Source organism: Nocardia sp. NPDC057272, assembly GCF_042668615.1.
GTDB lineage: Bacteria > Actinomycetota > Actinomycetes > Mycobacteriales > Mycobacteriaceae > Nocardia.
Map to the genome: position 1 here is coordinate 96,018 of NZ_JBHUYK010000015.1, position 57,671 is coordinate 153,688.

Annotated in this window: 47 protein-coding genes and 1 pseudogene (2 of these 48 cut by a window edge); 30 read left to right on the plus strand and 18 right to left on the minus strand. The window is 65.5% G+C overall.

Annotated features, from left to right (window positions below):
- The 14 genes in view from ACFULV_RS20730 to fabD are tightly spaced (at most 35 nt apart) and all read left to right on the plus strand, a layout consistent with a single transcriptional unit that may run on beyond the window.
- Positions 1–543: the 3' end of an acetyl/propionyl/methylcrotonyl-CoA carboxylase subunit alpha gene (locus tag ACFULV_RS20730; RefSeq protein WP_378658909.1), read on the plus strand. The gene continues 1,212 nt to the left of window position 1, outside the view; the window shows 543 of its 1,755 coding nt (coding positions 1,213–1,755); its start codon lies off the left edge, out of view; it ends in the stop codon at positions 541–543.
- Positions 544–563: 20 nt separating this feature from the next.
- Entirely contained in the window at positions 564–2,018 is a 1,455-nt protein-coding gene (locus ACFULV_RS20735) for an FAD-dependent monooxygenase (RefSeq protein WP_378658911.1), read from the plus strand.
- A 23-nt stretch (positions 2,019–2,041) separates the two neighbouring features.
- Entirely contained in the window at positions 2,042–2,368 is a 327-nt protein-coding gene (locus ACFULV_RS20740) for a TcmI family type II polyketide cyclase (RefSeq protein WP_067445797.1), read from the plus strand.
- Positions 2,365–3,642 carry a beta-ketoacyl-[acyl-carrier-protein] synthase family protein gene (locus ACFULV_RS20745; RefSeq protein WP_378658914.1) on the plus strand — a complete coding sequence of 426 codons (1,278 nt, stop codon included), beginning with the start codon at positions 2,365–2,367 and terminating at the stop codon, positions 3,640–3,642. The genes ACFULV_RS20740 and ACFULV_RS20745 overlap by 4 nt, the downstream gene beginning before the upstream one ends.
- Positions 3,639–4,862 carry a ketosynthase chain-length factor gene (locus ACFULV_RS20750; protein WP_378658917.1) on the plus strand — a complete coding sequence of 408 codons (1,224 nt, stop codon included), beginning with the start codon at positions 3,639–3,641 and terminating at the stop codon, positions 4,860–4,862. Before ACFULV_RS20745 ends, ACFULV_RS20750 begins: the two co-directional genes overlap by 4 nt.
- Before the next feature lie 14 nt (positions 4,863–4,876).
- On the plus strand, positions 4,877–5,140 hold the full coding sequence (locus ACFULV_RS20755) for an acyl carrier protein (protein ID WP_056819520.1): 264 nt from the start codon (positions 4,877–4,879) through the stop codon (positions 5,138–5,140).
- A 33-nt stretch (positions 5,141–5,173) separates the two neighbouring features.
- Positions 5,174–5,956, plus strand: a complete 783-nt coding sequence (gene fabG, locus ACFULV_RS20760; RefSeq protein WP_378629504.1) for a 3-oxoacyl-ACP reductase FabG — start codon at positions 5,174–5,176, stop codon at positions 5,954–5,956.
- Between the two features lie 29 nt (positions 5,957–5,985).
- Positions 5,986–6,930, plus strand: coding sequence for an aromatase/cyclase (locus ACFULV_RS20765; protein ID WP_378658920.1), 945 nt, complete (start codon positions 5,986–5,988; stop codon positions 6,928–6,930).
- The gene (locus tag ACFULV_RS20770; RefSeq protein WP_378658923.1) at positions 6,911–8,866 is read left to right on the plus strand and encodes an SDR family oxidoreductase; all 1,956 of its coding nucleotides are present in this window, start codon (positions 6,911–6,913) and stop codon (positions 8,864–8,866) included. Before ACFULV_RS20765 ends, ACFULV_RS20770 begins: the two co-directional genes overlap by 20 nt.
- Before the next feature lie 35 nt (positions 8,867–8,901).
- The gene (locus ACFULV_RS20775) at positions 8,902–10,473 is read left to right on the plus strand and encodes an acyl-CoA carboxylase subunit beta (protein ID WP_378658925.1); all 1,572 of its coding nucleotides are present in this window, start codon (positions 8,902–8,904) and stop codon (positions 10,471–10,473) included.
- Positions 10,470–10,679, plus strand: coding sequence for an acyl-CoA carboxylase epsilon subunit (locus ACFULV_RS20780; RefSeq protein ID WP_378658927.1), 210 nt, complete (start codon positions 10,470–10,472; stop codon positions 10,677–10,679). The genes ACFULV_RS20775 and ACFULV_RS20780 overlap by 4 nt, the downstream gene beginning before the upstream one ends.
- A gap of 14 nt (positions 10,680–10,693) precedes the next feature.
- Positions 10,694–11,713 (plus strand): LLM class flavin-dependent oxidoreductase, encoded by a 1,020-nt coding sequence (locus tag ACFULV_RS20785; RefSeq protein ID WP_378658930.1) that lies wholly within the window; start codon positions 10,694–10,696, stop codon positions 11,711–11,713.
- Positions 11,706–12,923, plus strand: coding sequence for an MFS transporter (locus tag ACFULV_RS20790; RefSeq protein ID WP_378658933.1), 1,218 nt, complete (start codon positions 11,706–11,708; stop codon positions 12,921–12,923). The genes ACFULV_RS20785 and ACFULV_RS20790 overlap by 8 nt, the downstream gene beginning before the upstream one ends.
- A 30-nt stretch (positions 12,924–12,953) precedes the next feature.
- Positions 12,954–13,907 (plus strand): ACP S-malonyltransferase, encoded by a 954-nt coding sequence (gene fabD, locus ACFULV_RS20795; RefSeq protein ID WP_378658935.1) that lies wholly within the window; start codon positions 12,954–12,956, stop codon positions 13,905–13,907.
- Between the two features lie 162 nt (positions 13,908–14,069).
- On the opposite strand, the gene ACFULV_RS20800 is transcribed toward fabD, so the two are convergent.
- The 4 genes from ACFULV_RS20800 to ACFULV_RS20815 form a co-directional block, all read right to left on the minus strand.
- On the minus strand, positions 14,070–14,735 hold the full coding sequence (locus ACFULV_RS20800) for a histidine phosphatase family protein (RefSeq protein WP_378658938.1): 666 nt from the start codon (positions 14,733–14,735) through the stop codon (positions 14,070–14,072).
- A gap of 1,235 nt (positions 14,736–15,970) precedes the next feature.
- Positions 15,971–16,747, minus strand: coding sequence for a transposase family protein (locus ACFULV_RS20805; protein ID WP_378658940.1), 777 nt, complete (start codon positions 16,745–16,747; stop codon positions 15,971–15,973).
- A 245-nt stretch (positions 16,748–16,992) separates the two neighbouring features.
- Positions 16,993–17,634 carry a hypothetical protein gene (locus ACFULV_RS20810; protein WP_378658942.1) on the minus strand — a complete coding sequence of 214 codons (642 nt, stop codon included), beginning with the start codon at positions 17,632–17,634 and terminating at the stop codon, positions 16,993–16,995.
- A 38-nt stretch (positions 17,635–17,672) separates the two neighbouring features.
- Positions 17,673–18,152 carry a hypothetical protein gene (locus ACFULV_RS20815; protein ID WP_378658945.1) on the minus strand — a complete coding sequence of 160 codons (480 nt, stop codon included), beginning with the start codon at positions 18,150–18,152 and terminating at the stop codon, positions 17,673–17,675.
- 246 nt (positions 18,153–18,398) lie between these two features.
- On the opposite strand from ACFULV_RS20815, the gene ACFULV_RS20820 reads away from it, so the two are divergent.
- Positions 18,399–18,812 (plus strand): transposase, encoded by a 414-nt coding sequence (locus tag ACFULV_RS20820; RefSeq protein WP_378658948.1) that lies wholly within the window; start codon positions 18,399–18,401, stop codon positions 18,810–18,812.
- A 165-nt stretch (positions 18,813–18,977) separates the two neighbouring features.
- On the opposite strand, the gene ACFULV_RS20825 is transcribed toward ACFULV_RS20820, so the two are convergent.
- The 4 genes and pseudogenes from ACFULV_RS20825 to ACFULV_RS20840 form a co-directional block, all read right to left on the minus strand.
- Positions 18,978–20,342 (minus strand): esterase/lipase family protein, encoded by a 1,365-nt coding sequence (locus ACFULV_RS20825; RefSeq protein ID WP_378658950.1) that lies wholly within the window; start codon positions 20,340–20,342, stop codon positions 18,978–18,980.
- Entirely contained in the window at positions 20,329–24,987 is a 4,659-nt protein-coding gene (locus tag ACFULV_RS20830; RefSeq protein ID WP_378658953.1) for a tetratricopeptide repeat protein, read from the minus strand. Before ACFULV_RS20830 ends, ACFULV_RS20825 begins: the two co-directional genes overlap by 14 nt.
- A gap of 617 nt (positions 24,988–25,604) precedes the next feature.
- On the minus strand, positions 25,605–27,365 hold the full coding sequence (locus ACFULV_RS20835) for a hypothetical protein (RefSeq protein ID WP_378658955.1): 1,761 nt from the start codon (positions 27,363–27,365) through the stop codon (positions 25,605–25,607).
- Between the two features lie 144 nt (positions 27,366–27,509).
- Positions 27,510–27,730 (minus strand): annotated as a pseudogene (locus ACFULV_RS20840) (heat-shock protein HtpX); the annotation flags it as partial.
- 93 nt (positions 27,731–27,823) lie between these two features.
- Here ACFULV_RS20840 and ACFULV_RS20845 point away from each other — a divergent pair.
- The 3 genes from ACFULV_RS20845 to ACFULV_RS20855 all read left to right on the plus strand — a co-directional run bounded on the left by ACFULV_RS20845 (position 27,824) and on the right by ACFULV_RS20855 (position 30,709).
- Positions 27,824–28,453, plus strand: coding sequence for a hypothetical protein (locus tag ACFULV_RS20845; RefSeq protein ID WP_378658957.1), 630 nt, complete (start codon positions 27,824–27,826; stop codon positions 28,451–28,453).
- A 316-nt stretch (positions 28,454–28,769) separates the two neighbouring features.
- Entirely contained in the window at positions 28,770–30,059 is a 1,290-nt protein-coding gene (locus ACFULV_RS20850) for a hypothetical protein (protein ID WP_378658958.1), read from the plus strand.
- Positions 30,056–30,709, plus strand: coding sequence for a GDSL-type esterase/lipase family protein (locus tag ACFULV_RS20855; RefSeq protein WP_378658961.1), 654 nt, complete (start codon positions 30,056–30,058; stop codon positions 30,707–30,709). Before ACFULV_RS20850 ends, ACFULV_RS20855 begins: the two co-directional genes overlap by 4 nt.
- 116 nt (positions 30,710–30,825) lie before the next feature.
- Here the strand turns inward: ACFULV_RS20855 and ACFULV_RS20860 are convergent, their stop codons facing one another.
- From ACFULV_RS20860 to ACFULV_RS20895, 8 genes are all read right to left on the minus strand, one after another.
- A complete protein-coding gene (locus tag ACFULV_RS20860; protein ID WP_378658963.1) occupies positions 30,826–31,515 on the minus strand; it encodes a phosphotransferase in 690 nt (229 codons plus the stop codon).
- Positions 31,516–31,517: 2 nt separating this feature from the next.
- Positions 31,518–32,333, minus strand: a complete 816-nt coding sequence (locus tag ACFULV_RS20865) for a class I SAM-dependent methyltransferase (RefSeq protein WP_378658966.1) — start codon at positions 32,331–32,333, stop codon at positions 31,518–31,520.
- Positions 32,334–32,362: 29 nt separating this feature from the next.
- Positions 32,363–32,884 carry a hypothetical protein gene (locus tag ACFULV_RS20870; protein ID WP_378658969.1) on the minus strand — a complete coding sequence of 174 codons (522 nt, stop codon included), beginning with the start codon at positions 32,882–32,884 and terminating at the stop codon, positions 32,363–32,365.
- 50 nt (positions 32,885–32,934) lie between these two features.
- Positions 32,935–33,969 (minus strand): hypothetical protein, encoded by a 1,035-nt coding sequence (locus ACFULV_RS20875; RefSeq protein ID WP_378658971.1) that lies wholly within the window; start codon positions 33,967–33,969, stop codon positions 32,935–32,937.
- Complete coding sequence (locus ACFULV_RS20880; protein WP_378658974.1) at positions 33,966–35,684, minus strand: carbamoyltransferase; 1,719 nt, start codon at positions 35,682–35,684, stop codon at positions 33,966–33,968. Before ACFULV_RS20880 ends, ACFULV_RS20875 begins: the two co-directional genes overlap by 4 nt.
- Entirely contained in the window at positions 35,681–36,634 is a 954-nt protein-coding gene (locus tag ACFULV_RS20885; RefSeq protein WP_378658976.1) for a thymidylate synthase, read from the minus strand. Before ACFULV_RS20885 ends, ACFULV_RS20880 begins: the two co-directional genes overlap by 4 nt.
- Positions 36,631–37,656 (minus strand): NAD-dependent epimerase/dehydratase family protein, encoded by a 1,026-nt coding sequence (locus ACFULV_RS20890; RefSeq protein ID WP_378658979.1) that lies wholly within the window; start codon positions 37,654–37,656, stop codon positions 36,631–36,633. The genes ACFULV_RS20885 and ACFULV_RS20890 overlap by 4 nt, the downstream gene beginning before the upstream one ends.
- 491 nt (positions 37,657–38,147) lie before the next feature.
- Positions 38,148–38,627, minus strand: a complete 480-nt coding sequence (locus ACFULV_RS20895) for a DNA-directed RNA polymerase subunit beta (RefSeq protein WP_378658982.1) — start codon at positions 38,625–38,627, stop codon at positions 38,148–38,150.
- A gap of 851 nt (positions 38,628–39,478) precedes the next feature.
- On the opposite strand from ACFULV_RS20895, the gene ACFULV_RS20900 reads away from it, so the two are divergent.
- Positions 39,479–39,709 carry a hypothetical protein gene (locus tag ACFULV_RS20900; protein ID WP_378658984.1) on the plus strand — a complete coding sequence of 77 codons (231 nt, stop codon included), beginning with the start codon at positions 39,479–39,481 and terminating at the stop codon, positions 39,707–39,709.
- A 306-nt stretch (positions 39,710–40,015) separates the two neighbouring features.
- On the plus strand, positions 40,016–40,903 hold the full coding sequence (locus ACFULV_RS20905; RefSeq protein ID WP_378658985.1) for an exodeoxyribonuclease III: 888 nt from the start codon (positions 40,016–40,018) through the stop codon (positions 40,901–40,903).
- Positions 40,904–41,746: 843 nt separating this feature from the next.
- On the opposite strand, the gene ACFULV_RS20910 is transcribed toward ACFULV_RS20905, so the two are convergent.
- Positions 41,747–42,385, minus strand: a complete 639-nt coding sequence (locus ACFULV_RS20910) for a TetR/AcrR family transcriptional regulator (protein WP_378658988.1) — start codon at positions 42,383–42,385, stop codon at positions 41,747–41,749.
- A gap of 234 nt (positions 42,386–42,619) precedes the next feature.
- Here ACFULV_RS20910 and ACFULV_RS20915 point away from each other — a divergent pair, with 234 nt between their 5' ends.
- The 4 genes from ACFULV_RS20915 to ACFULV_RS20930 all read left to right on the plus strand — a co-directional run bounded on the left by ACFULV_RS20915 (position 42,620) and on the right by ACFULV_RS20930 (position 48,478).
- On the plus strand, positions 42,620–43,567 hold the full coding sequence (locus ACFULV_RS20915; protein ID WP_378658990.1) for an alpha/beta hydrolase: 948 nt from the start codon (positions 42,620–42,622) through the stop codon (positions 43,565–43,567).
- A 77-nt stretch (positions 43,568–43,644) separates the two neighbouring features.
- Positions 43,645–45,273, plus strand: coding sequence for a flavin-containing monooxygenase (locus ACFULV_RS20920; protein WP_378658993.1), 1,629 nt, complete (start codon positions 43,645–43,647; stop codon positions 45,271–45,273).
- Complete coding sequence (locus ACFULV_RS20925) at positions 45,270–46,922, plus strand: AMP-binding protein (protein ID WP_378658995.1); 1,653 nt, start codon at positions 45,270–45,272, stop codon at positions 46,920–46,922. Before ACFULV_RS20920 ends, ACFULV_RS20925 begins: the two co-directional genes overlap by 4 nt.
- A gap of 116 nt (positions 46,923–47,038) precedes the next feature.
- Positions 47,039–48,478 carry an MDR family MFS transporter gene (locus tag ACFULV_RS20930; protein ID WP_378658997.1) on the plus strand — a complete coding sequence of 480 codons (1,440 nt, stop codon included), beginning with the start codon at positions 47,039–47,041 and terminating at the stop codon, positions 48,476–48,478.
- Between the two features lie 67 nt (positions 48,479–48,545).
- Here the strand turns inward: ACFULV_RS20930 and ACFULV_RS20935 are convergent, their stop codons facing one another.
- Entirely contained in the window at positions 48,546–49,172 is a 627-nt protein-coding gene (locus ACFULV_RS20935; protein WP_378659000.1) for a TetR/AcrR family transcriptional regulator, read from the minus strand.
- Between the two features lie 346 nt (positions 49,173–49,518).
- Here ACFULV_RS20935 and ACFULV_RS20940 point away from each other — a divergent pair, with 346 nt between their 5' ends.
- The 6 genes from ACFULV_RS20940 to ACFULV_RS20965 form a co-directional block, all read left to right on the plus strand.
- On the plus strand, positions 49,519–50,853 hold the full coding sequence (locus ACFULV_RS20940; protein WP_378659003.1) for a flavin-containing monooxygenase: 1,335 nt from the start codon (positions 49,519–49,521) through the stop codon (positions 50,851–50,853).
- A 126-nt stretch (positions 50,854–50,979) separates the two neighbouring features.
- The gene (locus tag ACFULV_RS20945) at positions 50,980–52,392 is read left to right on the plus strand and encodes an amidase (RefSeq protein ID WP_378659006.1); all 1,413 of its coding nucleotides are present in this window, start codon (positions 50,980–50,982) and stop codon (positions 52,390–52,392) included.
- A gap of 292 nt (positions 52,393–52,684) precedes the next feature.
- Entirely contained in the window at positions 52,685–53,350 is a 666-nt protein-coding gene (locus ACFULV_RS20950; protein ID WP_378659008.1) for a TetR/AcrR family transcriptional regulator, read from the plus strand.
- Positions 53,351–54,328: 978 nt separating this feature from the next.
- Positions 54,329–55,375: a ferritin-like protein gene (locus ACFULV_RS20955; protein ID WP_378659010.1), complete on the plus strand. Its 1,047-nt coding sequence runs from the start codon at positions 54,329–54,331 to the stop codon at positions 55,373–55,375.
- Positions 55,376–55,481: 106 nt separating this feature from the next.
- A complete protein-coding gene (locus ACFULV_RS20960; protein WP_378659013.1) occupies positions 55,482–56,222 on the plus strand; it encodes an SDR family oxidoreductase in 741 nt (246 codons plus the stop codon).
- Positions 56,223–56,287: 65 nt separating this feature from the next.
- Positions 56,288–57,671, plus strand: the 5' portion of a protein-coding gene (locus tag ACFULV_RS20965) for an L-aspartate oxidase (RefSeq protein WP_378659016.1). It continues 350 nt past the right edge of the window; only the first 1,384 of its 1,734 coding nucleotides appear in the window; the start codon lies at positions 56,288–56,290; its stop codon lies beyond the right edge, outside the window.

Sequence of the window (57,671 nt, forward strand, 5' to 3'; positions counted from 1 at the left end):
GCCGAGCTCACCGTGGACGGCGTCGCGACGACGCTGCCGTTCCACCGCGCGGTGCTCGACGACCCCGCCTTCACCGGCGCGCCGTTCACCGTGCACACCCGCTGGATCGAGACCGGCTTCGACAACCGCATCGCCGCGCAGGACGTCGCGGGAGAGGCGGCGCCCGAACCTCAGCGGGAGACGGTGGTCGTGGAGATCAGCGGCCGGCGACTCGAAGTGTCGCTGCCCGCGCCCGACCGCGTCGGTACCGCACTCGTGGCGCCGCGCCGAAGTAGCCGCGCCGGGCACGGTGGGCGCGGCGGGGCAACCTCTGACGCGCTGGTAGCGCCGATGCAGGGAACTGTCGTGAAAATCGCTGTGGCAGAAGGGCAATGGGTCGACACCGGTGACCTCGTCGCCGTCATCGAGGCCATGAAGATGGAACAGCCGCTCACCGCCCACCGCGCGGGCGTCGTGCGCGAACTGACCGCCACCGTCGGCACGACGGTGAGCTCCGGCACCACGCTGTGCCGACTCGACGACTCCGGAAGTCATGCGGCATGAACGGAATTCAGGAGGTAACCATGGACGCTGCTGTCATCGTGGCAGGCGCGGGACCGACCGGTCTGGCACTGGCCGGGGAACTGCGGCTGGCGGGCGTCGACGTGATCGTCGTCGACCGGCTGCCCGCCCGCACCGGGGAATCGCGCGGCATCGGGTTGACCCTGCGCACCACCGAAGTGCTCGACCAGCGCGGACTGCTCGGCCGCTTCGGCGCGGTGGAGACCGGTTCGGCGGGGCATTTCGGCGGGATTCCACTCGACCTCACGGTCCTCGGCGCACCGCTGCAAGCGCCACGCGTCGTGCCCCAGTCGACGACCGAAGCGGTGTTGGAGGGCTGGGCGCGTGAGCTGGGCGCCGACATCCGGCGCGGACACGAAGTCGTCGGGCTCGACAGCGACGCCGACGGCGTCACCGTGCACTTCGCGGAGCACGCGCCGTTGCGTGCCGGCTATCTCGTCGGCGCCGACGGCGGCCGCAGCGTGGTGCGCAAGGCGGCCGGGTTCGACTTCCCCGGCACCCCGGCTACCACCGAACTGCTGCTCGCCGATGTCCGCGGGGTGGAGATCGCGCCGCGGATGATCGGCCAGCAGGTATCCGGCGGCATGGTGATGAGCGCCCCGCTGCCCGGCGGCGCATACCGGATCATCGTCGGCGAACGCGGCGCCGCACCCCGGCGGCGCACCGGCCCACCGGATTTCGCCGAGGTCGCCGACGTGTGGAAGCGGCTGACCGATGTCGACATCTCCCACGCGGAACCGGTCTGGGTGAGCGCCTTCGGTGACGCCGCGCGTCTGGTCACCGAATATCGGCGGGGGCGGGTGCTGCTCGCGGGCGACGCGGCGCACGTGCACCTGCCCGCGGGCGGGCAGGGCATGAACACCGGCATCCAGGACGCGGTGAACCTCGGCTGGAAACTCGCCGCGGTGAGCCGCGGCAGGGCACCAGCTACCCTGCTCGACACCTACCACGGGGAACGTCACCCGGTCGGACAGCGGTTGCTGGCCAACACCAAGGCGCAGAGCCTGTTCATCCTCGGCGGCGAGGAGGTCGGGCCACTGCGTGAGGTGCTGCGCGAACTCGTCGCCTACCCGGAGGTGGAACGGCACCTCGCGGCCAGGGTCACCGGACTCGACATCCGCTACGACGTGGGCAACGGGTCTCATCCGCTGCTGGGTGCGCGGCTGCCACGGCGCAGGCTCACGCGCGGCGCGCACGCCACCGACACCGCCGCCCTGCTGCGGCCGGGCCGTGGCGTTCTGCTCGACCTCACCGACAACCCGGCGCTGCGCCACCGGGCCCAGCCGTGGACCGACCGCATCGACGTGGTCACCGCGACGGCGACCGAACCCATCGACGCCGACGCGCGCACCACCGCGCTGCTGGTGCGGCCCGACGGCCATGTGGCCTGGGTCGCCCCCGGCACGCACAACGACCTGCCGACCGCCCTGGACCGCTGGTTCGGGCCGGCCCGATGAACATCCGAGAGAAGGGGAAGTCAATGTTCAGCACACTGATCGTGGCCCGCATGGACCTCGCGTCCGCGGGCGATGTCGCCGGACTGTTCCGGGAATTCGACACCACCGAGCTGCCGCACCGGATGGGCACGCGCCGCCGCCAGCTCTTCCACTACCGCGGCCTGTACTTCCACCTGCAGGACTTCGACGAGGACAACGGCGGCGAACGGATCGAGGACGCCAAGACCGACGACCGCTTCGTGCGGATCAGTCAGGATCTCAAGCCGTTCATCGAGGCCTACGACCCGAAGACCTGGCGCTCACCGGCGGACGCGATGGCGCACCGCTTCTACGACTGGAACGCGCGATGAGCGGGCCCGAACGTCGCGTGGTGATCACCGGCGTCGGTGTGTCCGCCCCCGGCGGGGTGGGAACGAAGAGCTTCTGGGACCTGATCTCCAACGGCCGCACCGCGACCGGACGGATCTCGCTGTTCGATCCGGCGCCGTTCCGGTCCCAGGTGGCCGCCGAGATCGACTTCGACCCCGAATTACACGGCCTGACCCCGCAGGAGATCCGGCGGATGGACCGCGCGGCGCAGCTGGCAGTCGTCAGTGCCCGCGAGGCGGTCGCCGACAGCGGGCTCGAGTTCGACGATATCGACCCGTTCCGGACCGGTGTCACCATCGGCAGCGCGGTGGGCGCCACGATGGGCCTCGATGAGGAGTACCGCACCGTCAGTGATGGTGGGCGGCTGGAACTGGTCGATCACAACTACGCGGTGCCGCACCTCTACAACTACTTCGTCCCGAGTTCGTTCGCGACCGAAGTGGCCTGGGCGGTCGGCGCGCAGGGACCGTCGACCGTGGTGTCCACCGGGTGCACTTCCGGTCTGGACGCGGTCGGCTACGCCGCGGAAGTGCTGCGCGAAGGTGGCGCGGACGTGATGATCGCCGGCGCCACCGATGCCCCGATCAGCCCGATCACGGTGGCCTGCTTCGACGCGATCAAGGCGACCACCCCGCGCAACGACGATCCCGCACACGCGTCGCGGCCCTTCGACGCCAGCCGCAACGGCTTCGTCCTCGGCGAGGGCGCGGCGGTGTTCGTGCTCGAGGAACTGGAGAGCGCGCGCAAACGCGGCGCGACCATCTACGCCGAGCTGGCCGGACACGCCACCCGTTCCAATGCCTTCCACATGACCGGTCTGCGCCCGGACGGCAAGGAGATGGCCGAGGCGATTCGCACCGCACTCGGTCAGGCACGGATCGACGGCACCGAGATCGACTACATCAACGCGCACGGTTCGGGTACCAAACAGAACGACCGGCACGAGACCGCCGCGGTCAAACGCGTTCTCGGCGATCACGCGTATCGCACGCCGATGAGCTCGATCAAGTCGATGGTCGGGCATTCGCTCGGCGCGATCGGGTCGATCGAGATCGCGGCGTCGGTGCTGGCGTTGGTCAACAACGTGGTCCCGCCCACGGCGAACCTGCACAATCCCGACCCCGAATGCGATCTGGACTACGTGCCGTTGACCGCGCGCGACCACAAGGTCGACGTGGTGCTGTCGGTGGGCAGCGGGTTCGGTGGGTTCCAGAGCGCGGTCGTGCTCGCCGATCCCTTCCGGAGCCGACGATGAGCGCCGCGGTGGTGACCGGGCTCGGCGTCGCCGCGCCGACCGGTCTGGGCCTGGAAGAGTATTGGCGTACCACGTTGGCCGGGCAATCCGGGATCCGCCGGGTCACCCGGTTCGACCCCGAGTCCTATCCCGCGCAATTGGCCGGGGAGATCACCGGATTCGAGGCCGAGGAGTACCTGCCGGGCAGGCTGTTGCCGCAGACCGACCGGATGACGCGGCTGGCTCTGGTGAGCGCGGACTGGGCCTTCGCCGACGCCGGCGTGCGACCCGACGAACTGCCCGACTACGCCGCGGGTGTGATCACCGCCAGCAGTTCCGGTGGGTTCGAGTTCGGGCAGAACGAACTGCGCGCCCTGTGGAGCAAGGGCGGCGAGTACGTGAGCGCCTACCAGTCCTTCGCCTGGTTCTACGCGGTCAACAGCGGACAGATCTCCATCCGCAACGGACTGCGCGGGCCGAGCAGTGTGGTGGTCAGCGACCAGGCCGGTGGGCTGGACGCGGTGGCCCAGGCGCGCAGGCAGATCCGGCGCGGTACCTCGCTGGTGGTGACCGGCGCGGTCGACGCCTCGATCTGCCCGTGGGGGTGGGTGGCACAGCTGGCGGGCGGCGGATTGAGCACCGTCACCGACCCGGACCGCGCCTACCTGCCGTTCGACGCGCAAGCAGGCGGCTACGTCCCCGGTGAGGGTGGCGCGCTGCTGGTCCTCGAAGACGCCGAGCACGCCAGACAACGCGATGCGCCGCAGATCTACGGCGAGATCGCCGGGCACGCGGCGACCGTCGACCCACGTCCCGACGGTCCGGGTGAGCCCGGATTGCGCAGGGCGATCGAACGCGCCCTCGGCGACGCGGGGATCACGCCCGCCGAGATCGACGTCGTCTTCGCCGACGCCGCGGGGATCGCCGAACTCGACCGGATCGAGGTCGACGCCCTGGTCGCGGTGTTCGGTGCGCGCGCTGTGCCGGTGACCGCACCGAAAACCATGACGGGACGGCTCTATTCGGGTGCGGCGCCGCTGGATCTGGCCGCCGCCTTCCTGTCGATCCGCGACGGCGTGATCCCGCCGACCATCGGCACCGACCTCGCCGCGCACTACCAGCTCGACCTGGTCACCGAGGCCAGGCCCGCACCCGTGCGGACCGCGCTCGTGCTCGCCCGCGGTGCGGGCGGGTTCAACTCCGCCATGGTCGTGCGCGGCCCCGAACACCTTCGCCCCTGAGGAAAGGAAAGCCCGTGTCGACATCGTTCACACTCGACGATCTACGCCGCATCCTGCGAGAAGGCAGCGGCGACAGCCCCGGCCTCGACGGCGAATTCGCCGACATCGAGTTCGAAGACCTCGGCTACGAGTCGCTGGCGCTGCTCGAGACCACCGGCCGGATCAAGCGCGAATTCGGCGTCACCCTCGATGACGACGCCGTCGTCGCCGTGACCACGCCGCGCGCGCTGGTCGACCTGGTCAACGAACAGCTGCTCGAAGCGCCACAGCCAAGCTGAGCGCGAAACCGACTGCCCGACAGGAGAACAGACATGACCAACGACGACAAGGTAGCCCTGGTCACCGGCGCCACCAGCGGCATCGGACTGGCCTCGGCCCGTCAGCTGGCCGGGCAGGGACACCGGGTGTTCCTGTGCGCACGCAACAAGGAAGCCGTCGCCGACACCGTCGCACAATTGCGGGGCGAGGGCTTCGACGTGGACGGCACCACCGCCGATGTCCGTGCGGCCGAGGACATCTCGGCGTTCGTACGGGCCGCGGTCGACCGGTACGGCCCGGTGGACGTGCTGGTCAACAACGCGGGCCGCTCCGGCGGCGGCGTGACGGCCGACCTCACCGAGGAACTGTGGTCCGACGTGATCGCGACCAACCTCAACAGCGTGTTCCTGGCCAGCCGTGAGGTACTCACCACCGGCGGCATGCGAGACAAACAGCGCGGCCGCATCATCAACATCGCCTCGACGGCGGGCAAGCAGGGCGTGGTGCTCGGGGCACCGTACTCGGCGTCCAAGCACGGCGTCGTCGGGTTCACCAAGGCGCTCGGCAACGAGCTGGCCCCGACCGGGATCACGGTCAACGCCGTGTGCCCCGGTTACGTGGAAACGCCGATGGCGCAACGGGTTCGGTCCGGCTACGCCGCGGCCTACGACACCACCGAGGACGCCATCCTCACCAAGTTCCAGGCCAAGATCCCGCTCGGCCGCTACTCCACCCCCGAAGAGGTGGCCGGCCTGGTCGGCTACCTGGCGTCCGATCTGGCCGCCTCCATCACCGCGCAGGCGCTCAACGTCTGCGGCGGACTCGGCAACTTCTGATTCCGGCCGACGAGCACCAGGAGACTTCCATGACGACGCAGACCACCCGCGAGGTCGAGCACACGATCACCGTGGCGGCCCCGCCGACCGAGGTGTACCGGCTCTTGGCCGAGGTCGAGAACTGGCCGCGGCTGTTCCCGCCTTCGGTGTACGTGACCCGGCTCGAACACCAGGGCAACGAGGAGCGCATCCAGATCTGGGCCACCGCCAACGGCGAACCCAAGACCTGGATCTCGCGCCGCGTGCTCGATCCCGAGCAACTGCGGATCACCTTCTGGCAGGAGGTATCCGCGCCCCCGGTGGCCCAGATGAGCGGCACCTGGATCATCGAACCGCGCGAGGACGGTACCGAGCTGCGGTTGCTGCACTCCTACCGGGCCATCGACGACGATCCCGACGGGCTGGCGTGGATCGAGAAGGCGGTCGACGACAACAGCCGCGCCGAACTGCCCGGCCTCAAGGCCGCGGTGGAGTCGGTAGTGCGCACCGCCGACCTGACCCTGTCGTTCGTCGACTCGGTCGAGATCGCCGGTGCGGCAGGCGATGTCTACGACTTCGTCAATGAGGCGAACCTGTGGACCGAGCGGCTGCCGCACGTGGCCTCGGTGCAGCTCACCGAGAACACCCCCGGCGTGCAGGTGCTGCGGATGGACACCCTGACCAAGGACGGATCGAGCCACACCACCGAATCGGTCCGGGTCTGCTTCCCGCAGCACCGGATCGCCTACAAGCAGACCACCCTGCCCGCCCTGATGGCCCTGCACACCGGCTTCTGGGAGTTCCGGACCAACTCCGACGGCACGACCACCGCGTCCTCGCAGCACACGGTGATCATCGAGGCGACACGGATCACCGAGATCCTCGGCCCCGACGCCGGGGTGCCCGAGGCGCGGACCTTCCTGCGCGAGGCACTCGGGGGCAACAGCCGGGCCACGCTGAACCACGCCAAGAACTATGCCGAAGCCCGTCGATGACACCGACGTCCTGATCGTCGGCGCGGGGCCGGTCGGGTTGCTGCTCGCGGGCGATCTGGCCGGCGCGGGCGTCCGCGTGGCGGTGGTGGAACAGCGGATCATCCCCACCACCGAATCGCGGGCCTCCACCCTGCACTCCCGCACCATGGACGTGCTCGCCGAGCGAGGCGTGCTCGATCGGCTCGGGCCGCTGCCCGACGGCGGACCGGGACACTTCGGCGGACTGCGCCTGGATCTGACCGAAGCCGATCCGGCCCACCGGTTCTCGGGCCAGTGGAAGTGCCCGCAGGTCCGGCTGGAAGCGGTGCTACAGGAACGAGCGCTCGAGGCGGGCGCGGTGCTCCGGCGTGGGCACCGAGTCACCACCCTGACCGCGCAGGCGGGCGGTGTGCTGATCGACACCGTCACCCTGGACGGCGAACGGCACACCCACCGGGGCGTCTACCTCGTCGGTTGCGATGGGGAACGCAGCACCGTGCGCGAGCTGGCCGGCCTCGAGCTGGCGGGTCTCGAGGCCGGGCGGGAGATGCTGCGAGCCGACGTGGCCGGAATCGACATCCCGGCCCGTCGTTTCGAACGACTCCCGCACGGGCTGGCGGTGTCCTCGCGCTGGCCCGACGGCAGCACCAGGGTGATGGTGCACGTCTACGGCACCGCACCCCGCGCCGCGGGTGGGGAACCGGAGTTCGCCGAGATCGCCGACGCCTGGGAACAGGTGACCGGCGAGTCGATCGGACACGGAACACCGTTGTGGCGCAACGCGTTCGACGACACCAGCCAGCAGGTCACCCGGTACCGGCGCGGCCGGGTCCTGCTCGCCGGTGACGCGGCCCATCGGCAGATGCCAGTGGGCGGCCAAGCCCTCAACCTCGGCTTGCAGGACGCGGCCGACCTGTCCGGCCGCGTGATCGCCGCTGTCACCGGCACCGGTGGTGGGGCCGAACTCGACGACTATCACCGCATCCGGCACGCCGTCGGTGCCCGCACCCTGACCAACATCCGCGCCCAAACCCTGCTGCTGCTGGGCGGACCGGAGGTCGAACCCGCCCGGCAGCTGTTCGCCGAGCTCTTGCGCCTCGGCGAGGTCCGATCCCATCTCGCCCGCATGATCAGCGGCCTGCCCGGTCCCGGCGACCCGGCGCCCGCACCACCCGATTCCAAGGAGACACCGATGAGCCTGACGAACAAGACCGCCCTGGTCACCGGATCCAGCCGCGGCATCGGCCGCGCGACCGCCCGCCAACTCGCCGCCAAGGGCGCGCTCGTGGCCGTGCACTACGCGGACAACGAGGCCGCCGCCCGCGAGACCGTCGAGGTCATCGAGAACGACGGCGGCCGTGCGTTTCCCGTGCGGGCCGAGCTCGGCACGACAGGCGGCGTGCACGAACTGTTCCTCGGCCTCGAACAGGGACTCAAGGAACGGACGGGGCAGACCACGCTCGACATCCTCGTCAACAACGCCGGTGTCACCACCCCGGCCGGCGTCGCCCCCGAGGACGTGACACCCGAGGACTTCGACCGGCTGTTCGCGGTCAATGTCCGCGCGCCGTTCTTCATCGTGCAGCGCGCTCTCGGCCTGCTGCCCGAAGGCGGGCGCATCATCAATATCTCCTCCGGGCTCACCCGATTCGCCAGCCCCGACCAGGTGGCCTACTCGATGACCAAGGGCGCGGTGGAACAGATCACGCTGCATTTCGCCCGGCACCTGGCACCGCGCGGGATCACCGTCAACAGCGTCGCGCCCGGCATCACCAACAACGGCAGCGCCGTGTTCGACATCCCGGAGGCGGTCGAGCAGATGGCGCAGTTCTCGGCGTTCAAACGCGTCGGCGAGGCGGTCGACGTCGCCGATGTCGTCACCTTCCTCGCCACCGACGAAGCCCGCTGGATCACCGGCGCGTTCATCGACGCCACCGGCGGAACGCTACTCGGCTGACAGCACGGCCGCCGCCGACCACATCAGGAGATCCGATGACGACAGTGCAAGAACCCACCGGGTACACCCAACGGCTCGACGAACTCGACGCGCTCAAACGTGCCGCACGCCTGGGCCCCGACCCGGCCGCCACCGAACGCCAGCACGCCAAGGGCAAACTCACCGCCCGCGAACGCATCGACCTGCTCCTCGACCCCGGTTCGTTCGTCGAGGTGGAGCCGCTGCGCCGACACCGGGCCACCGGCTTCGGGCTGGAGGCGCGCAGACCCCACACCGACGGCGTGATCACCGGGTGGGGAACCGTCGACGCACGTACGGTCTTCGTCTACGCCAGCGACTTCCGGATCTTCGGCGGCGCACTCGGCGAGGCACACGCCCAGAAGATCCACAAGATCATGGACATGGCCGTCACGGCGGGCGCTCCGCTGGTCTCGCTCAACGACGGTGCGGGCGCCCGCATCCAGGAGGGCGTGACGGCGCTGGCGGGCTACGGCGGGATCTTCCGCCGCAACACCAGGGCCTCGGGAGTCATCCCGCAGATCAGCGTCATGCTCGGGCCATGCGCGGGCGGGGCCGCGTACTCGCCCGCGCTCACCGACTTCGTCTTCGTGGTGCGCGATATCGCGCAGATGTTCATCACCGGCCCCGATGTGGTGCGCACCGTGACCGGCGAGCAGGTGACCCACGACGAACTCGGCGGCGCCGACATCCACGCCTCGGTCTCGGGGGTGGCGCATTTCGTCTACGACGACGAGCAGTCCTGCCTGTCCGATGTCCGCGCGCTGCTGTCGATGCTGCCCGCCAACAATCGGGAGCTGCCGCCGGTGGCTTTCACCGCCGACCCCGCCGACCGGCAGACCACCGCCTTGACCGATCTGGTGCCGCTGGACGGCAACCGCCCCTACGACATTCGTGAGGTGCTGGCCGAAATCGTCGACGATGGAGACTATTTCGAAGTACAGGCCACCTGGGCGACGAACCTGGTGTGCGCGCTGGCCCGGCTCGACGGCCACGTGGTCGGAGTGGTGGCCAGCCAACCGATGAGCCTGGCCGGAGTACTCGACATCGACGCCAGCGAGAAGGGCGCGCGGTTCGTCCAGTTCTGCGACGCGTTCAACATTCCGCTGCTGACCCTGGTCGACGTGCCGGGGTTCCTGCCCGGCGTCGGCCAGGAACACGCGGGCATCATCCGTCGCGGGGCCAAACTGCTCTACGCCTACTGCAACGCGACAGTGCCGCGAATCTCGTTGGTACTGCGCAAGTCCTACGGCGGCGCCTACATCGTGATGGACTCGCTCTCGATCGGCACCGACCTCGCGCTGGCCTGGCCGACCAACGAAATCGCCGTCATGGGCGCCGAGGCCGCCGCCGACGTGGTCTTCCGGCGCGAGATCGCCGCGTCGGAGGATCCCGCGGCCACCAGGGACCGCAAGATCGCCGAGTACCGCGAGGAACTCGTGCACCCCTACTACGCGGCCGAGCGCGGACTCATCGACGACGTGATCGACCCGCGCGACACCCGTGGCGTGCTGATCCGCGCCTTCGCCATGCTCGCGGGCAAGGACACCGATCTGCCCCGCCGCAAGCACGGGAATCCGCCGCAATGAGCGCCGTGGACCCGGTGCCCTTCCTGCGCGTCGAGAAGGGCAGCGCCGACCCGGACGAGCTCGGCGCGCTGCTCGTGCTGCTGCTCGCCCGGCGCCGGGCCGCCGCCGTGCCGCCTACTCTCACCAGGCCCGTCGCCCGCTGGCGCCGTCTGGAACGCCGACCCGCCTTCACCGACCCCCGCGCGTGGACCGGATCCACCCGCTGACGAACGGAGCCACCATGGACGTCGGACTGCTCTTCGACCTGCGCAACCCCGCACAGTGGCAGCGGCCGTGGGCCGACCACTACGCCCGCACTCTCGAGTTCTGTGAGGAGGCCGACCAGCGCGGTGCCGGCGGAGTCTGGTTCACCGAGCACCATCTGTTCGAGGACGGGTATCTGCCCCAGCCGCTCACCTTCGCCGCCGCGGCGGCGGCGCGGACCAAGCGGGTGCGTATCGGCACCGCCGTCGTCCTGCCCGCGTTGCGCAAACCGGCCCAGCTCGCCGAGGAAGCCGCACTGGTCGACCTGATCAGCGGCGGCCGCCTCGAACTCGGTCTCGGCGCCGGCTACCGCCTGCCCGAATACCAGCTCTTCGACACCGATTTCAGCCGCCGGTTCGCTCGCACCGGCGACAACATCGCCGAGATCCAGCGGCTGTGGGCCACCGGCGGGATCACCCCGGCGCCGATCCAGGATCCCGTGCCGCTGTGGGGTGGGTTCTACGGTCCGCGCGGCGCCCGTCTGGCCGGGCGTCTGGGCATCGGGTTCCTGCATATCTCGCACCAGCTGTTCCCGCTGTACCGCGAGGGACTCATCGAAGGCGGACACGATCCCGAGTCCGCGCGGGTCTCCGATCTGCTGCCGATCCTGCTGGCCGACGATCCCGAGGCCGCATGGGCGCGGGTGGCCCCACACCTCGCGCACCAGATGAACTCCTATCGTCAACTGTCGGTACAGGGCACCGACGCGCCGCCGCCGCCCGTCCTCGAACTCGATCAGCTGCGCCAACGTCCCGACGACGGCTCCTTCGGGCTGCTCGAGATCCTCACCCCCGAACAGGCGTCGGCGCGGATCCACGAACGGGTGGCCGGTCTGCCGGTGCGGCACCTGATCTTCTGGGCCAGCATCGCCGGCATGCCCGATGACCTGGTCACCCGCCATATCGAGCTGGTGAGTGAACAGCTGCCGCCCTTGCTGGACAAGCAGTTCCAGCTCGCCACCGGCGGCGCGAGCTCGGCACGCAACGGCCATGGCTGAGGTGCGACCAGCGGCGCCGACCTGGGATCGGCGCCGCTGGGTTCTGCTGCTGGTGCTGTCGGGAAATATGATTCTCGACGCCATCGAGGGATCCATCCTGGTGCCGGCGCTGGGCGTGCTCACCACCGAACTGAACCGGTCGATCGGGCAAACCCAATGGCTGCTCAGCGGTTTCGCGGCGGGGTTCGCCGCGCTGCTCCTCGCCGGGCCCGCGCTGGCCGCCCGGTTCGGGCGCAGGCAGGTCTATCTCGTCGCCATGGCGACGTTCGCTGTCGCCTCGGTGATCGGCGGGCTCACCGACGACCTGGCCCTGCTCGTCGCGACCCGCGTGGTGAAGGGCGCCGCCGCCGCGCTGACCGCACCCGCCGGGCTGGCGGTGATCGCCGCGGAGTTCCCGGCCGGTGCCCAGCAGCGCCGCGCGATCTCGGTGTACGCGGTCTTCGGGGCGGCCGGATTCACCACCGGCCTACTGCTGTCGGGTTGGCTCACCGCGCTGAACTGGCACCTGCTGTTCGTGTTCCCCGCACCGATCGCGCTCGCCCTGCTCGTCGCCGCGTGGCGGGTGATCCCCGACCCGCCGGTAGCCGCCCCGCCGCGGCTGTCGAAACCGTTGTTGCGCAATGGTTCACTGGCGCGGTCCGCCCTCGGTGCGGGGGCGCTCAACGGCGGCTATCTAGCTCTGCTGGTGGTGATCGCGGCGCAACTGCACGAGTCCCTCGGTTGGGCGCCGTGGCAGATCGCCGTCGGTCTGCTGCCCGCGAGTCTGCCGCTGGCGCTGTCGGTTCCGTTCGCGGGACGCTTCGTGCAGCGATACGGCACCGCGCAGCTGATCCTCGCCGGTGCGGTGGCGACACTGGCCGGGCATCTGCTGCTGTTCGCCCGACCCGAGATCCACAACTACGCGACCGACGCGCTACCGGTGCTGCTGCTGGTCGAAGCCGGGTTCGTCCTGTCGTTCGCCGCGCTGAACATGCAGTCGACCGCCACCGTGCCCGCCGAACTCCGCCCGATCGCGGTGCCGCTGTATCAAACCGGTGTCCAGTTCGGGGCGGCCTTCGTGCTGCCGATCGCGGTCGGTGCGGCGGCGGCCTTCGATGCCTACCGTCCCGCGGCGGCGTTGATCGCGGTCGCCGGGCTGCTCGCGGTGCTCGCCGCGAGCAGCGAATTGCGCGCATCCGCAACATCCGCACCCGCGAAAGCCGCTCCATGACAGCAACACTCACCTCGAGGAGTACCACTCATGACCGCCGACGTCTTCATCCGAGAACAGCCCGACCAGCTGGCGACGGGCCCCAGGACCCTGGCGCTGTTCCCCGGACAGGGCTCCCAGCGGCCCGGCATGGCCGCGTGGATCACCGACTACCCGGTGGCCGAGGAGGTCTTCCGCCGCGCCGACGACATTCTCGGCATCCCGCTGACCCAGCTGTGCGTCGACGGCACCGCCGAGCAGTTGCGGGCCACCGACGTTGCCCAGCCCGCGATCGTCGCCACCAGCCTGGCCCTCAGCGCGGTCCGCACACAGCGCGGACAGCCGCCCGCAGCGGTAGCCGGTCACAGCCTGGGGGAGTTCACCGCCCTGGCCGTCGCCGGAGTGCTCGACGAGGACACCGTCCTGCAACTGGTTCGCCGCCGCGGCGAGCTCATGGCCGAGGTCTCACGCCGCTACGACGGCGCGATGAGCGCCGTCATCGGCCTGCCCGCCGAGCAGGTCGACGCGCTGTGCACCCGTGTCACCTCGGGTGTCGTCGGCGTGGCCAACTACAACCAACCGACCCAGACCGTGGTCTCCGGCGCCGCCACCGCCGTAGCCGACCTCGAGGACCTCGCCCGGTCCGCCGGCGCGGCGAAAGTGGTGCGGCTCAAAGTCGCCGGAGCCTTCCATTCGCCCCTGATGGCCGACATCGCCGCCGAATTCGGCGCCGAACTCAACCGCTACACCCTCCGGCCGCCGGTCGTTCCGGTGCTCAGCGCGGTCACGGCCGACTACGTCGCCGACCCCACCGAAATCCGCGCCCTTCTTCGCGGCCAACTGCTGGCCCCGGTGCGCTGGGTGGAGACCGTCCAGCGGGCCGCCACCGACGGATACGACGAACTGGTCGAACTGGGCCCGGGCCAGGTGCTGACCGGTTTCTCCCGCCGCATCGTTCCCGACGTCAGCTCGACCGCGATATCCACACCCGAAGTGCATGGTTAGCTGTTCTGATCCGGCGGCTTACGCCAGGGCGATTCGACCACTGTGCACGCCAACCGACCTTGCAGACGTCGTTGGTGGATGACGCGTGTGGGTGGAGAGGCTTTCGAGGTTCTCCGTGGGTAGCGGACGCAGCCCCGCACTGGCAGCGTGGTAAGACGCTGGTCATCGCGACGGGTTCGGTTGTGAGCGGGCATCGGCACGATCCTTGGTCGGGTGAGCGGTGTCGGCGAGGCTCACGAGGGTCCGGTTGCGCCAGTGGTCGTCGATGCGTAGGTGGGTGATCGCTCCTGGTGTCGTTGCGAAGGACGCGAATCCGGCCGCGTCGACCGGGATCTGCATCCAGGTCGTGATGACGAACGTGAGCGCGTATCCGTGAGTGACCACAACATGATCGTGATCGATGTCGGTCATCAGCTCCTGGATGCAGGCCCCGACTCGGATGGCGACCTCGCGGCGGGTTTCAGCGCCGGGAATGGGGCCGCGGTGGTCGAGTCGGTCGTGGGCGGGCGCGGGGTCTTGCCGCCGCGCGAGCCATTCGTTCGGTCGTCCTTCGGCTTTGCCGAAGTTGATTTCTCGCAGGCGCTGATCGGCGGAGACCGCAACGGTGAGAGCCTCGCCGAGGATCTGCGCGGTTTCGGTGCATCGGGCAAGGTCAGAGGTTGTGATGCGCAGTGCCCGGGATGGGTCGTGGCGGTGTCGGAGTTCTTGGGCGAGCAGGTGCGCGTCGTGGCGGCCAGTTCGTGTCAGGTGCGAGTCATGCCAGCCGCCGACGAGACCGAGATGGGTGTGTTCGGCGTGTGGGTGGCTCACGGCGTAAAGATTTTGCATGCTTGCTCACAGGGATTCGGTGTGGGTGGCGGGTCGAGGTCGATGGTGTCGAGGCTGGCTTCGAAGATGGTTTCGATGCCGCGGAGCCGCAGAAAACAGTCAGGGACATGGTGTTGTATAAAAGTAGAAGTGGACTCCGAAAATGGCCAGGTCATCGGTGGGATAGGCTTTGTTGGTCATGAAGTCGGCACAGCGTTTCCGCAGGTTCCCGAAGCTGCCCGAGACTTCCCATGACTTCCCTGTTTCCGCAGGTAGATGACTATCTGGTTGCCCCGAAGCAACTCATCGCTTCCCGGTAGTTCCTGTGCGAACTCGTCTGCAGATCGTAGAAAAATCGTAGAAACACCGGCGATGGAAGCTGGTAGCCAGTGACCGGGATCGGGGATTGCTGTACACCAGTGTCCGACCTGAGACATGGGTGAGCGCCAGAAATCCTGGATCCATCGCCTATCGCGAGAGGCGGTCGCAGGTCCGCGCCTCGGCGGGGCACATCGAACACAAGAACGCAGACGACCTGCGGTTTTCGAGTGGTCGACTGGTGATCAAAGCCCAGAGTCGGCGACGATTCCACCGGAGCAGATGGCCTCGTGGTGTCACGGTGGCAGTCGCTGCCGTTGGTTGAAGAAGTCCGCATCGATGCGAGCTGGACTCTCGATGCCGACAGACCTGATCTGTCGAGTCGTGACGCAGCGTGAAGGGCGGAGTTGCAGGCTGTTGGGCAGTTCGGGCAACAGGCGGGGAAATCGACGCGATCCAGCGACCACGTCACCTCAATGAAGTGCAGCTCGCGAACGAACTGCGGCTGTTCGGAACCTGCACGCCGTACTCGGTCAAGTCGGTCCCTGCCACCTTCGACCGGGACCGACTCTTCCTTGATTGCGCTGCCACCCTCAATACCCAATTGGGGGCACCGGTCACGCTACATGGCGGTGTTACCAGCGCAAACAACCTCAACGCCGTGACAACTGGTCGACACACCCGAACATCATGCCCCACAACCGGTTACGGCGTGAGACATGGTCTTGGTCCGTGGCCCACCTATGCCGTCTTCACACTGCCAGGTGTGCGCGAATCTCTTGACCAGGGCGAACACTCGGCGTCATTCGACGTAGGCGCGGTGCCATCGCTGCCCCGGTGTCGTCATCGTTACGTCAGAAGTGTCGCCAACCTAACTGCACGCTGGCCAGATTAACCCCAGGACTTCCAACCGGCTATTCATGCACAGTGAGCCCTTTTCATCCTGCCGAAGCAGCTTGACGCTCGTGGTCCTGGAGAACGGTGATCGCCTTCACCAGGCGGGTGGTCTTGTCCGGGCAGCAACGGAGCTTGCGCAGGATCTTCCAAACTTTGAGCTGGGCGAACGCCCGCTCCCCGCGGCCGCGTAGCTGGGCATGAGCGCGGTTGGCCTGCTTCTGCGAGGCCGGCTTGTTTCTCCCCCTATACGGGGTGAGAACTCCCGCAACGCCTTGGTATCCTTTGTCCGCCAACGTGATCCAGCCGCCGATGGCCAACTCGGTCACGATCTGCCAGATCCAGGCGGCTTTGCTGTCGTGGACACTGCCGAGTAAAGCTGGTGAGAGCCACACGATCTCGCCCTCAGGCGAGGCCAGGACCTGCACGTTCATCCCGTGTAACCGGTGTTTGCCGGAGTAGAACGGACGATCTGCGGCGACTCGGTCGATCGCGATCACGGTGCCATCCAGAATCAAATAGCTGTGACCTGCGGCTTTGGCCTTCCGCAACGCGGACCTCAACCCCAGGGCCTGTGCTGATAGCAGCGTGGTCGTTTCCTCGACGTAGCGCCAGCCGGTGCTCGTGGAGATCTCGAACCCGGCCGCCAGATCGGTGAACGGTTCGCCTTTGCGCAGGTAGACCAGCACAAGCATCGCTTGCTGTCCTGGATCGAGTGCGCGCCAGCGTGATCCGATCTCGCGGCGGTGACGCCGGATCACGGCGGCGACGAAGTGCAGGGTCGAAGATGACAACGGCAGCGCGGCACGGTAAAACAACAAGGGAAGCCTCTGGTGGACGAGCGGACTTGGTAATCAGCTCTCTTACCAGGGGATTCGCCAGTTCGCACGCCACGGGAGTACCAATCAGCCTGCAGGGCAACGTGGTTCAGCGGCAGGATGAAAACGGCTCAGTGTGCCGGTCGGCAGAACCTGCAATAGCAGACGGATGTTCAGAACTGCGCGTGACGTATGTCCCCATCTTGAATCAACGTCGATAGCCGACGCCTGCCCACAGGTGAAGAGAGTCAGGGATTCCCAGCTGAGTCCGCAAGTTTCACCTCGGAATCATCGGTGCGCACCGACTCCTTAAAAGCCGTCACAGTAGCCTCCAAAGCGGCCGGGCCGAATACATCCATCAGCAGGAGCCCTAATGTAAAAGACTTCTGGCTATCGGCCATCTTACTCGCAGATAAAGCGTCAACCAGACTTCGTAGTTCTTTCTGCTCAGTCGTTGGCACATTCTGCAGAAGGGCAAGACCGAAGGTTGGCAGAAATGCTTGAACCTCCTCGAAAGAAATTCCTTTCATTATTCGCGTCACGCTCTCAGATCTACTTTTTGCACGGAACCTGTCAACGCCACGATCCGCCGCAGCAAGCAGGGAAGTCAGGACTGCACTTGGCCCGACCGGTACTGTGCGCCCCTCCATTTTGACATTAAAGAATGAGCTTCGGAGAAATGCTGAGGCTCCAAGCCCGGCTACCAGCACCTGCATAATGCTCTTGGCGCCCTCGCTATCTGTTCCGAAAGTCCAATCAAAAGTTCTCGCTAGATAGATTGCCGCGACACTGCCACATGCATTCAAGATCACATACACCCATGCGCTCGCAACTCCAAACAGAGTTTGCGGCTCATCCCTGTACCGGCTTACCAGCTCGGCTGTACCCACCAACGCGCCTAGACCTGCGCAGAGTATATAGGCGACCACTACAGCCCCCCATCGCGGCGGTGCCGATCGCGAGATGATGTGTCGGGATCCGAATATCGGTATGTAACCGAATCCCCCCTGTCTGAAATATCTATATTCAGAAAACCGCCAACGGGATCTGACAAGTTCTTTTCCGAGGGTCGAGCGAGCGCCACTTCGGCCTCATCGGAAGCCTCCAGCGACCGCATAGAAAACCTACCGACCTGTGCGAGCAGAGCCGGTGCTGCAATTCCTGCACCAAAAGCTGCAAGTGGACCCGTTATTTGTTCAGCCGATATCAGCATCGCGGAAATAGCTGAGCCGACAGCTACTCGAATCCCGAATACTACAGCTATTGTTGGAAAATCGATAGCTTGATTCCATTTAAAATTCCATTTGTAGCGACGCCGAATATGAAGAAGCATAAACTCGTATAGATTAACTAGGGCGTACATGGCCCCGCCTACGCCTCCCCAGGCAGCAGCCTCCAATACCGTCATTTCGCAATCATACTTCGCTTCGATGAGGTGCATCTGGAAATCCGGCCAGACCTTGCGATCGGCGATGTAGCCGACTTCGAATCCAAGATGGTAGCGGCGCCCTTGGGGTCGTATTCACCTGAGGCACAACAAGATTGGTGCGTAGCCCACTCGTAGCTGTCGACAGCCCAGGGGATCGGACACAAGAGCTCCTAGCAGGTTCTGTCGGGTAACGACGAGTCCTGTTGTAGTGCAAGGTTGTTCGTCGTGGCAGCGCCGTGGATCGTGAACGGCCAGCTGTGGGCAGTGATCGAATCGCTACTACCGGTCAAGGCGTTGGGAACACGAGGACCAGCGAGGATGAACGACCGGCTTGTCCTGCAAGGGATTCTGTTCGTGCTGATCACAGGCATCGGATGGGAGGACCTGCCCCAAGAGTGGGGGTTCGGGTCCGGGATGACCTGCCGGCGGCGATTGCGCGAGTGGCAGGCCGCCGGGGTGTTCGAGGCCATTCACACCTCGATGCTCGCGAATTTCGGAGACTCCTCACCAGATGCGGCGGCGCTGCCTGCGCGCTGCCGGACACGATCCACTCTCAACGAGGGAGGGTGTCGCAGGCTCGCGCCCCTGGCGGGGCACGCAAAACATGGGCAACAGGAAACACCTGGTCATATGGGGTAATTACTCTATCTAACCATTACGGCGTGGTTGCGTCGGCCGTCCGTCGTTCCCTTGTTCGGTAGCCCTGGGCGGGGGTGCCGAACAAGGGAACGGGGTTGATCTGCGGTTTCTGTTGGGTTCGTCGGTTGCCGGTTGTGGGCTCGCGAGGTTGGTGGTCTGGCGGGGTTATTGCCAGGTGAGGAGGGTGTGGGTGATGGGGGTGATGGGTGCGGTTGCGGTGATGCCGGTGATGTGGAGGGTGTGGGCTCCTGGTGGTGGGGGTGGGTAGGTGAGGTGTGCTTGGTTGTTGCGGATGCGGGGTCGTTGTGGTGGGTAGGTGTCGGTGCCGTTTTCCGAGATCAGGCGTGTTTGGATCGCGGGGGTGCGGTGGTCGCCGGGTTCGATGTCGATGGTGGCGGTGAGGGGTTCGCCAGGCAGGAGGAGTTCGGGTGCGGTGATCCTGACCGAGACTGTGTGGGTGGCGCGGCGGCGTACGGGGGCGGTAAGGATGGATTCGATCTCATCGAGGACGCCGGGGTGGTTTTGAAGTGCGCCGTGGGTTTCGACGATGCGGCGGACGCGGTTGGTGTCGGGGTGCAGGTCGTGGCGGAGGGCGCCGGTGAGGGGGACGGTGGCGTCGCCGTAGTCGTTGTCGCCGTCGATGGTGTCGAGGACTTCGAGCCGGTGTTGGTCGAGGCGCAGGGTGGTGGGGGTGGTTTGACGGATGCCGATGATGGTGTGGGTGGTGTCGCGGCCGGCGGGGCGTGCGGTTTCGGCCGCGGTGAGTTGGTGGTGGAAGGCGAGGCCGTCGGTGAGTTTGCGGGTGTCGAGGTCGGGGAGGGTGATCTCGTCGAGGCGGTGCAGGCCACCTGAGTGTTGGATGCAGGCGTAGTCGGGCAGGAGTTGGTGGGTGGAGGGCAGGCTGCGGGCGAAGTCGGTGACGTCGACGGCGAAGGGGCCGATGCCTTTTCGGACTCCGTTGACGAGTTGGTCGACGGCTTTTGCTGCGCCTCGGTAGGGGGTGCCGATGGTGATCAACGCTTTGGTGTGTTCGTGACCGCCGTGGTGTTCGATGTACCAGCGGGCGATCAGCCCGCCCATGGAGTGGCACACGAACGAGACTCGGGCGGCGGCACGTTCGGGGTGGCTGTCTCGCCAGGCGCCGAGTTCGTCGCCGACGAGGTGCGCGAGTCGGGTGGCGTTGTAGCGGTTGGACAGCCGCCAGTCGTAGGGGAAGGTGACGACTTTCCCGATGCCGTCTTTGGCCGCGAGTTTGTTCATGTGGGCGAGCAGGCGGGTGTAGCCCTGGAGGGGTGTCCACAGTCCGGGGATGACGTGCAGGTCGGGCATCAACGCGACTGGGGTGACGTCGTCGTCGGGGTGTTCGTCGCCGAGGTCGTCGGGCAGTCGTAGGTGTTTGATGCTGCGTCCGAGGGTGGATATCGCGCGCAGGACCGCGCCCGCGGAGGGTTCCCATACGAGGTTGCCTCGATGGGCGAGGGTGGTGCCCATGATCCCGGGCACGACAACGACGAGGTCAGTCTTGGCCATCGGTGGGCTCCTGGGTCAGGATCGGGATCAACGACAGTACTGCGGGATGGACGGCACCGAGTTCGGCGAGTAGCCCGATCCAGTGCGTGGCGCGGTGTGGTGCGAGGGATCTGGCCTGTCGCAGGAATTCGGTGGCGGTGTCGATGTCGGCCTCGAATGGGATCGCGGCGGCGCAGGCCAGGTAGAGGAGTGCGTCGGCGGCGTCCTTGGCTGTGGTGGCCGCGAGCAGGGCCAGTTCCGCTACCGGTGGGAGCAAGGTGATGGTTTCGGTGGAGCGGGCGGTGTCGTAAAGCAGTGCCGAGAAGAGGGTGGGGTTGTCGAGGGCGTTGACGCTGGCGCGTAGGACGGTGTCGGTGTGGTGGGTGGCGATGGTGAGCAGTGCCGCCGCGCGGCGGGGTCGAGGATCGTCGGGGTTCGTGTGCTTGATTTCCCGCAGTTGCTCGATGCTGTCGTTGTGGGTGAGGCGGTCCAGGTGTTCAGTGAGTAGTTGATGCTGCTGCTGTGAGTTCGCGGTGAGGAATTGGTACAGGGTGAGGGTGCGGAAGAGGGGTTCGTAGGCGGCGTGGACACCGTGTTCTCTCGCGGTGTCGCGGATCGCGGTATAGCGGTCTGGGTCATTCGAGATTAGAAGGGCTTCAGCGACCGCGACATCACTGCTCGACTGAAGTAGGACGGGGTGGTCGAGCAGGCAGGTGAACTCGTCTTCATAGGTCTTGGCTGCTGTCCATCCACGGGCGATGGCGAGAAGTTGCAGGTCCAGGGTCAGCCACGCTGGCACAGCGGCCCGGGTGGTTTGGGTCCAGTGCCGGTCCCAGGTATGGGGATCGGTGGCGCGGTGAGTCCGGGCGCACTCGTGGATCGTCGATAGCGCAGCCGGGTGCCCCGCGCTGTCCGCCTCGGCTCGGATCAACCATTCGGCTGCCCTGAGATCTCCGTCCGGCGCCGAGCGTGCGCGTGACCACAGCAGATAGCCACGCCCGAAACCCGTCTGGGACTCGACCGCCACTTGCCACACCGCATCCGCGTCGTCACGGAGCCCGACCTCTGCCCGGCGAGCTGCCAAGCTGCCCACCGCCCTAGCGAGGTCGGGGAGGTAGACCGGGTTGTCGGCGGCTTGCGCGCAGTAGAGGGTGAGGGCTTGCTCGGTGGGTGTGATGGCTTCTTTGGGGCGTCCGACCTCGCTGTAGCGGTTGCCGAGGTTGTTCAGGGCTTTGGCGAGGTCGGGGACGTAGGCGGGGTTGTCGTGGGCTTGTATGCGCCACAGGTCGACGGCTTCTTCGGCGGGTGCGATGGCTTCTAGGGAGCGTCCGACCTCGCTGTAGCGGTTGCCGAGGTTGCTCAGGGCTCCGGCCAGGTCAGGGAGGTAGGCGAGGTTCTCGGCGGCTTGTGCACGCCGCAGGGTGACGGCTTCTTCGGCGGGTGCGATGGCGTCGGCGTGGCGTCCGATCTCGCTGTAGCGGTTGCCGAGGTTGTTCAGGGCCATGGCGAGGTCAGGGAGGTAGGCGGGGTTGTCTGCGGCTTGTGCGCGGTAGAGGTTGACAGCTTCTTCGATGGCGTCGGTGGGGCGTCCCACCTTGCTGTAGTGGAGGCCCAGGTTGTGCAGGGCTCCGGCGAGGTCGGGGAGGTAGGCGGGGTTGTCCGTGGCTTGTGCGCGTCGTAGGTTGACTGCTTCTTCGGTGGGTGTGATGGCGTCGGTGGGGCGTCCGATCTCGCTGTAATAGGCACCGAGGTTGTTGAGGGCTATGGCGAGGTCGGGGAGGTAGGCGGGGTTGTCTGCGGCTTGTGCGCGCCACAGGTCGACGGCTTCTTCGGCGGGTGCGATGGCGTCGGCGCGGCGTCCGATCTTGCTGTAGCGGGCGCCGAGGTTGCCCAGGGCTGCGGCGAGGTCGGGGAGGTAGGCGGAGTTGTCGGCGGCTTGTGCGCGGTAGAGGGTGAGGGCTTCTTCGGTGGGTGTGATGGCGTCAGCGCGGCGTCCGATCTCGCTGTAGCGGTTGCCGAGGTTGTTCAGGGCTTTGGCGAGGTCGGGGAGGTGGGCGGGGTTGTCGTGGGCTTGTATGCGCCACAGGTTGACTGCTTCTTCGGTGGGTGTGATGGCGTCGGCGCGGCGTCCGATCTCGCTGTAGCGGTTGCCGAGGTTGCCCAGAGCCGCGGCGAGGTCGGGGAGGTAGGCGGGGTTGTCCGTGGCTTGTGCGCGTCGTAGGTTGACTGCTTCTTCGGTGGGTGTGATGGCGTCGGCGCGGCGTCCGATCTCGCTGTAATAGACACCGAGGTTGTTCAGGGCTGCGGCGAGGTCGGGGAGGTAGGCGGGGTTGTCGGCGGCTTGTGCGCGTCGTAGGTTGACTGCTTCTTCGGTGGGTGTGATGGCGTCGGCGCGGCGTCCGATCTCGCTGTAGCGGATGCCGAGGTTGTTCAGGGCTCCGGCGAGGTCGGGGAGGTAGGCGGGGTTGTCTGCGGCTTGTGCGCGCCACAGGTCGACGGCTTCTTCTGTCGGTGGTACCGCGTCGTGGCGGTGGCCCCATGCCGCAAGAGCGTTGGCGATGGTGAGGTCAGCGGTGGCCAGGTCAGGACGCAGGCGGGGGGCTTGGGCGGCCAGTTCCCGAAAGGTGTTCAGGTGTTCAGGTCCGGCGACGGCAGTGTGACGATTGACGTAGCGCCACAGATACTTTGGGGCATCGGCGGGATGCCCGTCGGCCAAGAGGGCGCGGTAGCGGTGTAGCAGTGCGGTGGTGACGGGTGAGGCGGCGGGGTCGAACACGGTGTCGTAGCTGGGTTGGAAGGGCGGGCGTAGGTGGTCGGCGAGGCTTTGATGGGCCAGCCGATATACCGCCACCTCGTCTTCACCGTCCTCGACCACGTAGCGGCCCAACTCGCCCAACACCCAACTGATCTCGCGGGAACCGATCTCGACCCCGGTCACCGCACTGGCCACACACGCCCATTCAGGTTCGGGCAATCCCGCCCCCAACCCCCACGTCAACGCCGTCAACACACCCCGCGCCACACCAACCCAATCCTGCCCGAGCACCAGCCCATCGGGCGCGGCAGAGATGCGGTGCAGGTCGGTGTCGAACGCGTGCCCCAACGACACCACCAACCCCGACTCCCACCCCGGAATCCCGGTATCGATGGGATGCGCGCGCAACTGGTCGGCGATGATGCGCGCCAGCAGAAACGGCGTCTGCACCTCGCCGGCCATAGCAACAACACGTGCCGCTACTGCCTTGGGGTCCATCACCGCGGACGCATCGGCGAGACGGCGCCTCAGGTAGGCGTCGATCGCCTCCCGCTGCGAAACCCGCCCGGCGGGTTCATTCAAATCGATTGTGTGCGTGGGGGACAGCTGCTCCACCAATGTGGTCGTCGCGTCAATGGCCGGTACATCGCGGGTGGAGATGATCACGGTCGCGAACGCCGCGATTCGGCACAGCAGGTCTGCGGCGATGGTGAACGCTTCCCCGCGAGCCTCGTCCAACCCGTCCACCACCAACACCGGCACCACCGCATCCGGTGACTCGGCGTGGCGTTGTAACGCGCCCACCAACTCCGCCCCGCTACGCGATCCCGCCTCGGCGGCCACCAGCACCCCGGTTTGGACGAGGGCGTCGTCCAATTCGACCGCCAACCGGTCGACGGTCAACCCGCGGGCGTGGGCGTTGGCGTGCACCGAATCCGGTCCGGGATCGGCGTGATCCCACTGGGCAGGGTCGTCGAGGTGGGTGCGCTCGTCCGGGTGCGACACCGAGACCACTCGTCCCAGGATCGCCGACTTCCCGGTGCCCGCTGATCCGGTCACCACCCGCGCACCGGGGCGACCGTCGCGTACCCACGACACGACTTGGTCGACCTCGCCGCGGCGGCCGGTGAACCACGACCCCTCACCCTCGGTGGCCCCGCTGCGCGCGGCGCGTAGCAGATGCTCGACCACTCGGGCGGGTGCTCGTGGTGTCCACATCGGGTTCGGGATCATGGCGATGCCGTGTCCGCTGCGGTGGAACACCGGGCGTTGGTCGTCGGTGTCCCATTCCCCCTCGTCGGTGATCGCGTGTCCGAGGTCCTCGCCGAGGATCATCCGATTCTGTCGCGACCAGCGGCGACGCATATCCGCCGAGCGTGGTCCCTCGGTCAACAAGCGTCGCAGCACGGTACCGAATTCGCCGTCGCGGGCAGTCTGTCCGGCCCCGGCGGAGACCAGGACCCCGAACCACGCCTTGTCGCCATCGGTGGGGAACTGCTCAGTCCAGGCCGTCGCGGTGGCCATCGCGTCGTGCACGGTGGTGCCCGCGTAGCAGGTGTCGATGATGCACAACAGTTGGGATGCACCCGATTCGGCGCAGAAGTCCACCACATCCGACGCGCTCACCACACCACCGGCATCCGAGACCGGCAGGGCGAGACGGTTGTTCGGACGGACGATTCCGTGCCCGGCCCACAGCACGATCATCGACTCGGTGCGCTGGGCGGCCACCGCCTTGAGCATCGCACGGACTGTGGTCTCATCGGGGTCGTAGAGCGTTTCACCGTGGAAGACCTCGGCCAGATGTTCGGCGACGGCGCTCACCTCGGCGACCGGATAGTTCAGGTCGTCGTGGTCGGCGTAGTGATCGGTTCCGACACCGACGAACCTGTTGGCACCCTCGCCCACCACGCCGCATTCCTCCCCGTGCAGTATCAACGACTGCCACGAGGGTAACGGCAACCCCACGGTGAAACCCGTTGGGCGGAAACAGACTTTGCCCCCGATCAAGCCCCCAAACGCGCGCCGGGCGTGTGTCGACTAGTCGTGAGGTCATTCGCCTCAAGCAAGTCCCGAAACCCTGTTGAACAGGGGAAACGAAAGTTTGCCGGTTTGTGACCCCCAGGAATCGAACCGGCAACACCTCACCTGTGGTATTGCCTCCAGCGGCGGCCTCGCGCAGGACCGTGCTCGTCTGAAAATGCCTGCTGACCTGTGGTAATCGGTGTCGCAGGTTCGTGCCCTCGGCGGGACACACAAAACATGGGCCAACCGGCAAAACGCCTGGTCATCGCGGATTCCTACACGATCTAGCAATCCCGGTTGGCCGGTACCGATCCTATCGTGTTCCCATCTTCGTTGTGCCCACGGCAGGACACCCAAGCATGGCCACCGAAAAATTCCTGGCATCGCGGGTTCGCGTAGTCGATATGACGGAGTTGGGGGCCGTGCGGATGGGAGCGGACTGGGGGTTTTCGCGCGGTCGGTCCGGCCCTGAGACGATGGGCCGGACCGACATGCTCCGCCGACTAACGTACTGGGGTACTACGTCTTTCCCAGGCTCTGTTCATCAGTGCCTCGATGGACTGATCGGCTTCGATGTCATCGAGGTCGATGATGTGTCGGTAAGCCTCTCCGAGCGGGCTTCCGAAGCTGTCGACCCAGGCAGCGCATTCTCTGCCAACCATGAAGATGGACGCTCGGATCGCGTGGCTACGTCCGGTCAGATCTGCATGTTCGTTCGTGTCCGCGTCGTGCTGGATGGAGACCAACGCTTGGTGGGCGACTTCCCAATCCGCCGTGGTCGCGCCATGAGCGAACTCGCCGAGTGCCCGGTTGAATAAGCTCAGCCGCCGCCATCCGGCCGCCTCGATCCAGTCGCGCGGAGTCGCGTTCGGATTGCTCTCGATCTTCGCTGCTCGGTTGGGCTTGACGCGCCATGCCCGTGCACGGGCGATCTGCTCGATTACGCATCGCAGACAGGCCATCGCGCGGGAGTCATCTTCGAGCCAGAGCCAGACCGCCGATCGTAGCGCCGAGCTGCACATCGCCAGGGCATCGGCGACAGGCTTCCTGGCTGGGTCTGCTCGTAGCCATGCGGCCAACATGGCGGCCATCTCACCTGCGAGATCTGCCGAGACCATTGCATCTTCGATCGAATACCCTGGGTTTTCGCCGACAATCTCTCGTTCCCGCTGCGACCCTGCTGCAGCGAGGGTGAGGGCCCGGAATCGATGGTGCCCCAGGCTGTAGAGCGGCCAACCCTGACGCGGGACTTCAGGGTCTCGCCCGCCATCCATAGAGTCCGCTACTTTGCGGTAGTAGACCTCCATCCCGCTGATATTGCTTTGAATCTTGGGGTCGTCGAAGTGCCGGGGGACCATGGGCCAAACGATTGGCCCGAGGTGAGGTACCCAGCTTTCCGCGGGCGTTACGAGTGGTATGGACGCAACAGATTCTGCGAGGTCGACTGCTCCGGCATCTTCGACTGCGGTAGCCAGGCACAGCCGTAGATGGCCGAGCGTTACGGTGAGCGCGCGGCTGGTTGTTTCCATCAGTCTCACGTGTTCGCTGCTCGGGGTGTCACCGATGTCGACCGCATCGAGCCATGTCAATGACATCAGCGGGCCTCGAGCGTGGAGCAACTCGCTCAGCTCGGCGAACAAGTCGCCAACCTGCTTGTTGTGTTTCGGAAACCAGACACCGCAACCGCTCCAGAGCCGGTTGAGCCACGCGACCATATCCTCGCCAGGTGCCTGGCTCTGATTGACGTTGAAAGCTAGGTTCGCTGACCAGCGTTCGAGTTGTGTACGTGCGATTATCGCTGCCCCGATGGGTTGCATGCCGAGCATTAGACGCACGGCGGCACCAACGCTGTCGAGTCCCCAGGCCAGATGATCCGGCCACGTGGCCCCCGACCGGATCGTAGGTCGCAGCTGATGGGCACCCAGTTGTTCAGCGATGAAGCTGAGTGGCATGTACGCCGACAGGAGCGGCAAGGCGATCTGCTGACTCATCACGCCGACTTCGACGATGCGGACCATTCGTTGGTTGTGGCGCGAGAGAAGGGCCTCGGCAACGCCGTCAGGCCCGCGCTCCTCAAGCGCACGCTCGAATCCTTCGACGGTTGGCAGAACACGACGGCCCCGGCGCTCCGCTCGATCTCCAACCTTCCTGTTGGCACGCTCGGTGGCCCTTCGAGCTGTCCGCGCACGAACTTTTCGTTGAGGGGTGCGCTGCGTGGTCACCTTGTACGCTCCTGGTTTGTCGTCAAAGTTATTGAGCTGCACTCATATCAACGGTAAGTGGCAGGTCAAGCCGTTTCGAATGTGCTTGGTGCTCTTCGTCTAACCTGAGGATGGCGGCCGAGCGGTTGCAGGGGCGTTTTCTGCCGCGTTCCTTACGATGAACGCTGAGGCTCAGTGTCTTTGCGGAACCCAATCGCGGCAGCTGACATCAGAGAACGACGGGCAGGTGTCGCCGCAGCCCATGGTGATCACGACGTCGGAGGCTTCCACGGCGTCGTAAGTGAGGATCTTTGGGGTCTGATCGGAGATATCGATGCCGAGTTCGGCCATCGCCTCCACTGCGGAGGGGTTGATCGTCTCGGCGGGCGCGCTGCCCGCGCGGACCGGACCTCGATCGAGTCGCCGGCGGAGGTCGGCCGGTGATGGGCCGTGCCAACGGAGGTCGGTCCTGCCGGGTCAAGCTACGCGAAAGGGCTTGCGTGATCTGGCATCCTCGAAGCGTGAAGGCAGACGATATCGCGAAGGAGCTTCTCGCTCACTCGGAAGCGCTCAAGTTCGAAGTCGATACCTTGGCGCGTTGCTTCGCCGGGAACCGATTCTTTGACGACACGAACAATTTTCGTCATGCGCACTTCGGCTACCTGATGTCCTGTATGGCGCAGGTCGATGCCTTGTCAGTGTTTGAGCGAGGCGCTTCGGGAGGGAGCCAGACGCCGAGGATGATGGGCTTTTTGGGCCGCTACATGCCGGGGGGAGGTCTCGAGGAGCACCGGGTGGCGCTCGAGTTGTTCAGGCACAAGCTGATGCACCTCGGCAGGCAGGCGTTCGTATTCGACACGACGACCGATATCGCATACACCTGGCGACTTCAGTTCACCGACGTCGAGGAGATCCGGCTGCGCCACTTCACCCTTAGTGCCCTCGACCCTGCCACCGAGCCTGAGCTTGTGTCGTTCCTGTCGAGTACGCCGTCGGCGGTCAAGGCGCTCAACATCCATCTACCCTCGCTGGCCGATGACATCCATCGACTCAGCGAGTCCTACGTGACTGCCATGCTGGCTGACGCCGGACTACGCCAGAATGCCGAAAACGTATACCCGAAAACTCGTTTGCAGACGTTCGGCAGCTGACAGGCGGTTGCGCCAAACAGCATGGTGTACCTGCCGGGAATCTGAGCAGGTCCGAGCGTGTCGCAGCCGTATACGGGAGGTCGCCGCGTACGGGCCTCCTGGTCACGTCGGGGAGCAGGGTCCCGGCAGGGTGAGATGCGCGATCGGTTGCCCGGCAACGGGTTCTGATTCCCATCTCGGCTGCGTATAACGGCGCAGGGAACCGCATAGTGGTGCGGTACCGTGGGCCCATCGGGTTCACTTACAGCGAAATGCTGAAACCTTGGGGGCGGCGATGATACGAGGGCGGGGGTGGACCGGCTTCGAAGCAGCTGCGTTGCAAGAGGCGATGCGTAGATCGAACCGAGAGTTCGCCGCGCTGTTGGGTGTTGAGACGACCACGATCAACAATTGGCGTGCGGGACTGAGCGCGGTCAGACCCCGGTCCAAGGCGCAAGCGATCCTCGATACCACCTACCGACAACACGCCAGCCCAGAAGATCGGTTGCGGTTCGATCAAATCGTGGCCGAAGGCGAAGCGGCGTGGCGGCGACGGCACCGACCTCAAACCCTGCAGCCAGCCGCTACAACGCGTCCTGGCACCGGCCCGGCGTCGAACGGCCCGAGCGGTGTCTCGCACGAGGACGGCATTTTTGAGTTGCGGCGGGTCCTTATGGGCTCCATTCCGAGCACCCCACCTGGCACCGAGTTGGAGTTCACGGCTGCGGTTCCCCACGTCTGGGACTTATTCTTCTCAGCTCGGTTCAGCGAAATGCAGCGGATACTCCCTGGCGTCCTGGCAAGCGCGTACAACGCAATCGAGGACACCGGGGGCGAGTCTCGATGCCAGGCAAATGTTTCGCTTGCCCAGTTGCTTCATGCCACCTCTAACCTCCTGGGCTATGCAGGTCAGACGGACTTGGCATCCCTGGCGCTTCTCCGCGCGGATCAGTTCGCGGCTGAGAGCGGAGATGACCTGACTCGCGCTGCGATCAAAGGGTCCCAGTCATGGCTGCTGGCCAAAAACAATATGTACGACGACGCGGTCGCCCATGCCGAACGAGCGGCTGCCGAAATCGAGCCCCGTTTGTCCACAGCTACACCTCGCCATGTCGCCATCTGGGGAGAACTTCTCTGCTATGCCGCCTTCGCGGCCTCACGATCAGGGGACTACCGCGAAGCGCAGAGGTACCTCCGTCTATGCGACGCAGCGGGAACTCAGCTGGAAGACGCCTATACCGATAGGCCCGAGGTGTCCAACGTGTTCGGTCGCACCTCGGCCGCTAGTTTTGGTGTTATCAACGAGATGGGGGCCAGTCGGCCGCATGAGGCTCTGAAACTCGCGGCTGCTGTCAGGAGCGGCGGCTCCGGAATCCCGCCCACCCTCCAAAGTCGCAGGCTCATCAACGTTGCCCAAGCCCAGATCCACAGCCAAGATGATGCGGGAGCCGTTGGCACCCTGCGCGACGCTTGCGCGCTGGCACCGGAATTCGTTGGTCACATCCCGCTGGCACACACTCTGACCCATGAGCTACTGGCCCGTCGAGGTCGGCAACGGCTGGACGGGCTCGACGATGTGGTCAACTACCTCGGCCTATCCGCCCAACCTCTAGGAATCCAACCTTGATTGTCAACCCTGATGCCTTTACCGTCTTGTGCTTCGGTGACTCCAACACCTTCGGCCAACCGGCTGAAGGACGCGGTCGCTGGCCAGTCGACGTGCGCTGGACAGGACGGCTACAGCAACGTCTGGGTAGCGGATACGCCATCATCGAGGAAGGTCTCGGCGGCCGGACCACTGACCTGAATGATCCCGATCGTGACGACCGCAACGGCCGTACATACTTTCAACCCTGCCTGCGCAGCCACTCACCCTTGGACATGGTCGTGATCATGTTGGGAAACAACGATCTCAAGACCAAATTCGGGCGACAACCAGATGCGGTCGCCGCCGCCCTCGAGGGCTATCTCGGCAACATCGAGCGCACGGCCTGGACCCGCAACGGCGCGGTTCCTGCGGTATTGCTGGTTAGTCCGATTCATCTCGACGCGAGCCAACCCAATTTCGCAGAGCAAAATTCCGAGTACGACGTTGACTCGGTATGCAAATCACGTGAACTCGGTGATGCGATACGTCGCGTCGCCGTCAGGCGCGGAGTCTTGTTCGCCGACGCGGCTACGGTGGCGCGGCCGGGTATCGACGGCGTCCACCTGAGCCGTGACTCACACGAATCGCTGTCACTGCTGGTAGCCGAGAAGATCGAAGACTGTCGTTAGTCGAGCTGCAAGGCAGCGAGTGGTGCTCGCCGCGGGTCGGGCGTTCGGTGGCCGCGCGGCTCGGACCGTCCGACCTGAGCTGACACCACCGACGAGTACGGGTGGTGTCAGCTCCTTTACCAGCCCCGAGGCCGGACCGTTGGCCAGTCGTAGGTATAGCCGTGGCGGCCCAGATAGCGGCTGGTGAGTCGGTGGTGGATCTCGGTGTAGAGCTGAAGCCGACGAATGTCGCAGTGGGCGTTCGCGGTGCCGATGGTCTGTGTGTTGTAGCGGTTCAGGGTGTTCTCAATGAGGTCGAGTGTCAGCGGCCCATGGGTCATCGCGGCACTGACGACGAGTTTCGCGAGGTCGTAGCCGAACGGTGCCAAGGTCAGGTCATCGAAGTCGATGATGGCGACCTGGTTGTCTATCAGGATGAAGTTGCGGATGTTGCTGTCTTTGTACAGGGCGCACGGTAGTTCGGCGAAGGCGAAGTCCTCTGGCAGCACTGTTGAGCGGGGCGAGACGAAGTCGACCAGTCTCAGCGCCGTTGTCGCCTCGAATGGCTGGTCGAGTTGCCCCGCATGTAGGTGTCGGGTGTAAGCGGCGGTGTGGAGATCTCCGAGGGCGGCAGCGACCACTGGTAGGTCCGCAGGCACAGGTTGGCGTCCCTCCAGATGTTCGAGAACCATTCGTGTGCAGGCGACCTCGTGCAGTTGCGGAATGCGCACAGGGGCATTGAGGCGGCGTAGCCAATCGTGATGTGCGCGAGCCGATTCTGCGCGACTCGGTGACGCATAGTGTTTGACGAAGGTTGTCGCGCTCATGGTTAGCCGCTCGCGGCGATGTAGGTGACGGTCGAGGTGGCCGTGAGTGGCTGATCGTGAGTCCGCCGTCGCAGCTCGGCCGCGAGGTCGCCTGGGTCGGTTCCCAGCCACTGGGGCAGTTGATATTTGGGGATGGTGACTGCGTAGGCGGCGAGGTGGTCGAAGTCGGTGAACCGGAACGTGTGGTCGCGGTGGATGACCTCGGTGACCTCGAGGCCGGTTGCAACAATGTCGGCGGCGTTGGCGCTGTGAAAGGTTTCGTACAGACTCGGTCGGCTGGTCGCGTGCGGGTCGAGGCCGGTGTCGACCATGAGTTGGTCGATCTCGTGGTAGCTGTCGACTGATTTGGTGGACAGAATCGCCCGGCCGCCCGGTGCGAGGCAGCGCGCGATCTCGGCGATGACATCAGCGGGGTGCGTGGAGTGGTAGAGGCAGAACGCCGCCACGAGGACATCGACGCTGGTGTCCGGCAGTAGTAGGTGGTGGAAGTCGCCGCGCACAGTCTCCACTGTGAATCCGAGGTCGACGGCGCGTTTGGCGACGGTGGCCAGGAATGCCGAGGAGATGTCGACGACAGTGTGACGGGAGGGTGTGAGGGATTCTGCGAGTGCGAGGGTGACTGTTCCTCGGCCGCACCCGATTTCGCACACAGTCGGATGTTTCGGTGCGTGGTGTGCGGCGAGGTTGACGATGGTGGCGGTCGCGTTGTCGCCGCCGGTTTTGGCGGTGAGCAACGCGCTGGTGCGTTGCTGGGTGCGCCCGGCGTCGGCGTAGAGGCCCGCGACGGTGGCGGGGTCGGTGAAGGGGGTGGAGGTCATGGACGGTTCGCCTCCGAACTGTTTCGGTGTCAGCTGGTGGTGGAAGTTTGAGCGCGCAGGCGGGCGAGGTAGCGTGTGGCTTGGCGGCGGCTGGTCAGCGTGACCAGCTCGACGTGATTGCCGTGTTCGGCGATGAGCTCGCGCACGCGGGGGCGCATCTGGGCGCGGTAGCCCCAGATGTAGCGCAGGAATCCCCAGGTGATGCGGTCGTAGACGCCGTCGCGGTGTTGACCGCCCCGGTAGCGCCAGCGCCGTTGCAGCACGCCGGTGATGCAGGTGACTGCGGGCAGGTCGAGGAAAATGACGGTGTCGGCCGCGGCGAGTCGAATCGGCAAGGTGCTTGCGTAGTTGCCTTCGATCAGCCAACGCGGCCCGGCGACGAGGCGCTGTTGGATGGCCTGGAATTCTTCGGCTGGCAGGGGTGTCCAGTCGGCGTCGTAGTAGATGGCGTCGAGGTGGGTCAGCGGGAGCTCGAGTAGGGCGGCGAGCCGGTTGGCGAGGTGAGTTTTGCCGCTGCCGCCGCAGCCGATGATCACGATTCGCTGGTCCACGCCCGGCGACCTTACCTGCCCCGAATCCGGCGGTCCGGGCGGCTGGCCGGTCATGACTGGACCCCGATTCGAGAAAAGGCTTTGTCGAGGGTGTCGAGTTGGCGGGAGAGCCGGAAGATATCGAGCTTGGCCAGGCATTGCGCTAGGAGATCGGCATGTGCCGAAGTTCCGGCGATGCGCCGCAATGCCGCCAGTTCGGTGGTGATGTGGGCGGCGCTCGTGACGTGCAGCTGGGTGGGAGTGAAGTGGGGTGCGCTGCGGACGTACGCGGGGGTCAGCGGCAGGCATCCGGCGAGGACGGCTTCGGGTAGGCGCTGGGTCATCTGACCGACTGCGGCGTAGCGGTCGGGCAGCAGCAACACCGTGGCCAGCGAGTCGCCGTGGATCTGGGCGACATGGGGGAACGGGACCCGGCCGATGAATCTCACGTGGGGCCATCGGCGGGTGTCGGTCCATTTGCCCGCGACGAGGCAGTCCTGGCGTTCACTGGCCGGGGTGGCGAAGTAGGTGTCGAAGGTGTCATCGCGGTCGTATTGGTTACCGACGTAGGCCAAGCTCAACGGTCGAGCCTGCCGCGAGAGCGTGTCTGGATCGGCGGTGTCGAGTGCGGCGTCGGCGACCGGGAACAGCAAGCTGACCGCGCCCTCGGTGGGATGCAGTGCCGCCTCGCACACGGTGACCTGGGGTGTGTGGCGTAGCGGATGACCGGCCGGTAGTTGCAAGTCTTTGTCCCACACGATCGTGGGCAGCCCGCGTCGCAGGGTGTAGTGGTCGAGCAGTTGGTGTTGTCGGTGCAGATCGCAGGTATGGCCACGGGTACCGCAAGGTGTGGTGTTCCGCCGGGGGATCGGCCACCGCCACTCCAGAAACAGCGCGTCGAGCTCTGGAAGCCCGGCGTCCCAGGTGTAGGTGTGGGTGAGGTCGGTTCCGGCTTCGATCCTGTCGCGGTCGGGTTGGAGGAACACGATGTCGTGGCCGAGAGCGCGCAGGCCGTCGATGAGGGTTCGGCGGTGGCTGCGGCCTCCGTCCGGGGTATCGGTGATGCCGGGGCCGAGGAAGCCCCAGAAGCTGTAGCCGATTCTCATTTGCTCACCCACCAGTCTTCGAGCATTACCGCGTCCAGGCCGCTGGCGAGCATGCAGTCCAGTGCCATGTCGGGGGTGCCGCAGATCGGTTTGCCTTTGACGTTTAGGGAGGTGTTGATCAGGACCGGAATGCCGGTGATTTTGGCGAACTCGGTGATGACCTCTGCCAGGAACGGGTTCTGTCTCTCGGTGAGGGTTTGTACCCGGGCGGTGCCGTTGGCGTGCACGATCGCCGGGATCTGTTCGCGCGCGAGATCGGTGACCGATGAGGCGATCGACATGTACGGCGCAGGTTGGGGCAGAGTGAAGTAGTCCGACGCGGTAGCGGTGAGCGTGACCGGTGCGAACGGCCGGAACGGCTCCCGGAACTTCACGGTGTCGTTGAGTTGCTTGACGACCTCGGGGTTGGCCGGCGAAGCCAGGATCGACCGGTTGCCCAGAGCACGAGGTCCCGCCTCGAGTCGCCCGCGGAACACTCCGACGACGGCACCGGCGGCGAGCGCGCCGGCCAGATACTGTGCCGGGTGGGTGGGTTTGGTCGCGGTCAACCCGGGCCGGGGATTCTTCGACAGCACGACATCGCCGAAGGCGGGCCCGAGGTAGCAGCGGTCCTGAATTCCGGTGGCCAGTTTCCCCGTGCGGTCCAGATGCGCAGCGGTGGCGGCACCGATCGCGGTGCCGGAGTCGCCGGGAGCCGGTGGCACGTGCACTTCGTCGAACAGCCCGGATTCGACGATCTTGCCGATCGCCACGCAGTTGGCTGCCACGCCTCCTGAAATACACAGCAACCGTGCGTCGGTCAGCCCGCGAGCGCGCACCGCAAGGTGCACCATGACCTGTTCGGTGCGTTCTTGCAGGGCTGCGGCCAGGTCGCGGTGAACCTCTTCGATTGGTCCGTTGTCGCGAGGCGGGCAGCTGCGGGTGATGAACTCGGTACTGACCCGCGCGAAACGGCGCGAAAGGACCCGCACCGGGAACAACTCGGGGTTCAGAGTGAACCCGGTGTCGGTGATCGGAATAGCGTCGCTCATCAGATCCCGGAATCGGTCGGGGTCACCGAGGGCCGCCAAAGCCATGACGGTGCCCTCCTCGTCACCGCGACGCCAGCCAAGGTGTTCGGTGACCGCACCGTAGGCGTAGCCGAGAGAGGCTGGATCGTCGATGGCGTCGATGATGTCGTAGGTGCATCCGCCGCCGGGAGTGCGGTGGGCGCGAGCGATGGTGGTGGTTTGGATCTCGCCGAGACTGTCGACCACCAACACGGCGGCGTCGTCGTAGCCCGAGGACGCGAACGCATACAGCCCGTGCGCGCGGTGATGCAGGATCTGCGAGCTCGACGCGTGCGGGAACAGTCGTTCCAATCGTTTTGTGCGAGCGCGTGTTCGCGCCGCAACTCGTGCGAAGCTCGCTGCGCGCGGTAGCGCCCTGCCCCGTGTCTTCGGGTCTGTGAGTTGGTGACGCAGCTGCCGGGTGGCGGCGAGGTAGCCGGGGGCGCGGAAGTTGTAGGTGACGGTATCGATCAGTTCCGGGACGAGATCGCTTTCCTCGAGCAGCCAGTCAACGGCATGGGTGGGGTAGTCCCTGGTGTGTTTGTTGTCGTTGAGGCGTTCTTCTTCGGCGAACCCGAGGAGGTGGCCGTCGAGGATCAACGCGGCAGCGGAATCGTGTGTCCAGGAGCAGAACCCGAGGACCGCGCGAGGGGCGTTGAAGTTCATGATGCGTGGGCTCCTTGCTCCGCCTGGATGGATGCCAGGTGGTCGTACCAGCGCTCCAGAGCACGCGCGAGGTCACTGTCGGTGTGAGCGAGCAGGGTTCGGGCGTGGTCGCGGTGGCCGGTGGTCCAGGCTCGGTAGCTGGCCAGGATGTCGGCGAATGCCGACCATGCCCCGGTCAATCCGCGAGTGGGCGGCGCGGTGATCGTGTTGCGCAGCACCTGGTCGGCGATGTTCCACGGGATCGCTACTTCCGGCATGACCGGGGAGGGGTCGGGATCGTGGGCGAATTGTTCGGCGGCGCTGGCGTGTTCGGTGTAGAGGTGTAGCGAGTCGATGTGGTGGTGGTATTCGCCCAACTCGGCACCGAGCCACCCGGCCAGTAGCTCCTGGATCAACGTGTTGGTGAAGATGTCGTAGGGAAACCCGAGCCACACATCTTGGCTGCGCATGGTGGTGTGCATGTGCAGGCGCCCTCGCCGCAGGTAGAACCGGTAGCCCAGGGTGCAGGGGACATCGCGGTGCCCGCGAGTGTCGCGTTGCGGGTCGTAGAGCTGGATGACCGCCTGGCGGGAGTCGGGGTCTTGTTGGAGCAGCTGTCGGGTCCGGTCGAGCTGGTCGATGCCGTTCCATCGGCGCATTCGCGGCCCGTACGCGCCACGCAGGATCCCGTCGTCGGCGTAGCGGGTCAATGCACGGTTGTACTGGAAGATCCAGTCGTCGTCAGAACCGGACAGGATCCATATTGCCTCGGCGACTGCGAAGGCCGGATTGAGCAGCCGCAGCGGAGGTACGTCGACGAACCGTCGTCGTGGCTGGGTCAATCGCAGGTGCGCGCCGAGGATTTCGGTGGTGGCCATGCCACGAGGGCTGACCGGCTCGCCGAAATCAGTGATCGCGCGGCACGCGGACGTGAACAGGGTGTTGGCGTTGTCGGCGGTGAGCACGATCATCGCAACACCACCTCACCGACCGATGGCTCGGAAATTGATTGTGGGGATGGTTGTTTGACCATCCAGTCCAGCTGGCGCGCAATCCCGTCACGCAGCTCGACGCGCGGTGAGTACCCGAGCAATGCGTGCGCCCTCGTGAGGTCGGCGCGCGTCGCTTCGACGTCGCCGGCCCGGGGTGCTTCCATTGTGAGGGGCACTTTGCGGCCGGTGATCTGTCCGACCACGGAGATCAGTTCGAGCATCGACACGCTGGAACCGCCACCGACATTGACAGTCTCGGCTCCGACCTCTCCCGGGATCGCTGCCGCGGCGAGGGTCGCGGCGACGATGTCGTCGACGTAGGTGAATTCCCGTGACTGCTGGCCGTCGCCGTAGAGCGGAACCGGAACCCCCGACAGCACTGCCGCCAGGACACGCGAGATCGCCATATCGGATCGTTGACGTGGGCCGTAGACGGTGAAGTAGCGCAACGCGACCACGCTTGTGCTGGTGTCTGGTCGCGCCGCGTGCGCCATGCACAGGTGTTCGGCGGCGAGTTTCGTCGCGCCGTAGGGCGACATGGGATAGGTCGGGTCGCTTTCCGTGCTCGGGCCCGAAGTCTGCCCATAGACACTTGACGACGATGCCAGTACCAGCCGGGGGACCTGGGCGCGTTCGCAGGCGGTGAGTAGGCATTGGGTAGCAACGACGTTGGACGCTGCGTAGTCGCGGAACCTCTCGTCCCATGAATCTCGAACGCCGGGCACCGCAGCCAGGTGGAACACGATTCGGGCGCCGGAGATCAACTCGTCGAGCTCGTCGAGCTCGTCGGTTGCCAGGTCAGCTTGGTGGAAGGCCAGGTTGGGATTGGTGAGCGCGTCGGCGAGATTGCGGGCAGCGACAGGATCTTTGTGCACCGACCTGCGGTCGATCGCGATCACTTCGGTGCCGTGAGCGAGAAGCGCGTCGGTCAGGTGGGAGCCGATGAATCCGGCCGCGCCGGTGACGACGACTGGGCTCAGGGTGAGCGGTGTGGTGGTCAATGGGTGCCTCTACTTTCGATCGCGCTGCCAGGCAGCCTGTCGGGTGTGTGGTGCTCGTTGGTGTGAGCGGAGAACAGCTCACACAGAGTCGCTTTCGTAGCGGTGTCGTTAGGAGTAGGGGTGTGAGCGGCGATCTGGGCGAGGGATCGATCCCTTGTCCAGCAACCGGTCCACGAGTTGGGTCAACTCCTCGGCGGTCGTGAGGGGTCTCATGTCCTCACCGGGGCAGGCGCGGAGGTCATTCAGTTGGTCGGAATGCCCCGTGATTCGTGCAGGTCAGGGCAGTAAAAACAAGCGCTCGTTCGGGAGGCGCGGGAGCCCGGCGCAGTGACCGGAGTCGACCGTCACCGTGCAGGGTGTGCGGGCGGCGATGTCTTGCACGAAAACGAGGGCAGCGGTCAGGCAGGCAGCGAAATCCATTCGCAAGCTAGGGAACTGGATGGTGAGGTGGACATCGGGTTCCTCCGGGCGCGGGGACCCACCGTCGGGTGTCATCGGGAGTGCTGGCCCTGTAGGCAAGCTCGGGCGCATTCGAGGACAACTGCTCCGGATGGCCGGAACTTGCTAATGGCCGGGGATATCCACGTGCGAGCCATCAGCGCGTCCGGCACGGGCGAGGGCAACGCGATGTCGCCCTCACGGATCACGACCACCCGCGCTCGCCAGAGGTGGGCCACGACGGCGGGGTCACCGATCGGGCGGATGTCGGACCTCACCAGGAATGTCCACATTCCGGCGCGGGGGTGGCCGATGATCGGCAACGGCGCGACACCACGCACATCGAGGGCGGTTTCGACCCGTTGTGCCAGCTCGGTGGGCATCATCACCGCGCCGACGAACCCGGCCTTCATCGTGATCCGCCCGGTGTCGGGGTCGATCACGGTGGGCAGTGAGCACTCGTGCCGGTAGAACTCGCACCGTGAGCGGGGTGTCTCGGTGTAGGCCGTGGGCGGTGGGCCGGTCTGTGTCACCGGGACTCCTCGGGTATTGGAGTCGTCGGGGCCTGGGGCCCTGGGGTGTCGACCGTTGGCAGGGTGGGCGCGGTGGCGAGGAAACCGGCTTCGCGCATCGCCTCGAGAGTGTTGACAAGATCAATCCGTGATCGTCCGCAGGCGGTTGTGGCCTCAGTGAGTGAGTTGGCTGAAGGGCGCGCGCTGCTAGCACCGGATGAATGGTCACGCCTCACCGCGGTGGATTGCGAGTGCAGCTCGTCGGAATGTGTCATGTGCGGGCTCCCTAATGGCGTTGCCGACAACGAGGGGTACCTGGCCAGCGGCTTCGCTTCGGGTGCCCCGGGATCGGGTCCTGTGTTCAATCGTTGCCTGCCCGCGGCATCGCTAGGAACCGCACAGCGGTGGCGTACCGGTGGCATTTCCCGGCCAGATACGGGGCGCACGGGAGTCGCTGGACTGCGTAAGCGCCCAGAACGTATGACGTGCGTTCGCCGTTGAACTGGGTGGGCCGCGTTCGACGCCGGTTTCAACGACGCTGCTCACAGCTCTTCGTCTACGGCGAGAGAGGCCGGCGACCGGGCGCTCGAAGCGAATGCGCTCGTGCACGTTGCCTACGCAACCAACGATCGCGATGCTGCCGACGCGGCCTGCGACGCACTCGGAACCAGCGCACCCCCGAAAGCGGTGGCGCTACTGGAATCGCCGCGAGTGCGGTCACGCGCACGCAGCGGCGACCGCGACGGCGTGGCTCGCGCTCTCGACATGGTCAGGGACGCGCTCCAGAGCGACACCGGTTCGGACCCGGAACCGAGCTGGTATTCACGGATCGACGACAGGGAGCTCGACATCATGACCGGCCGGTGTGGTCGGTGCTCCGCGAACCGGGAAAGGCCACACCACCGTTGGTGCAAGCCCTCGACGGCTACCCTGCGCACTGGGCTCGCGACCGAGCTCTCTACCTGTCGTGGCTGGCCGACGCGTGCCTGGACGCGGGCGATCCCGAGTCCGCGATTGCCACCGCCGATACCGCTTTGGATCTCGCGACCACCGTCGCATCTGCCCGGCCGTTGATCAGAATCCGCGAGTTTGCTCAGCGGTGAGTCGGTAGGGGCGTCGCTGGCGGGCCCGAACTCCTCGCCCGCGCGAGAGGGGCGCGCGCGCCATCCGAACGAGTTCCGAACATCCGCGCCTGCTAGTCCGCCGCCGGTGCCCGCCCCCTTGGGCGCCTGTTCGGTAGACGTTCGATTTACGAACACGAGCAACGTGCCGTTGGGGGAGGCGAGAACACACGGTCCCATCCATCGGCTTGCGCGAGGGAAGCCAGTTCGCCGACCTCCCCGGCCCCACCGAGGTCGCGTACCGGAGCTGCCCGAGCGGGTGACGGGGGACTCCGGCACAGTGTTGCCATGGGTTCGTCGGTCTCTGATTCTCTCACTGTCGCCACATTCAACGTGAACGGAATCCGCGCGGCACGTCGTCGTGGATTCGACCAGTGGTTGCGGGCGCGGTCGGTCGATGTGGTCGCGTTGCAGGAGTTGCGTTGTCCCGCATCTGATGTGGGCACCTTCCCGGGCTATTCGGCGGCGGTGGACGTGGGTTCCGTGGCCGGTCGTAACGGTGTGGCCGTACTGACGAGGGTTTCCGCCGCTGCCGTGCGGACGTGGGTGACCCACCCACCCAGGGCCCGCGGACTCGGTGAGTTCGCCGCACAGGGACGCTATATCGAGGTCGACCTGGCCGACCGACCGGTGACGGTGGCCTGTCTGTATCTCCCCAAGGGTGGTCTGCCCTCGCATCTCCAGCGCCCGGGATCTATGCGCGAACAGCCCGACGGTGGGGTCAAGTACGAACGCAAGCAGAGGTTCCTCGCTGCGTTCGCCCGCGAAGTGCACCGGAACCGGCTCGCGGCGCTGAGCGCGGGACGCGAGTTCGTCCTCACCGGGGATCTGAACATCGCGCACACCCGGCACGATGTGACCAACTGGCGTGCCGCCCGCACGATGGACGGATTCCTGCCTGCCGACCGCGAGTGGTTCAGTTCGATTCTCGGCACGCGCCGGCTCGTCGACGTGGTGCGACAGGTGCACGGCGATCGCCCGGGTCCACTCACCTGGTGGAGTTGGGCGGGTCAATCGTTCGCCAAGGATGTGGGTTGGCGAGTGGACCACCAACTCGCGACGCCCGGTCTCGCCCGCCTCTCCACGTCTGTCGTCGTCGACAAGGAACCGTCACCCGCTGAGCGGCTCTCCGATCACGCCCCACTCGTGGTGACCTACTCGGCAATGCCTGACTGAGAAGGCTGGTTCCCTCGGCAGGACACGCAAAACATGGGCAACTGGAAAACGCCTGGTCATAGTCGATGGCTACTCGATCTGAGCTCCAGCACCAACCGCTGCGTGGGGGTCAGGGGTTCGAGTCCCCTTAGCTCCACAGAAATAGCACGTCAGGCCCGGTCTTGGACCGGGCCTGACGTGTTTTTCCGTGCTGCCCCCCGAAAACCCCCCGTTTTGGCCGTGTGTTTGATGGACGCCGCCTGCGGACCGCTCCGGCCGCAGTTCCGATCACTACCGTTGTCGCAGGTTCGATTCCTCGGCAGGACACGCAAAACATGGGCAACCGCAAAACGCCTGGTCATCATGGGTGACTACTCGATCTGAGCGTCACGCCGCGCTTGAGCTGGTCGAACGCGGGCGACCAGGGGTTCTGCTCTGGTCGACTGGTTGTCGAGGCGGATTTCGCCCTGGGGTGAGGAAGGATGCGGGATCCCCGCCAATCTATCCGCGGATCCCGTCTTCAGTGAATCCAGAGCGGGGCGTCATCTGATGGCAGGGCTACGGGCAACCTGTGCCCGGGCGGCGGCGTGCGTGTTGAGCGGACGCAGGTCCGGCCAAGCTGCTTTGCCCAGTTGCAGAGGTTCCGTCGAATGTGGCGCTGCTGTTCGTGCGGAGATCGGCGAGATTGCGGTCCGGCAGCCTGTGGAGCAATGATCGCGCCGCATTTGATCGTGGTAGTTCTCACAGTGCGACTCCGCCGATACGCGGCGGCGGGTATGAGTTGGCTCACTGCGGCGTCCACCGAACAACCGATGTAGGCCAGCCCGCTGGGCGTGCCGTCTCGCATGAGGGGATCGCCAGACCTCAGGGACCGGTGATCCACAGCGAGGCACACCAAATATCGGTCATCGAATCGAGATACGCGTCGTGGTCGGGATGGGACCGATCGGTCATCCAGTCGCGGCGCCCCACCTGGATGAGCTGGGCCATCAGAAGGCGAATCCGACGCCGCACCTCCGCACGGTCGGCGTCGGATTCGCAGCGCCCCAGCAATTCACGACAGATGTCGATCACTTCGTCGATTGTGTCCGGGAGCTCGGGGCAGTCTCGGTCGACCCGTCGGGCCTCCTCCCATGCGTCGGCCAATCCGACGTTCTCGAGCCACCATTGCGGCGCGTGCTCGAGCCATCGGCGCACCTCCGCTCGCGATCCGGAGACGAGCGCCTTGTCCAGTGATTGCCAGTAGTCAGTGGCGGTGGCGTCGAGCAGTCGGCGCATGACCGCTGTGAGAACCTCGGACTTTCCCGGAAAATGCAGATAGAAGGTCGCCCGGTTGACACCGGCGGCCTCCGCGATGTCGGCAACCGACACCCGCGAGTAGCTCGACTTCTCGAACACCTCGGCTGCTGCTCCGACGATGCGGTCGCGCGTCAAACGCTTTTGCTCCTCGCGCAACGACATACGAGGTTCCGGCGATCCGGCAGGCTTCGCGACAGCACCCATGCCCACATGTTACCGGTCGTCAACAAGCGGTCCGATATTTGGGGCAACATGATGTCGTTCTGCACGACACTGTGTTGACTGAACATCATGTTGTCGCTTACATTGGTTCATGTCGAGCGAAACGGACCACTCTCGGTGACGCCACCGACGTCTGCGACATCCCGTGACTTCGCGGCCCGGGCATCGACTCCGGCGACCATCGCGGCCTGCCTCCTTGAACCAAGGTGAACGAACATGACACTTGACGCCCCCACGGCAGCACTCGCCGAGCAGATACAGTCGATCGGGTTGCCCCTTTACTACGAGCTGACGCCGGAACAGGCACGGGCTCAGCTCGCTGCGGGCCGAGACCGAATGCCAGCTGGACCGCAGGTTCGGGCGATCCGCACCGAGTCCGTCCGCTCTTCAGGCGGGACCGGTTTCGACATTCGCATCTACTCCCACGAATCCGCTCCGACGGGCGTCATCGTCTACTACCACGGCGGCGGGTGGGTTCTCGGCTCTCTCGATGAATTCGATTCCACAGCAAGGCACATCGCGGTACTCACCGGCGCCGCAGTGGCCCTGGTCGATTATCGACTCGCACCCGAAAACCCCTTCCCCGCGGCACCGGAGGACGCCTGGTCCGCTCTGCTCTGGGTGGACGCGAACATGGAAATGGTGGCTGGCCGACGTGTCCCGATCGTCGTCGCGGGCGACAGTGCGGGCGGAAATCTCGCTGCCGTTGTGACACAACGAGCCTCACGCATCGGTGGGCCTGTCATTGCGCTTCAGGCTTTGGTCTACCCGGCTACCGATTCCGATTTCACCCGGGCGAGCTATCTCGCGCCCGAGAATCAGTTGTCCTTGAATTTGAACGCCATTCACTGGTTCTGGGACCACTACGCCCCGAATCTAGCGGATCGTGTCACTGCACTCGCCGCGCCGATTCGGACGACCGACCTGTCGGGGTTGCCCCCCGCGATCGTCCTCACCGCCGAGCACGATGTTCTGCGGGATGAAGGTGAGGAGTACGCCCAGGCGCTCGCCGAGGCCGGCGTTTCGGTCGACTTCCGTCGCTTCGACGGACAGATGCACGGCTTCTTCACCATGCACGGCGTGCTGCCGGGCGCGACCGCGGCAACCGAGTGGTTGTGCGCTCGTGTCGTTCACCATCTCGGGTGCGCAGCCTCGGCGTCCTGAATTGTTCCGCACCAAACCCTTACTGGCAATTGAGAAATATCCATGACTAGATCGATCCCGTTCGTGGAGGAACCCGCATGACCACATCGATCCCTTCCCATGTCGACGCCCTTGTTGTCGGCGCCGGGTTCTCCGGCATGTACCAGCTGCACCGGCTTCGGCAGCTAGGGCTGGACGTTCACGCAATCGAGGGCGGCGACGGCGTTGGCGGCGTTTGGTATTGGAACCGGTACCCCGGTGCCCGTTGCGACGTGCCGAGCCTGTCGTACTCGTATTCGTTCAGCCCCGAACTCGACCAGGACTGGAACTGGACGGAGAAGTACGCGACGCAGCCGGAGATCCTGCGCTACCTCGAGCACGTCGCGGATCGATTCGACCTGCGCAAGGACATGACCTTCGGGACCTGGGTTACTGACATGGACTTCGACGAGGGCACTGCCCGCTGGACCGTACGGACGGATGACGGCGCCACCGTCTCGGCGCGGTTCGTCGTGATGGCTAGTGGCGTGCTCACGAAGTGGAAGCAGCCCGAGGTTCCCGGTATCGACGACTTCGGAGGCGAGACCCACCACACCGCGCGATGGCCGCACGAGGGCGTCGACTTCACGGGTAAGCGCGTTGCTGTGATCGGTACCGGGTCGACCGGTATCCAGCTCATCCCGTTGTTGGCTGAGCAGGCACAACAACTGACTGTGTTCCAACGCACTGCCAACTTCGTCCTGCCCGCCTGGAACCGGGCGCTCGACACCAACGAGATCACCGAGGTCAAGGCTGAATACCCCGCGTGGCGCGAACTACAACGTTCTTCGCGTAGCGGGATACCGTCCACTCCTCCAACGGACTCGACGTTCGATGTCCATCCCAACCTCCGCAGGGAGCGCTTCGAGGCGGGCTGGAATTCGGGCTCAGTCCTCGGAGTCATCACCGCATTCAACGATATTCTCGCTGACGCCAGGGCCAACGAGGTGGCGTGTGACTTCATTCGCACGAAGATCCGCTCAATTGTCACCGATGCCCAGACTGCGGAGGACCTGTGCCCGGCTGGCTACGCCTACGGCACGAAGCGGCCCGCGCTTGGGACGAACTACTACGAGACCTATAACCGGGACAACGTCATGCTGGTGAACCTCCGACGCACGCCGATGGAGGCTCTGACCGCGTCCGGTGTCCGCACCACCGAGGCCGAGTACGAGTTCGACGCGATCGTGTTCGCGACCGGCTTCGACGCCCTGACCGGCGCCCTCACCCAGATCGACATCCGAGGACGAGGTGGCCGACTTCTGCGCGACAAGTGGGCAAATGGACCCCAGGTGCTACTGGGCCTGATGTCCGCGGACTTCCCCAACCTGTTCATGGTGACCGGGCCGACCGGCCCGGCCTCGTTCAGCAACAATGTCGTCGTCATCGAGCACGACGTGGAGTGGATAACCGATTGCATCGGCTATCTCTGCGCCAACGACATCCGAACCTTCGAGCCGAAACCCGACGCCGAGAGCTCATGGGTCCGACGAGTCACAGATATCGTTAACGGGACGCTGTTCGAGAACTCCGAATCCTGGTACACCGGAGCAAATGTCGCTGGCAAGGCCCGGGTTCTGCAGGCGTACCTCGGAGGGTTCGACAAATACAGTGCCTTGTGTGCGGAAGCCTCGTCGAACGACTACCAGTCGTTCGACGCCACTGCTGCAGTGGTGGCGACGGCATGACAAGGCCGACACCACTTGGAGCTCGGGCCGGGGCCGCCCTGAACACACCACTCACCCCTTTACGCTTTTTGGAGCGGGCGATCGAGGTGCACCCGGATGCGCCCGCAGTGATCGACGGAACCCGCCACTTGACGTGGGCACAGTTCGGAGCAGTCGTGACACGGCTAGCGCACGCGCTGCGCGCGTCCGGAGTCGAGGTCGGCGATCGGGTCGCGTACCTGTCCCCGAACTCCGTCGAGATGCTGGCTGCCCACTACGCGGTACCGCTCGTTCACGCCATCCTGGTCGCGATCAACACCCGACTGGCACCTGACGAGATTCGGGACCTCTGCGACCACTCGGGTGCGGTGCTGGTCGCGGGGGATGCAGCGCTTCTGACGCCACTCGGACGGGCGCCCGGCTTCGCGACCGTCCGCGAGATCGTCGAATTACCCGCCGCGGACGGCAGTTATCGGGATCTTGAAGGCACGACCCGGTACGAGACCCTCCTTTTCCGTGGTCACGACGAGCCGGTGCCGTACGAGATCGATGACGAGAATCGCATTATCGCCATCAACTACACGTCTGGAACAACCGGCCGCCCGAAGGGCGTGATGTACACGCACCGCGGTGCGTATCTGAGCTCGCTCAGCGAGCTACACCATCAGCGGTTCGATCGGTCCACGCGCTACCTGTGGTCTCTGCCGATGTTCCACTGCAACGGGTGGTGTCATACCTGGGCTGTGACCGCGTCGGCGGGAGCCCACGTGTGTCTGCGGGAGGTCCGCGGCGAGATCATGTGGGAGGTGATCGATCAGCACTCGATTACCCACATGGCAGGTGCCCCGATTGTGCTGGCGACGTTGGCATCCGCATCACAGGCACACCTGGTCCGTCGGCCGCTCGTGGCTGCGATCGCCGGTGCGCCACCGAGCCCTACCTTGATCGACCGCGTACGCAGCCTCGGTGTCGACCTCATCCACGTCTACGGCCTCACCGAGACCTACGGGCCGTACGCGGTCTGCGAGCCGAAGCCGGACTGGGATCACCTATCCAACGACGCACAGGCCAACCTGCTGGCGCGCCAAGGAGTCGGCCAACTCAACTCCGCACAGATGAGGGTGATCCGCCCCAAGAAGGGCCCTGCCGGGGAGTTGATCGACGTGGCCCCGGACGGCGCCGAGATGGGCGAGATTGTGATGCGGGGAAACTGCGTGATGGCCGGCTACTACGACGACCCCGAAAGCACTTCGACCGCATTCGTCGGCGGCTGGTTCCACTCAGGCGACCTCGGGGTGATGCACCCGGACGGATATGTGCGGCTGCTCGATCGCGCGAAAGACGTGATCATCTCGGGCGGCGAGAACATCTCGACGATCGAGGTCGAACAAGCGGTCATGAGCCACGCATCCGTCGCGAATGTCGCGGTCGTCGGCATCCCCGATGACAAGTGGGGTGAGCGCCCGAAGGCGTTCGTTGTGCCAGTTCCCGGGACCAACCTCACTGGTGAGGACGTGATCGCGCACGTGCGGTCGCGCATTGCCCCGTATAAGGCACCGGAGGTCGTCGAATTCGTCGTGGAACTGCCCACGACATCGACGGGAAAGATCCGTAAGAACGAGCTCCGCGAAGCGGAATGGTCTCGGTCACAAACTCGAATCCAGGGCTGAGCTCGGGCCGCGGCCTGCCAGTCGCAGATTTCCTGCTCGAATTGGACGTCGGTACTGAGTACTGCGTCGCGTCGTCGGATCGAGCCGCCCAATCAATGAGAAAGAACCAAAAGCCCATGCAAACTTTAGAAGCACAAGAGGTATCTCAACCGGCGCAAGGGGGAAGTCTCGCCCGCAAGGACAAGCTTTTGATCACGGTCCTGGTCGTCGCAGCATTTGTCATGATTCTCAACGAGACGATCATGAGCGTGGCCCTTCCCCGTCTGATGGTGGACTTGGACATCACTGCGAGTACAGCGCAGTGGCTGACCACCGGGTTCATGCTCACGATGGCGGTCGTGATTCCGACGACGGGTTACCTGTTCCAACGCTTCACACTGCGGCAGGTCTTCGCCGCGGCGATGACGCTCTTCAGCGTCGGCACACTCCTCGCAGCGTCCGCTCCCGGATTCGAACTCCTTCTGGCGGGTCGAGTGATCCAAGCCGGCGGCACCGCCATCATGCTCCCGCTTCTCATGACTACGGTCCTGCGCGTCGTTCCTGCGCACAAACGAGGAGCCATGATGGGGGTCATTTCCATCGTGATCGCCGTCGCTCCGGCGATCGGGCCCACCCTCTCGGGCGTGATCCTGCGCTCACTCGACTGGCGTTGGATGTTCTGGCTCGTATTGCCTGTCGCCCTTGCGGCATTCGCCATAGGCTCTGCGTTGGTCAAGAATCTCACGACTACCGGCGCAGCACCCTTCGATGGGCTTTCGGTTGTGCTGTCTGCGTTCGCATTCGGTGGCATCGTCTACGGACTCGGTAGCCTTGGACATTCCGCCGAAGGGTCGGGCGTGCCGGTGTGGATACCGTTGGTTGTTGGTGTCGTTGCTCTGGTTGTGTTCGTGCTTCGTCAGTTGTCGCGGCAAGAGGACGGGCGTGCGCTCCTGGATATGCGGCCATTCCTCACACCGACGTTCAGTATCGGACTGGCCATGTTGGCGATCAGCATGATGGCGCTGTTCGGTGCGCTGATCCTGCTTCCCCTGTATCTGCAGAACGTACTCGGCCTCGATACGTTGAAGACCGGCCTAGTGCTTCTTCCCGGTGGTCTGCTCATGGGCATTCTGGCACCGTTCGTCGGCATGGTATTCGACCGCGTCGGTCCCCGCCCGCTGGTCATCCCTGGCGTTGTTGTGGTCAGCGGTGCGTTGTGGCTGATGACGCTCCTCGACACGGCGACCGGCTTGCCGGTTGTCGTTGGGATCCATTCGATGCTGATGGCGGGTTTGGTATTGGTGATGACTCCGCTGATGACGTCGTCGCTCGGATCGGTTCCATCCGAGTTGTATTCCCACGGCAGCGCTATCTTCAATACCGGGCAGCAGTTGGCCGGGGCAGCGGGTACAGCACTGTTCGTCACGATCATGTCGAACACTACGACCTCGCGTCTCAGCGATGGGGTGGCTGCTGTGGCAGCTCAGCAGACGGGGATTCACACCGCTTTCGTCTGGGGTGGCTTCATTTCCCTGATCGCGATTGCCGGGTCATTTTTCATTCGAAAGCCCGCCTGATCAATGGCTCCCCGCCTACGACGGTCTGTGGGCCGAGCCGGACAGCGCGTTCGTGCGCTGGCACAGGTCACGCTATTTCAGGGCGCTTTCCCGAAAGAGTCGGGACTGCGGCTAATCCGGTGAGCAGCGTCGCGAACGTCCGCAGCACCGCGTGGGCCTGATCGGTGTCGTGGTCGGCGAGCCAGTTGAGGATGAGGCCGTCGATCATCGTGGTGAACGTGCGTGCCAACACCGGCGCCGGGAGTGTCCATTCGAAGTCCAGCTCCGTGGCGAGTTCGGTCAGGTAGGTACCGGTCGCCTCGTAGTACTGGTCGTACTGCCACCGGGCGAGATCGCGGAGCTTGGGGTCGCGCAGCACGGTGGTGGTCAGCTCGTAGAGCACGAGCTGCCGTTCTGGTGCATCCATCGCGGTTCGCAGGAGGTTCTCGAAGATGTGTGCAAGTGAGCGTTCGAGGTCTTCGCCCGGGGTGAACGCGGTGGTGGAGGCGGTCACCATTTTCTCGACGACGGTTCGGGTCAGATCCCGCAGTAGTTCTTCTTTGGAGCGGAAGCAGTAGTGGAACACGCTCTGGGCGACGCCGGCTTCGGTGCAGATGGCACGGGTACTGGCGGCGGCGACACCGTCGCGGGCCATCACACGGAACGCGGCGGCGACTAGGTCCTCTCGCCGCTGGTCGGCAGGGATGTGGGGCAAGGTTTCTCCGATTCGCCGGTCTGGCTGCCGCTGGGGCCCAACGTGTCGAGCTGCTGGCCATAAGCCCTGCCGATCATAGTACGAGCGACCAGGTCGATAGACCAGGTCATATGCCAGATATTGACCAATTCACTCGACCAGGTCGATTGACAGAGTCGATCGACAGGCATACCGTCGTGTTCTGCCCAGTGGTGCAGCTCACTCGACGGCGGTGCAACCGGTGGGCTTCGGAAAGTGACCTGCTGTCGCCAACCAGCCGCGACAGGTCTTCGGTAGTGACCGGGTCACCGCACGGGGCGGTGACCGCGAAGAGATGAGTATTCGATGACGAGAGAAGAGCGTGACCATGAGTGAATCCCCAACCAGACCCGATCGTGTCTGCATCGTCGGCGCCGGTCCGTCCGGTCTCGTCGCGGCGCGTCAACTTCGCGATGCTGGGGTCGCCTTCGATGTGTTCGAGAAGCACTCAGATGTCGGTGGTATCTGGGACCCGGCGAACACCGGAACCCCGATCTATAACAGTGCGCATTTCATCAGCTCGAAGTACACCAGCGGCTTCTATGGGCACCCGATGCCCGAGCACTACCCGGACTACCCCTCGTGGCGGCAGATCCTGACCTACATTCAGAAGTTCGCCGCCGACGAAAACCTCTATCAGCACATCACTTTCAACACCGCGATCGAGAACGCGGTGAAAGACGACGACGGCAACTGGGTGGTGACCGCCGGTGGCGTCGCGCGCACCTACCGCGCCCTGATCGTCGCACCCGGGGTGACCTGGCACGCGACCTCGCCGACGTTCCCCGGTCAGGACGGTTTCACCGGCGAGATCCGGCACTCCTCGACCTACAACCATGCTTCGGAGTTCACCGGCAAGCGGGTGGTCGTAGTCGGAGCAGGCAATTCCGGTGTCGACATCGCCGCCGACGCCGCGGCCAACGCCGAGGCCGCCTTCTTGAGCGTGCGGCGCGGCTACCGATTCCTTCCCAAACACATCTTCGGCGTCCCGCTCGACGTCTTCATCAGCACCGGCGGCCAACTGCCCGCCGGTGTCACCCTCCCGAACGATCCCAACGAGTTGATCGACGCGCTCGTCGGCGATCTGACGAAATACGGTCTTCCGGCACCCGACCACAACGCGCTGGCCTCGCACCCGATCGTCAACGACCAGATCATTCACTACCTCGCGCACGGCGACATCACCGCTAAACCGAACATCGCCCAGTTCGACAGGGACGAGGTGGTGTTCACCGACGGCACCCGCGAACAGGTCGATCTGGTCCTGTTCGCCACCGGCTACGAGTACCGGATCCCGTTCCTCGACGAAGAGCTCTTCGAATGGCACCAAGGCCACCCGAGGCTGTACCTGAACATCTTCAATCGCAATGTCGACAACCTCTATGTCCTCGGGTTCATCGAGTTCGCCGACGCCGCCTACCACCGCTTCGAGGAGATGGCCCAGCTCATCGCCCTCGACATCTCACTCGAAGGGGACCGCAAAGAACAGTTCCGTGAGCTCAAGCGCACCCACTTCCCGGACCTGCGAGGCGGCATGAACTACATCGACAGCCCCCGTCACGCGAACTACGTCGAAACCTACACCTACCAAGAAGCGCTGGCCAAGGTCCGCGATCAGTTCGGCGTCGAGCCGGTGTCGGAGCGGTACACCTCCCGGTCCTGATGTTTCGGCACCTGCAGTGCCACTCCCTAGCCAGAAGAGATCGCCATGACAAATCCCGACAGCACCCCAGACACCCGCGCAGGTGAACCAGCTGGCCGTGCCGACAATCCCGATCCGAGGACATCGTTGACCGACGACGCACGTATCCACGCCTTTCGCGACGACGCCCTCGGCGACCTCGATGCCACCGGTATCGCCGAGCTGATCGCCTCCCGACAGGTGTCAGCCCGCGAGGCCGTGCAGGCGTCGATCGAACGGGCCGAGTCGGTACGGGAATCCCTGAACGCCATCGCCTACCAGGACTTCGAGCATGCGCTGGACCGAGCAGACAGCCCGTGCCCAGGCGCCTTCTCGGGCGTGCCCGCGATCATCAAGGACAATGTCGACGTCGCCGGCCTGCCGACCAATCACGGTAGCGCGGCCTTCGCTGCCAGGCCTGCGCGCGGTGACAGTGCGGTGGCCAGGCAGTTCCTGTCCACCGGCGTCGTCTCACTCGGCAAGAGCCGACTACCTGAGTTCGGGCTCAACGCCTCGACCGAGTACCCGGCCGCCGATCCGGTGCGCAACCCGTGGAACCCTGCGTACTCATCCGGTGCGTCCTCTGGCGGCTCTGCGGCGCTCGTCGCGGCCGGAGTGCTCCCCATCGCGCATGCCAACGACGGCGGCGGCTCGATCCGTATCCCCGCAGCTGCGTGCGGACTCGTCGGACTCAAGCCGAGCCGGGGCCGCACGGCCGCGGACCGGGCGGACAACATAATGCCCATCCGGATCGTCGGACAGGGCGTGGTGACGCGGTCGGTTCGCGATACCGCGCGCTACTACGCGGCGGCCGAAACCTACTACCGGAACCAGAAACTCCGGCCCATTCGGCTCGTCGAGGGCCCGAACCGAACCCGGCTGCGCGTCGGCGTGATCGTCGACCCCTTCACGGGAGGTTCGACCGACAAGGAGACCCGGGCCTCCGTACACGCGACTGCCGAACTGCTGGCCAGGCTCGGGCATCGCGTCGAGAACGCCGCCGCGCCTGTTGGCCCGTCGTTCGGGGAAGATTTCGGGATCTACTGGGGAATGCTGGCGTTCGCGATCCTGGGTGGCGGAAAGAGGCTTCTCGGACCCGACTTCGACAAGGCCGAAACCGACAGTCTCACTCGCGGATTGGCCGCGTTGTACCGCAAGAACATCACCAAGACGCCCCAAGTTCTATACCGGCTCCGCCGCACCCATCAGCAATATGCGCAAATGTTCCAGCAGTACGACGTCGTGCTGTCGCCTACTCTCGCGCACACCACACCCGAGCTCGGGTTTCTCTCGCCCGCACAGGATTTCGACGAGCTGTTCGCCAGGCTGATCAGCTACGCCGGGTTTACCCCACTGAACAACGCTTCAGGCGGCCCCGCCATCTCGCTGCCGCTGCACCAGACCTCCGCGGGACTGCCGCTGGCGTCACACTTCTCGGCCGACCACGGCGACGAGCGCACCTTGCTCGAGCTCGCTTTCGAGCTAGAGCAGGCCCGTCCGTGGCGGCGGATCCAGGATTGAGTCCCTGCGGGATGATCGCCGGGTGGTTGGGTGGGGGTATCCCTACATTGTGCGGGCAGGGCCGAGGTAGCCGGTGCGGCATGGGCGCTGAACGCGGAGCCCTCGCCGACTTACCGGCGCGGCCGTTGGTCGATGTGGAAAGCAGCCGCTCGGTCAGCAGGACCCGGCCCAGGTACGCCACGAACCGGACGTCGCCTACCTTGCCGGAGCTCGGCTTCCACGGCCGCACCCTTAGCCGGTTTCCGCCAAGCGGAAGTAGACCTCTAGCCAGGAACCCGAGGAGACGAGCGATGTGAGTCACCCCATACCCGAGCGCGGGTTACGCGCCGATGCTCTCCGCAACCGGCAACGCCTGATCCAAGCCGCGCACGAAATGTTCGCCGAGCGGGGCCTGGACGTGAGCCTCGACGACATCGCCAGTCACGCCGGTGTCGGCATCGCCACGATGTATCGCCGGTTCAGAGACAAATACGAGCTGATCGACGCGGTATTCGAACAGCACTTCACCGACATGGCCGACGCGGCCGAGGCGGCCGCGGCCGCCACAGATCCCTGGCCCGCACTCGTGGCGTACTTCGAGTTCGCATGTGAACGGATGGCCGGCAGTCGCGGCATGACCGCGGCACTGGAACGCAGCGGCTACCATTGCAATCAGGTGGGGATGCAGAGCGTGCGGATCGAAGCCGCCGTGGAGAAACTTGCCCAGCGAGCCAAGGGCGACGGTTCCCTACGTGCCGACGTCGCCCCCGCCGACTTCTTCGGTCTCATCTTCACCGTCGGCGCGCTGGCCGACATCACCCGAACAGTCGCCCCCACTGCTTGGCGCCGCCACCTCGCACTGATCCTGGACGGCTTGAACAACGACCACCGACCCAGACGCCCACTACCGCTGCCGCTACCGGCGACACACGACACTGACATACGCACCGCCGAACAGACACCGCGCATCAACCGATGACCACCCCGCCGCCGTCCTGTCGCCGAGGCGTTGTACCCATGGCGAGGCACATCCAAGATGGGAACGGCGACGACCTGCGATTTGCGCGCGGTCAGTTGCGGATCGAAGCCGACTGCAACTGTAGGTTGGCCCAGCGGGACCATGAGATGCCGAGCTGTTGGCAGGAGCCAGGGATTCGAATCCTGGTATCTCGTCCGTCGACCCCGTCGGTGGAGACTTGAGCTGGCCCCCCGGTTACCCCGCGCTTTCGTCCGGTTACCCCGCGCTTTCGTCGCCGAGATTGTGCCTGGTGCTACCGATGGATGACCGCCCGCGGATCTGAGCGACATTGGCCGCGGCCTCGTGTTCCCCTGATCAGGCCCCTTTTTGTCTCGTTGCCCATCTCAGTCGTAGCGGACAGGGACGCTGCGGTGTCGTCAGTGGAATTTGACGTTCTGACTACTGGTCATTGGGGTTATATGCCCGGCGTGCGGTCCCTCGACTCGGCCCCAGAGTGGAAGCCGCACTGCCCGGTCCTGGCCGAAGTGTTTGCAACGCGGAGTGTAATCCCTTGTCGCTGAACTTGATTCGCTGGATCTGTCGCCGGGTCGATCTGGGCACATCTGTCGCGTATCGGAGGAGATCGTTGGCGTGGACGCTGAACTTCGATCCTCGCCAGCCCGATGAGCTCATGACGCTCTATGTGGGGGTCAGGGGTTCGAGTCCCCTTAGCTCCACAGAAATTACAGGTCCGGCCCGGTCTAAGACCGGGCCTGACCTGTTTCATTGTGTCTGGCCCCGCGATTACCCGCGTTTTGGTTGGGTCGTGTTTCAGCGGCTTGCTCTCGCCGCCGGACCCGAAAACGATCGCCGTGTTCTAGCCCCGTGAGCTCGGCCCGGTGTTGCGACGGCGAGTCGCAAGTTCTTGTCACAGATCTCCCGGACGCATTGTCCTAGTTGTCGACACCACATGAACACCTGTCGAGACGAGGTTCGATTATGGACATCAGCCCGGGTCACGCCATCGAGACAATGGACGATCTGCGTCGCCATCTGCAGTGGGCGATCGAGCTCGAGCACGCGACCATACCGCCGTACATGTGCGCCCTGTATTCGCTGGAGCAAGGCGCCAATGCCGAAGCGGCACAGGTCATCAGCAGCGTATTCGTCGAGGAGATGCTGCACTTGGCGCTGGCGGCGAATCTACTCAACGCGGTAGGTGGCGAGCCCAAGCTCGACGCGCCTGAATTGCTGCCCGCGTATCCGCATCCGCTGCCGCACGGCGATCGATCCGTACGGATACAGCTCGCGCCGTTCGGTTCCGAAGCCCTCGAATTGTTCTTGAACATCGAACGGCCCGCCTCGGCGGACGCGCTGCCCGAATCCGACGGCTATCACACGATCGGGCAGTTCTACGCGGCCGTCGAACTCGGTCTCGTCACGCTGGTCGACACCCTCGGCGAGGACGTCGTGTTCAGCGGCGACCCAAGCAGGCAGCTCAACGAGATGCACTTCAACAGCGGTGGCGGACAGGTCGTTCCGGTGCACGATCTGAAGTCGGCGCTGGCGGCGCTGGCCGAGATCGTCGAGCAGGGCGAAGGCGCGGCGCGGACCGAGGTGTGGGACGGCGAGAAGGACGTCTTCCATCCCGATCGCGACGAGGTCGCCCACTACTATCGCTTCCTCGAACTGAAGGAAGGTAGGCGGTTCCAGCTCGGTGACACCCCGCAGTCCGGGCCCACTGGTGAACCGATCCTGTTCGACCCCGACAAAGTGCTGCCGATGCGCCCCAACCCCCGCACCGCCGACTATCCGGAAGACAGCGCGGTCCGCCGCGCGCAGGTGGAATTCAACAACACCTACTGCCTGCTGCTGTACCTGCTGGAGGACACCTTCAACGGCAGCCCGTCGCAGATGCGGGACGCGGTGGGGACGATGTACGCGTTGAAGTCCCAGGCCCAAGCGCTCATGAAGATGCCCAGCGGTGACGGCCGCACCACCGCGGGGCCGACCTTCGAGTACGTCGCGCCGCAGGATCGAGCGTAGTCGAACGGCCTCGGCACCAGCACTGTCACAGAATCACCGCCTGCCCTGTCCTTGGTACAGCGGAGTTTCGCTAACCCCGCGCAACGTCCGAACGAAAGGAATGAGCATGAAGATCGTCGTCATCGGCGGCACCGGCCTGATCGGCTCCAAGCTCGTCGCACGACTCGGTGAGCACGGCCACCAGGCGGTTCCGGCCGCACCCAATACCGGCGTGAACTCCATCACCGGTGAGGGAGTCAAAGAAGTACTGCAGGACGCGAACGTGGTGATCGACGTTTCCAATTCGCCGTCGTTCGCCGACAACGACGTGATGGAGTTCTTCCGGACCTCCACGACGAACCTGCTCGAGGCCGCTGCCGCGGCCGGTGTCGGGTGTTACGTCGCGCTGTCGGTGGTGGGTTCGGAACGGTTGCCGGATTCCGGGTATCTGCGGGCGAAGGTGGCGCAGGAGGAGCTGATCGCGGGATCGGGTCTGCCGTACTCGATCGTGCGCGCCACGCAATTCTTCGAATTCGCCGGTGGTATAGCGGATTCCGCGACCGTTGACGGTCAGGTGCGGCTTCCGGGTTCCAGTATGCAGCCGATGGCCGCGGACGATGTGGCTGCCGCTGTCGGACGTACGGCGGCGGGCGAGCCGAAGAACGGGACCATCGAGGTCGGCGGCCCGGAGGTCATCGCCCTCGACGAATGGATCCGCACCGTGCTGAGCGCGCGGTCGGATGCGCGCACGGTGGTCACCGATCCCGAGGCCCGGTATTTCGGGGCGGTGCCGCAGCGCGAGCTGCTGCCCGGCAGCGATGCGCAACTGGCGCAGACGCGGCTGTCGGAGTGGCTGACCAGCAACTGAACTGTTCGCGCGGGCGGCGATTGGCCCGCCCGCGCGAACTACCCCCTTCGGAAGGGAACGAAGCGATGCTCACATCCGACGAACGTCAGATCGCGACGTCGGTGCTCGTCGTCGGCACCGGCGGTTCCGGCCTCCGTGCGGCGATCGAACTGGCCGAGCGCGGCATCGACGTCCTGGTGGTGGGAAAGCGGCCGAAGGCGGACGCGCACACCACTCTCGCCGCCGGCGGCATCAATGCCGCACTGTCGACCATCGACGTCGAAGACAGCTGGCAGCAGCACGCGGCGGACACGATCACCGAAAGCTACCTGCTGGCGCGCCCCGATACCGCCCAGGTGGTCGCCGAGAACGCCGCGCGCGGAATCGAGGATCTCGAGCGTTGGGGGATGCCGTTCGCTCGCGAATCCGACGGCCGGATCTCGCTGCGGTTCTTCGGCGCGCACACCTACCGGCGCACCGCGTTCGCCGGTGATTACACCGGCCTCGAGATCCAGCGGACCCTGGTGAACCGGGCCGCGCAGCTCGGCATCCAGATCATCGATACCTGCTACGTGACCCGAATCCTGGTGCGGGACAACGTGGTTTTCGGCGCCTACGGTTTCGATCTCGACAGTGGCGAGCGCTACGTGTTCCGAGCCGACGCGGTAATCCTCGCCGCCGGTGGGCACACCCGCATTTGGCGGCGCACCTCCTCCCGACGTGACGAGAACACCGGTGATTCGTTCCGGCTCGCCGTACTCGCGGGCGGCCGGATTCGGGACCCGGAGCTCGTGCAGTTCCACCCGTCCGGGCTCATCGAACCCGAGAACGCGGCCGGGACACTGGTATCGGAAGCCGCACGGGGAGAAGGCGGCATTCTCCGCAACGCCGCGGGCGAGCGTTTCATGCGGCGCTACGACGCGGAACGCATGGAGCTCTCGACCCGCGACCGGGTCGCGCTGGCCGCCTATACCGAGATCAAGGAGGGTCGAGGAACCTCGAACGGTGCTGTCTGGCTGGATGTTTCGCACCTGCCTCGCGAAACGATCATGCGGCGACTGCCGCGCGTCTACCAGACGATGCTGGAGCTGCAAATGCTCGACATCACTCGCGATCCGATCGAAATCGCGCCGACGGCACACTATTCCATGGGCGGAGTGTGGGTTCGCTCCGAAGATCACGGTACCGGCGTCGAGGGCCTCTATGCGATCGGCGAGGCATCGAGCGGCCTGCACGGCGCCAACCGGCTCGGCGGCAACTCGCTGATCGAACTGCTCGTCTACGGCCGGATCGTCGGCGAGGCGGCAGCGCGGTACTCGGCCGAGCTGGTCGCACAGCGTCGGTCCCACAGTGCGCTCGTCGAGGCCCGCGCCGAGATCGATGAGCTGCTGGCGGTCGACGGGCAGGAGAACGTACGGGCCCTGCAACGCGCCGTGCGCGACACCATGACCGAGCACGCCGGCGTGGTGC

Excerpts from the sequence above, each read along its gene's own strand:
- ACFULV_RS20735 (WP_378658911.1), top strand. The coding sequence starts at position 564 with ATGGACGCTGCTGTCATCGTGGCAGGCGCGGGACCGACCGGTCTGGCA.
- ACFULV_RS20740 (WP_067445797.1), top strand. The coding sequence starts at position 2,042 with ATGTTCAGCACACTGATCGTGGCCCGCATGGACCTCGCGTCCGCGGGC.
- ACFULV_RS20745 (WP_378658914.1), top strand. The coding sequence starts at position 2,365 with ATGAGCGGGCCCGAACGTCGCGTGGTGATCACCGGCGTCGGTGTGTCC.
- ACFULV_RS20750 (WP_378658917.1), top strand. The coding sequence starts at position 3,639 with ATGAGCGCCGCGGTGGTGACCGGGCTCGGCGTCGCCGCGCCGACCGGT.
- fabG (WP_378629504.1), top strand. The coding sequence starts at position 5,174 with ATGACCAACGACGACAAGGTAGCCCTGGTCACCGGCGCCACCAGCGGC.
- ACFULV_RS20765 (WP_378658920.1), top strand. The coding sequence starts at position 5,986 with ATGACGACGCAGACCACCCGCGAGGTCGAGCACACGATCACCGTGGCG.
- ACFULV_RS20770 (WP_378658923.1), top strand. The coding sequence starts at position 6,911 with ATGCCGAAGCCCGTCGATGACACCGACGTCCTGATCGTCGGCGCGGGG.
- ACFULV_RS20775 (WP_378658925.1), top strand. The coding sequence starts at position 8,902 with ATGACGACAGTGCAAGAACCCACCGGGTACACCCAACGGCTCGACGAA.
- ACFULV_RS20780 (WP_378658927.1), top strand. The coding sequence starts at position 10,470 with ATGAGCGCCGTGGACCCGGTGCCCTTCCTGCGCGTCGAGAAGGGCAGC.
- ACFULV_RS20785 (WP_378658930.1), top strand. The coding sequence starts at position 10,694 with ATGGACGTCGGACTGCTCTTCGACCTGCGCAACCCCGCACAGTGGCAG.
- ACFULV_RS20790 (WP_378658933.1), top strand. The coding sequence starts at position 11,706 with ATGGCTGAGGTGCGACCAGCGGCGCCGACCTGGGATCGGCGCCGCTGG.
- fabD (WP_378658935.1), top strand. The coding sequence starts at position 12,954 with ATGACCGCCGACGTCTTCATCCGAGAACAGCCCGACCAGCTGGCGACG.
- ACFULV_RS20800 (WP_378658938.1), bottom strand. The coding sequence starts at position 14,735 with ATGCAAAATCTTTACGCCGTGAGCCACCCACACGCCGAACACACCCAT.
- ACFULV_RS20815 (WP_378658945.1), bottom strand. The coding sequence starts at position 18,152 with ATGACGGTATTGGAGGCTGCTGCCTGGGGAGGCGTAGGCGGGGCCATG.
- ACFULV_RS20825 (WP_378658950.1), bottom strand. The coding sequence starts at position 20,342 with ATGGCCAAGACTGACCTCGTCGTTGTCGTGCCCGGGATCATGGGCACC.
- ACFULV_RS20860 (WP_378658963.1), bottom strand. The coding sequence starts at position 31,515 with ATGAGCGCGACAACCTTCGTCAAACACTATGCGTCACCGAGTCGCGCA.
- ACFULV_RS20865 (WP_378658966.1), bottom strand. The coding sequence starts at position 32,333 with ATGACCTCCACCCCCTTCACCGACCCCGCCACCGTCGCGGGCCTCTAC.
- ACFULV_RS20875 (WP_378658971.1), bottom strand. The coding sequence starts at position 33,969 with ATGAGAATCGGCTACAGCTTCTGGGGCTTCCTCGGCCCCGGCATCACC.
- ACFULV_RS20880 (WP_378658974.1), bottom strand. The coding sequence starts at position 35,684 with ATGAACTTCAACGCCCCTCGCGCGGTCCTCGGGTTCTGCTCCTGGACA.
- ACFULV_RS20885 (WP_378658976.1), bottom strand. The coding sequence starts at position 36,634 with ATGATCGTGCTCACCGCCGACAACGCCAACACCCTGTTCACGTCCGCG.
- ACFULV_RS20905 (WP_378658985.1), top strand. The coding sequence starts at position 40,016 with ATGGGTTCGTCGGTCTCTGATTCTCTCACTGTCGCCACATTCAACGTG.
- ACFULV_RS20910 (WP_378658988.1), bottom strand. The coding sequence starts at position 42,385 with ATGGGTGCTGTCGCGAAGCCTGCCGGATCGCCGGAACCTCGTATGTCG.
- ACFULV_RS20915 (WP_378658990.1), top strand. The coding sequence starts at position 42,620 with ATGACACTTGACGCCCCCACGGCAGCACTCGCCGAGCAGATACAGTCG.
- ACFULV_RS20920 (WP_378658993.1), top strand. The coding sequence starts at position 43,645 with ATGACCACATCGATCCCTTCCCATGTCGACGCCCTTGTTGTCGGCGCC.
- ACFULV_RS20925 (WP_378658995.1), top strand. The coding sequence starts at position 45,270 with ATGACAAGGCCGACACCACTTGGAGCTCGGGCCGGGGCCGCCCTGAAC.
- ACFULV_RS20930 (WP_378658997.1), top strand. The coding sequence starts at position 47,039 with ATGCAAACTTTAGAAGCACAAGAGGTATCTCAACCGGCGCAAGGGGGA.
- ACFULV_RS20940 (WP_378659003.1), top strand. The coding sequence starts at position 49,519 with ATGAGTGAATCCCCAACCAGACCCGATCGTGTCTGCATCGTCGGCGCC.
- ACFULV_RS20955 (WP_378659010.1), top strand. The coding sequence starts at position 54,329 with ATGGACATCAGCCCGGGTCACGCCATCGAGACAATGGACGATCTGCGT.
- ACFULV_RS20960 (WP_378659013.1), top strand. The coding sequence starts at position 55,482 with ATGAAGATCGTCGTCATCGGCGGCACCGGCCTGATCGGCTCCAAGCTC.